Below are 56,894 nucleotides of genomic sequence, written 5' to 3' on the forward strand. Positions count from 1 at the left end.
CTGCTCGAGGTCGAAGACGAGCGGGAAGCCGTAGAGGTACGCCTGCGCGGCAAGGGTGTCGAGGTCGGTCATCACGCCTCCTTCTGGATCTCGGGCAGCCGCCAGGTCTTGTCGAACCACGGTTCGAGCGGGCCGTAGAGGCGGAACATGGGGAAGAACGACTTGCCGGGGATCGTGGGGATCCAGTTCGCCTCCTTGCCGGCGGGCGCCGTGGGAGCGAACCACAGCAGGTACGAGCCGTCGGCCTCGGCCTGCACGGTGCCGCCGAGGCTCGACAGCGCAGGGTAGGGCGTCGATTGCAGCAGCGAGCGGGTCTGCGTGTCGTACAGGTCGATCGACCAGAAGTTCTTGGCGGGAGGGTCGGCGGGGATGCGCAGCGAGTACGTCGCGGAACCGTCGAGCACGTGGCCGTCGGCATCCTCGGCCGTGTAGGCGTATGCCGAGCCCGCGCCCACCTGCGCGTGGGCCATCGCCGGCGTGATCACCGTCGCGAAGTAGTGGAACTGGGTGCGCGCGTCGAGGTTGCGCGCGCCGTCGCGCAGGAACTCATAGCTGCCACCCACGAAGGCGTTCTTCCACGAGTTGCCCTCCCAGAAGTACGCCTCGGGGTCGCGCGGCTTGTACACGAGGGCGCGGGCGATGGCGGCGCCGATACGCGCGGCGTCGTCGAGGATCCCACGCAGCCGGTCGTCCGGAGCGAACGGCGTGCCGTGCGCGATGCCGACCGCGGCCAGGGTCCCGGCGCGCTCGGGGTCGAGGGCCGACACCGGCTCCTCGGCCACCAGCTGCGCGATCTCTTCGAAGAACGTGAAGTCGTTCGCGTGGACGGTGTTCTGCAGCACGTCGGCGATGTTGACGAAGGTGTTCTCCCGAGGGCCGTCAGCCTCGGCGAGCGGGTGGATGCGGGTCTGCTTCATCGCGGGCACTCCGCCGAGCGTGCGCAGCACGACCCAGTTCGCATACGTGGGCGACTCGAAGGTGTAGTAGCCGTCGGGCCGCTCGCCGTCGTAGCCCGGCGGCAGGAAGAGGTACTTGCCTCCGGCGCCCTTGTCGGGTCCGGGGATGCCCATGTCGGTGACGTAGCGGAACCAGAAGTCGTCGACGACGCACAGCGACTGCGGTGGAGCCTCGATGACTGTCGGCCCCCAGGCCTTCAGATCGAGGAACGTCGTGCCGTAGGTCGTCTCGGTGTTGGGCGTGAGGTAGAGGCCGCCTGAGTTCGCGCGGGGGTCGGTGAATCCGATGATGTCGGGTGAGGTGACGCCCGCCGTCCGCAGACCGCGCCGCAGCGCGACGAGCGAGGCGCCAGGCACCGCCGTGAGGAAGGCGTCGATGCCGCGCAGCAGGTCGAGCGCGTCGTAGATGGACTGCACGGAATCCGCGCGCGGCACGCCGTCGATGAACTCGAGGTCGCCGAACGGCGTCTTGAGCAGGTCGGGCGTCGAGAGGTGGGTCACCTCCTCCGCGAGCTGCTCCTTCGTCAGTCCTGCACCCGGCGTGCCGTCGATGGCCATGTGCTTCCCTTCGTTGCCTGGATCCCGTCGCGACGCACGCGCCGGACGTCTGCCCGCAGTCTCTCAGGCGCGGGTGCGCGCCGAGGCGAGGCTGGCCGCGATGTGCGCCCGCGTCGCCGTCGCGGCCCGGGCCACGACCCGCAGCATGCCCGGGTACTCGGCATGCCCGGCAGGCAGGACCTCCAGCTCCAGCCGGGCACCCGAACCGCGTGCCTCGGCCTGCGCGACGGCGTTGGCGACGGCGAACTGGCCCGGCGCCGGGACGCTCGAGTCCCACAGCGCCGCCTCGACCCGGACGGGCACACGGGCGAAGGTCGCGGCGGTCGAGGCGTCGAACAGCCGCAGCACCTCGCGCGCCTCGGGGTGGTCCGCGACGTATCGGCGCACATGCTCCCCGCTGCCCAGGCACGGCACCTGCAGCCGGATGTCGTACTGGCCGAAGCTCGGCACGACGAGCGTCGCCCCGATCATGCGGTCGTTCCACGGCAGGGCGAGAGCGCCGATGCCGCCGCCGAAGCTCTCGCCCACGAGGTACAGCGGCACGTCGCCGGCGAGCTCGACCACCACGTCGCCGGCGGTCCAGAGGTCGGCGGCGCAGCGGCCGAGCGCGTAGGTCTCGGCGTCGTCGATGCCGTGCAGCACGTGCCGTTCCGACGTCGACGGCGCGCCGACCTCGATGTTGAGCGCACCGAGGCCGCGTGCCACGGGAAAGATGACAGCAGCGTCGGCGGGCACACGGGCGAACTCGGGGACGTCGCGCCCGCCGTACCCGTGGCCGTGCACGATGCCGACGCGGGCGGGCCCGGCCGCCGGCATCCCGAACCAGCCCCGCAGGCGCAGTCCGTCGACCGTCGAGAACGCGACCTCGAACACGTCGTGCGCGCCGCGCCGACCGAGAGGCGTCAGCGCAGGCTCGGCGGCGACCGCCGCGGCCTCGCGGCGCCAGCGACGCCACGTGTCGGCGAATCCCGCCGGTGCGGGCACGGGCGCGACCGCGAGCAGCCCGTCGAGGTCGTACCCGTAGGTGCCGTCGATCGGGGCGTCGGGGAACCAGGCGTCGTAGGGCGAGGGGAACACGGGGTCCTTCCTGTGGGTGCGCACCTTCGACTCTGGCATCGCCGCCGACTTCGTGCGATCCCGCGGCGCGCGACAGAACGGGACGGGGGTGGGATGCCGCCGGCATCCCACCCCCGTCCGCTCTGCGTCGACTCAGCCGGTGAGCGTCACCGTGTCGATCGTGATGGCGGCGATGTCGGGGTGGTCGCTGAAGACGCCGTCCATGCCCGCGCCGATGAAGGCCGCCACTTCACCGGCCAGGTCGCCGTAGGCGTTGGGGTCGGCGCTGGAGCGGAACTCGACGGGCAGGAACTGGTTCTCGGCGCGGAAGGTCCAGCCGTGAACCGTGAGCCCGGCGGCATGCGCGTCGGCGATCACCGACGTGGGTGCTCCGAGCCGGCCGTCAGCGGTCCGCGGGATGAGCGCCGACTTCTCGACGCCCACGCCGTCGGCGTAGGAGGCGATGTCGGCCAGACCTGCCGGCGTGACGAGGTCCTTGTAGGTGCGCGGGTCGCCCGCGAGCGTGAAGTCGTAGGGGCGGCCCGACGAGTTCACGAGCTGGGCGAGCGCGACGTCGGTCAGACCGTCGAGCTCACGGAGATTCGCGGTCTCGAAGCTCTGGACGATCACCGGCGCGTCGGCGCGGTCGAGTCCGTTCGCCCGCAGCGCGGCGACGAGCGGCTCTTCGAGCGACAGGCCGATCGAGTCGAAGTACGACGGGTGCTTCGTCTCGGGGTACACGCCGACGGGGCGTCCGTCGCAACTCACCGAGTGGCGGGCGAGGTCGAGCACCTCGTCGAGCGTCGGGATGACGTACAGCCCGTCGAACGCGGTGTTCGCCGGCCGGGTCTGAGGCAGCCGCTCCTTCGCGCGCAGCGTGCGCAGCTCGGCGAGGGTGAAGTCCTCCGTGAACCAGCCGGTGATGGCCGCGCCGTCGATGGTCTTGGTGGTCCTGCGCGCGGCGAACTCGGGGTGCGCCGCCACGTCGGTCGTGCCACCGATCTCGTTCTCGTGACGCGCGACGAGCACGCCGTCCTTGGTCGACACGACGTCGGGCTCGATGTAGTCGGCGCACTGCACGATCGCCGTCTCGTACGACGCCAGCGTGTGCTCTGGGCGGTGGCCGCTCGCGCCGCGATGGCCGATGAGCGTGACCGGCGACGGCTCGATCTTCGTCTTCGTCAGGTCGATGATCGCCATCTCGGTGTCGTCGGGTGTGCCCGGGATGCGCGCGTCGTTGCCCGGGTAGTTGTTGTCGTTGCCGATGAGCAGGCGGCCGTCCTTCAGCTGCACGACGGTCTCGAACGACTGCACGGGCAGCGAGTAGATCTCGCCGGTGCCGTAGCCGTCGCCCGCGCCGATCCCGTCCGGGTTGGCGATGCGCAGCGCGTCGAGCACCAGAGTCTTCTGCAGGTAGCCGTCCGCGTCGGTGCGGCGCAGGTCGACCTGGTAGACGCGCTTGGTGACGGCCTGCTCGCCCTCGAAGTCGTCCCGCTCGACGAGCAGCAGCACGTCGTTGCGCACGGTGAACGCGTCGCCGATGACGTTGGGCTCCTGGTCGGTCTGATAGCTCCAGGAGCGGCCGGTGTACGCGCCCGCACGCGTGTCGAACTCGCGGATCTCGCGACGCCGCAGGTCGGGGTCGTCGGCGAACGAGCCTTCGACGACCGGGTACAGGTAGCGCCCGTTGACCGACGCCGCCAGCGCCTCGAAGCCGCGGCTGGCGCGTACGCGCGGGGTCTCGCCGGGCTGCAGGTAGGGGTTCTGCGGCGACTTGGCGCCGTCGAGCGAGAACGGCTTCTGCAGCAGCGTGCCGTCGGCATCGAAGTGCAGCAGGAAGGGCCCGAACTCCTCGCCCACCCAGAACGTGCCGTCCTTCGCCTTGACGACGGACTCGATGTCGAAGTCCGCACCGGTGAGGAGCCGGTCGGCCGTGCCGTCGTTCACGATCGGGAAGTCGAGCACATGGTTGCGGTCGTTATACGACACGAACCGCTCGATCCGGATCTCGCCCGTGCCGCCGGCGGCCGTCTGCCAGTCCGGGCGCACCAGGTAGTTGCGCAGCAGGAAGTCCGCCGAGTTCCCCTTGCTGCCGAACCCGTTGTCGGGCTGGGCCCAGAACGTGCCGTCGCCGTTGTCGATGGCTGCCGAGAACCCGGGGATCACCTGACCGTCCCACGGGCCGGTCCGGCCGTTGCCGGGACTCGCGAGCGCACCCGATGCCGGTCCGGGCTCGAGGTGGTCCGCCGACAGCGTGGCGCGCGCGACGAGCGTTGGCACGTGCGTCTGGACGAACGGCGACTGCGACGCCTGCGGGACCGCGGGCTGGGCGGAGGCGGCGGTGGTGGGCAGGAGGGCGACGGCGGTGGCCGCCGCCGCGGCCGCGGCCAGCAGGCGCGGCAGGCGGGGTCGTGTGCGGAATCGACTCATGCGCCCGAGTCAAACGAGCCCACCGTCACCGCCCGGTTGCCGGTCCGCGACGCGGTCGCGGCGATCACGTGAACGGCAGGCGAGCACGACGTGAGAGCGCCCTCATCTCATCGCCGCTGTGCGGTCGCGGGTCAGAGCAAGGCCAGCAGCCCGGCGAGCGGCGCCGGCATACGGTCGAGCGGCACCGCCTCGGCCAGCAGCCGGGCGTAGCGGACCTTGTTGCCGCTGCGGCCGCCGAAGAACCGGGCGAGTTGCGCCTCGGGCGGTCGGCCTCGCTGGAACGGCTGCTGCTGCAGCCTTCGGAACGAGCCCAGCTCGCCCTGCGCGTGGATCACCGCCTCGACGCCCGCGACCCCCAGTACGCGCACGAACTCGCCCTCCAGGCCGGGGTCGCACACGAACACTGTGTCGAGCACGCGCTCGAAGTCGGCGCGCTCGCCGACGTCGACCAGCCCGATGAGCCGCTCCGCGGTCGACGCGCCGGCCGCGCGTCGCGCACCCTTGGATCCGCCGACGACGAGGACCGCCGGCATCCCGATCCCCATCCGTGCGGCGAGGGTCTCGAGAGCGACCCGATCGCTCTCGCCCTCGACCAGCACGACGATGGGCATCACAGGGACATTGTTCCCTTGACCCTCACACTGTGTCATCGTCGAACGTGGTCCTCACCATGTACACCATCGGACAGTTCGCCGCTCTCGGACGCGTCAGCGTGCGGATGCTGCGGCACTACGACGCGATCGGCCTGCTCGTGCCGGCCGAGGTCGACGATCGCACGGGGTACCGGCGCTACGCGCCGCAGCAGCTGTCACCGCTGTTGCGGATCGCGCAGCTGCGCGATCTCGGCTGCCCGCTCGACGACGCCGTCGCTGTGCTGCGCGCCGACGACGAGCAGGTCGCGCTCCGCCGCGTGCTGCAGCGCCGCCGGGCAGACCTCGTCGCGAGCGTCGCCGCCGACACCGCGCGCCTTGCGCGTCTGGACGAACAGCTCCGCCACCTCGAAGGAGAGACTGAGATGACCACCGTCGACTATCGCCGCCTCGACCCCGTCACCGTGTACGCCGCCTCGGCCGTCGCCGCCGGCAGCGACAACGTGCCCGGCGCCGTGGACGAGGTTCTGCCCGGACTGCACGACGCGCTGGAGGCCTCGGGCGTCGCCTACCGCGAGCCCGGCATCTTCTGGTACGAGCCGATCGAGGGGACCGAGGACCTGCGCGTGTGGGTCTCGTGGATCGCCGACGACGAGCCTGTCGAGGACGACGCGTGGCAGGTCGTTGAGCTGCCCGCCGTCGAGCGTGCCGCCGTCACCACCTACCGGGGTGAGATGAGCGGCATCGGGGCGGCGTGGGGAGCGTTCATGCAGGCCGTCGTCGCGGACGGCGGCGAGTTCTCGGGCCCGTGCCGCGAGGTGTACCTGCAGGCGGACGGGCCGCAGTCGACGTGGGTCACGGAGCTGCAGCAGCCCGTGGTGTGACGGACACGACGATGCCCGGGAGCCTCGCTGCTCCCGGGCATCGTCGTGGCAGGTCACCGGTCGTCGGTGAGCGCGTCCTTGACGTCGTCGCCGGCCTTCTTGACCTTGGCCCCGGCCTGCTCGGCCACACCTTCGGCCTGCATGCGCTCGTTGTCGGTCGCGTCGCCGACCTTCTCCTTGACCTTGCCCTTCATGTCTTCGGCGTTGTGCTTGATGTCGTCTCCCAGACCCATGATCGGATCTCCCTTCGTGTGGTGGACGGTTCTGCGACCCCCGCGGAGCGGATGGCTCCGGCGTGGTCCGCGTGCCCTCGACGTTAGGCGGGTGCCGCCCGGACCTCAGGAGGGTTGTCAGGTGGCCACGAGGTGTGTAGCCTGCCCGTTTCAGCGCTCGGCCAGCACCTCGACCAGGCGCTGCGCCGTCGCGATGCTCGAGGGCGGATTCTGGCCGCTCACCAAGGTGCCGTCGCGCACGACCTCGACCGACCACGGCGCCGCAGGTGCGATGACCGCGCCGCGCTCGGCCAGCCGCGATGCGACGAGGTACGGGGTCGCTGTGCCCAGCCCGCCCTCGAGCTCCTCGTCATCGGTGAACACGGCGATCCGGCGCCCGGCGAAGGCGAACGAGCCGTCGGCGCGCACGGCGCTCAGCAGTCCCGCCGGTCCGTGGCACAGCACCCCCACGACGGCGTCGCGGTCGACCGCGTCCACGAGCAGGCGGCCGAGGTCGGGGTCGACGGCGAGGTCGACCATCGGACCGTGGCCCCCTGGCAGCACGATCGCGTCGTACTCCCCGTCCGCCACCTCGCCGAGGGGACGCGGGTGCGCGAGCAGATCGTCGATGCCCGCCAGATAGGCGCGCAGCTCATCGGCGTCGTCGCCCGAGAGGCTGCCCGGGTCCACGGGCGGCCGCACGCCGCCCGGCGTCGCGATCGTCACGTCGTGGCCGGCCGCGGTCAGCCCCCGGTGCAGCTCGACGAGCTCCTCCGCCCAGAATCCTGTCGGGTGCGCCGATCCGTCGGTCAGCTCGATCGTGTCGGCGCCGGTGACCGCCATGAGTACGTGTGCCATGTCTTCTCCTCGTGTTCGGCGGCTCATGCGAACCGCTCACGTCAGGAACGAGGCATCCATCGCGTTCATTTCGTACTCTGGGTCGCAGCCATAGATTTCTTGATGAGTGGATGCCGCATGCAAGAGCTCGACCTGCTCCACACGTTCCTCGAGGTGCACCGTGCGGGCTCGCTCACCGCCGCGGCCGCCCGCCTAGGCGTGAGTCAGCCCGCCGTGAGCGAGAGGATCGCGCGGCTGGAGAGCGAGCTCGGCGCCGACCTGCTGGTGCGCTCGGCCCGGGGCGTCGCCCCGACCGCGGCGGGCGACGCGCTCGCCGCGCGGATCGCCGACCCCGTCGACCGGCTGCGCGACGTGTGGACGGCACGGGCGCCGGTCGCCGTCGAGACGGTGCGCGTCGGCGGAGCGAGCGACGTCACCGCGGCTCGGGTGATCCCCGCACTCGCCCCGCTCACGGCGAGCGGCGTGCAGATCGCCTTCACGCTCGGCCTCGCGCACGACCTGCTGGCCCTGCTCGCGGACGGCGGCCTCGACATCGTGGTGTCGTCGGTGCGGGCGCCGATCCGCGGCGTCCGCTACCGCGGCCTGGTCGACGAGGAATTCGTGCTGGTCGGACCGCCCGCCGCCGCCCGCGCCGTCGATCCGGCACGCCTTGCTGCCGCGCCGGCCGCGGCCCTCCAGCACCTGCCGCTGGTGGCGTACGACGACGACCTGTCGATCGTGCGGCGGTACTGGCGCAGTCAGTTCGGGCAGCGGCCCGCCAACCCTGTCGCCCTGATCGTGCCCGACCTGCGGGGCGTGCTGGCGGCGGTCGTCGCGGGCGCCGGCGTCTCGGCCCTTCCCCGCTACGTCGCCCAGCCCGCCATCGACGCCGGGACCGTCGTCGTGCTGCACCGGCCCGACGAGGTGCCGCTCAACACGCTGTATCTGGCGATCGCCTCGGCCGCCGCGCCGACGCCCGCCACCGCGCGCGTCATCGACACGCTGGTCGAACGCGCGCGCGAGTGGGACACGCTGTGACCCGCTCCGGCGGCGGCCGCCCGGCCCCCGGGCGGGAGCAGAATGGCGGTATGGATGCCGTCGCGCCGATCCTGCGCACCGAGATGCCCCACCCGAGCTACGTCATGTCGGCGGAGGGGTACCAGATCGCGACGTACTCGTGGGGTGAGCCGGATGCCGACACCGTCCTGTGCGTGCACGGCTTCGCCTCCAGCTGCCGCGACAACTGGGTCGAGACCGACTGGGTGCGGATGCTGACGAGCGCCGGCTACCGCGTCATCGGCGTCGACCAGCGCGGCCACGGCGCCAGCGACAAGCCCCACGTGGCGGAGGCGTACTCGATGGCCGCGTTCGTGGGCGACCTGATGGCGGTCCTCGACACGTACCTCGTCGACGACGTCCGCTATGTCGGCTACTCGCTCGGCGCGCGCGTGGGGTGGCAGCTCGCGGTCGACGCGCCGGAGCACGTCGGACGAGCCGTTCTCGGCGGCATCCCGGACGGTCGTCCGCTCGGCCGGCTGCGCATCGAACAGGCGCGCGCGTACGCGGAGCACGGCACGCCGGTGGAGGATCCGGTGACGCAGAACTACGTGCGGCTGGCCGAGCGCGTGCGCGACAACGATCTGCGCGCGCTCATCGCTCTGGCCGAGGGCATGCGGTTCGGCGACGCCGACCCCGACCCCGAGCGGCCGCCCGTGCAGCCCGTGCTGTTCGCGACCGGCACCGAGGACGCCATCCTGGAGCGGTCGCGGGCCCTTGCCGCGACCGCCCCGAACGGCACGTTCTTCGAGATCCCGGGGCGCCACCACTTCAACGCGCCCGGATCGCGCGTCTTCCGCGAAGCGGCGCTGGACTTCCTGTCGTGAGCGCCGCGGCGCCGCCGTCGGTCAGGAGACGGCGGCCTTGACGAGCTCGCGGAACTTCGCCTCGATGTCGGCGTTCCACGCGAGCACGGCGAAGCTCACCGGCCACACGTCGCCGTCGTCGAGGTGCGCGGGGTCGTCGAAGCTGATCGTCCCGTAGCGCGTCTTGAACTTGCTGGCCGGCTGGTGGAAGACCACAACCTTTCCGTCGGCGTTCGCGAACGCGACGAAACCGTAGAACGTGCGCGGCATGAGCTCCGGCGCCACGTCGAGGACGAGGTCGCGCAGGCCCGTGGAGATCTGCTTGTCGAGTCCGTCGAGCTTGTCGATCGCCTCCTGGATCTGCTTCAGCCCGGCTTCGCGGTTCTTGCCCGCCTTCGCCTGCTCCCGCAGCTCCTTGGCGCGCTGCTTGACAGCCGCGCGTTCGATGTCGGACAGGGTCTCGGATGCCTTCCCGGCCATGATCCATTTCCTTTCACGCTCGGGGCGCTGTGCGCCTGATGTCCTTCACGCTACGGGCCGCGGCATCCGCTCGCTTCTCCATTCCTGCCCGATCGCATAGCGTGATCTGCAGCCGTCACCGTCGACCGAGGAGCCGCCATGCCTGCGACGCCGCCCGATCACATGCACGCGATCTCACCCGACACCGAGCGGGCCGTCGACGACGTGCTGGACTACGCGCGCCGGCGCGCGCTGTACCCGGACGTGCCGCTCGACAAGCCGATGACCCCGCGCGACCTCGACCGCCTGGCGTCTGGCTCGATCACTGCTGCAGGCATCGGCGCGCGCCGCGCGATCGCGCTGTTCGAGAACGTCCTGGCCCCGGCGTGCATCTCGACCGACCACCCGGGCTACCTGTCGTTCATCCCCTCGGCACCCAGCAAGGCGTCGCTGGCGTTCGACGTCGTCGTGTCGGCATCCGCCGTCTACGGGGGCTCGTGGATGGAGGGCGCGGGCGCCGTCTTCGCCGAGAACGAGGTGCTGCACTGGCTCGCGAAGGAGTTCGGGATGCCGGCGGCCGCGGGCGGCGTCTTCGTCCAGGGCGGCACGATCGGAAACCTCTCGGCGCTCGTGACCGCGAGGGATGCCGCACGCCGGCGTGCGGCATCGGAGGGGCGGGAGGCGCCTGCGCGGTGGGTCGTGGTCTGCAGCGCCGAGGCGCATTCGTCGATCGCGTCGGCCGCGGCCGTCATGGACGTCGACGTCGCCCCCGCCGAGGTGGATGCCGACGGACGCCTGCGCGGCGAGGCTGTCGCCCGCGTGCTCGACCAGCACGGCGACGCGGTGTTCGCCGTCGTCGCGACGGCAGGCACCACCAACTTCGGCATCGTCGACGACATCGCGGGGGTCGGCGCCGCGGCCCGGGAACGCGGGGTGTGGTTCCACGTCGACGGCGCCTACGGGCTCGCGGCGATGCTCGTGCCCGAGCTGCGGCCGGCGTTCGAGGGAGTGGGCCTCGCCGACTCGCTCATCGTCGACCCGCACAAGTGGCTGTTCGCACCGTTCGACGCGTGCGCGCTCATCTACCGCGATCCGGCGCAGGCGCTGGAGGCCCACACGCAGAAGGCGGAGTACCTCGACACCCTCACCGGCAAGCCGGACTGGAACCCGTCCGACCTCGCCATCCAGCTCACCCGCCGGGCCCGCGGCCTGCCGCTGTGGTTCTCGCTCGCGACGCACGGCACCGACCAGTACCGCGCGACGATCGCGCACGGCGTCGACCTCGCCCGCCGCATCGCCGACGAGATCGACGCCCGTGACGGGCTCTCGCTCGTGCGCGAGCCGCAGCTGTCGGTGGTCGTGTTCCGCCGCGACGGCTGGAGTCTCGCCGACTACGAGGCGTGGTCGGCCAAGCTCCTCGACGACCAGCAGGGCTTCGTGGTGCCGAGCGCGCATCGCGGCGAACCCGTGCTGCGCTTCGCGATCATCTCGCCGCTCACCACCTTCGAGCTGCTGACCGGCATCCTCGACACGCTGGAGTGACGGGATGCCGGCGGCCCCGGCCACGGGGAACGCCGAGGTTCGGCCCACGTAGACTGGAGGCATCCGTTTCCCAGTCCTGGGAATCCGCCGCTCGCAGGATCACCGTGACCACAGCCGAATCCCGCACGTTCGACGTGCGCCATGTGCAGCTCGCACGCGCCGCTTTCGCGGCGATCGCGGCCCTCATGATCACGTTCTCGCCGGACCACTCGGCGGGCGTCGGCGCCGCCGTCTTCAGCGGCTTCGCGATCGCGACGGCGTTCGTGCACCTGCTGGCCGCGTGGCTCGTATACCCGGCCGGACGGCGGTGGGGATCCCTCGCGCTCGGCGTCGTCACGATCGTTGCGGGCATGGCGAGCGGGCTGTTCCCGCTTCGCACCGTCACCGGCTACTTCGTCATCGTGATCGCCTGGGCGATCCTGAGCGGCATCCTCGAGCTCGTCGTCGGCTGGCGCGGCCTGAAGGCGCGCACCGAACGCCGTGAGATCGTCCCCGGCGTCGCCGATGCGCGCCCCGTGGTGCCCGCCGGTCCTCGCTCCGAGAGCCGCGACGCCGTCGTCGTCGGCGCGGTGACGATCCTGCTGGGCATCGCGCTGCTGTTCGTGCAGCCCGCGTACTCGCTGACCTACCGCCTCGACGAGGCCGGCGTCACCGGCACGCTGACGGGCATCACCATCGGCGTCGGACTGTTCGGCGGCTATGCCGCGATCGTCGCCGTCTACCTCGGCATCGCAGGCTTCTCGCCGCGCGCCGTCGCCGTCCCGGCCGAGGCGCCCGCGCCCGCCGAGCAGGCAGACCGGAAGGACTCCCTGTGAGCCACGAAAGCCCCACCCGCCGCGACCTCCTCAAGCCCCTGCAGCTGCTCGCGATGGCGTTCGGCGCCGCCCTGTTCGCCGGCGTCGTGACGCTCGTCTCGATGGGCTTCTTCCAGCAGCGGACCGCCGACGAGGCCTCGCGCGCGGTGATCACGGCCCTCGTCATCGCCGGCGTCAGCTTCATCGCCGTCCTGCTGATCGTGTCGCTGCTGCTGCTCGCGGTCGACCCGGCGCAGATCACCAAGCAGATCGACAAGCCCGTGCTGCTGCCGGACGAGCCCGCCGCCGGCGAGAAGGCCGCGAAGGACGAGAAGCCCGGCGACGCGGCATCCCCCGATCCGAAGGCCTGACACCCGCGCTTCCGCGCTGCACCGGGCCGGGCACGTCGGGCCGGGGGTGCCTCCGCTGCTCTGTGGCGCCGCGCAGGGCGCAGTCCTCACGTCGTTGTTGGCGAGTCGCCAGGAACGGCGGGTGTTGGGTGTCGATCTTGGCGAGTCGCCAGGAACGGCGGGTGTTGGGTGTCGATCTTGGCGAGTCGCGAGAACGGTGGGTTGCGCGGGGCGCGAGGTCATCCGGGGCGTTGTTGGCGAGTCGCCAGGAACGGCGGGTGTCGCGTGTCGATCTTGGCGAGTCGCCAGGACCGGCGGGTTGCGCCGGGCGCGAGGTCATCCGGGGCGTTGTTGGCGAGTCGCCACGAACGACGGGTGCGGGGCGTAGTTCCTGGCGAGTCGCCGAGATCGCCACGACTGCGACCGCGACCCCGCGACCCCACCGAGCCGCGTCAGCCCAGCTCGTCGACCAGCCTCGACGCGAGGCCGTCGTACGTCGCGGGGGTGAGGGCGAGCAGGCGCTCCTTGGCGTCGTCGCCGATGTCGAGCCCCCGGACGAACTCGGCGAGCTCGGCGGCGCCGACGCGGCGGCCGCGCGTGAGGTCCTTCAGCAGCGCGTAGGGGTCGCTGATCTTCGAGCGGCCCGCGGCGATCTCGGCGCGCACGACGGTCTGGATCGCCTCGGCGAGCACCTCCCAGTTCGCGTCGAGGTCGGCCAGCAGAACGTCCTCGGCGAGCGAGATCTCGCCGAGCCCGCGCTGCAGGTTGTCGAGCGCCAGCAGCGAGTGGCCGAACGCGACGCCGATGTTGCGCTGCGTCGTCGAGTCGGTGAGGTCGCGCTGCAGGCGCGAGGTCACGAGCTTCTGCGACAGCGTCGCGAACAGGCCGCCGGCGATCTCGAGGTTGGCCTCGGCGTTCTCGAAGCGGATCGGGTTGATCTTGTGCGGCATCGTGGACGAGCCGGTCGCGCCGGCGACGGGGATCTGCGTGAAGTAGCCGATCGAGATGTAGGTCCAGATGTCGGTCGCGAGGTTGTGAAGGATGCCGCCGGCGTGCCGTGCCCGGTCGTACAGCTCGACCTGCCAGTCGTGCGACTCGATCTGGGTCGTGAGAACGTTGAAGTCCAGCCCGAGCCCCTGGATGAACTCCCGCGAGACCGACGGCCAGTCGACCTCGGGCGCAGCCGACAGGTGCGCCGACCACGTGCCGGTGGCGCCCGAGAACTTGGCCAGGTACTCGCCGCGCTCGATCTGGTCGGCGACGCGGTCCAGGCGCCACGCGAAGACGGCGAGCTCCTTGCCCATCGTGGACGGGGTCGCCGGCTGGCCGTGCGTGCGCGACAGCATGGCGGCGTCGCGGTGCCTGACCGCCAGCGCCGACAGCGTCGCGACGACCTCGCGCAGCTTGGGCAGCCACACCCGCTCCACGGCCCGGCGAACGGTGAGGGCGTACGAGGTGGAGTTGATGTCCTCGCTGGTGCACGCGAAGTGCGTGAGCTCGGCGACCGCGTCGAGGCCCAGCGACGAGAGCCGGTCGCGCACGAGGTACTCGACGGCCTTGACGTCGTGACGCGTCACCGCCTCCTTGTCGGCGAGCCAGTCGATCTCGGCCTGCCCGAACTCGCGGTACAGCGCGCGCAGCTTCGCCTTGTCGTCGTCCGACAGAGGCGACGTGCCGAACAGCCCCCGGTCGGTGAGCGCGATCAGCCACTCGACCTCGACCTCGACGCGCGCCCGGTTCAGGCCCGCCTCGGAGAGGAACTCGCCGAGCTCGCCGACGGCCGCACGGTAACGGCCGTCGAGGGGGCTGAGGGGCTGCGGAGGAAGAGAGGTCACGGTGGCTCCCGTCGGTGTCGTCGAAGACGTCGCCGCACTCCCGGTCAGGACACCGGGCGGATCGCGGGTTCGAGTTGCCGGAAGAGCGACCGGCTCGCGCTCTCGATCATACCGAGCACCTCGTCGAACATCCCGGGGCCCGCATAGTACGGGTCGGGGACGTCGAGGCTGTGCGCCGACGGGTCGAATGACATCAGCAGCGCGATCTTGTCGGCGTCGGCCTCGCTGCGCGCCCAGCCGCGCAGGATGCGCTCGTGGCTGCGGTCGAGTGCGACCACGAGGTCGCTGCGCGCGAAGTCGGTGTGGGTGAACTGCCGCGCACGGTGGTGGGATCCGTCGTAGCCGGCGCGCGCCAGGGCCTCGATGGTGCGCTGGTCGGCGCGCTCGCCCACGTGCCAGTCGCCGGTCCCCGCGCTCGTCGACGCGACGCGCGGACCGAGGCCGGCGGCATCCGCGAATCCCCGGAAGACCACATCGGCCATCGGCGAACGGCAGATGTTGCCGGTGCAGACGAACACGACACGGAAGGGTGCCACGTCGCCGGCGGTCATGACCTCCATTCTGGACCGAGACGACACCGAACGTTAAGGGTTCGTGTCCCCAGGGTCTTCCGGTGAGGGATGCCGCGGCTCTAGCTTGTGACGAACGGGTGGCGACAGACCGCCCGTGTTCTCATGTGCGGCGCACCCGCCGCCTTCCGTCCCGTGGAGGTCCTGTGTCCCATCCGCCCCGCAGACTCGTCGCCGCACTCGCGGCGCTCACCCTCGGCGCCGCCGGCGCCGTGGCCGCCGTCGCACCCGCGTCGGCGGCATCCGGAGATCTGCTCATCAGCGAGTACATCGAGGGATCGTCCAACAACAAGGCGATCGAGATCTACAACTCGTCGGGGGTCGCCGTCGACCTCGCAGCCGACGGCTACAAGCTGCTCCAGTACTTCAACGGCGGCACGACCGCCGCCGCGCCGGTGAACCTCACCGGCACCGTGCCCGCGGGCGGCGTGTTCGTCTTCGCCCACGCGCTGGCGTCGCAGGCCATCCTCGATCACGCGAACCAGACCGCGAACGTCGGCCTGTTCAACGGCGACGACGCCGTCGCCCTCGTCAAGGGCACCACCGCCGTCGACGTCTTCGGCCAGATCGGCGTCGACCCCGGCACCGAGTGGGGCACCGGCCTCACCTCGACGGCCGACAACACGCTGCGTCGCGCCGCCTCCGTGACGGTGGGCGATCCGGACGGCTCGAACGCGTTCGACCCGTCGGTCGAGTGGGTCGGCTTCGCGACCGACACCTTCGACGGACTGGGCGTGCCCGGCATCGGCGCGAACCCCGGCGGTGGCCCCGGCCCCGGCGGCAGCGCGGACTGCACCGCGGCCCCCGTCACGATCGGGTCGGTGCAGGGCTCGGGCGCGGCCTCACCCGTCGCGGGGCAGAACGTGCTGGTCAAGGGCACGGTCGTCGGAGACTTCCAGACCGGCGGCTTCGACGGCTACTACGTGCAGGACGCCGGAGACGGCGATGCGGCGACCTCCGACGGCGTCTTCGTCTACGCCCCCGCGGGCGCAGCCGTCGCGACCGGCGACGTCGTGAGCGTGTTCGGCGGGGTCAAGGAGCAGTTCGGCCTCACCGAGATCGTCGCCGCCGACGTCGAGGTCTGCGCGACCGGCCAGGCGCTGCCGGCCCCGACGGCCCTGACGCTGCCGGCATCCACCGCTCAGCGCGAAGCGCTCGAGGGCATGTACGTGACGCTCCCGCAGCAGCTGGCGATCGGCGAGACCTTCGAGTTCGGCCGGTTCGGCACGATCACCCTCACGAACGGGCGCCTGGACACGCCCACCGCGGTCGTCGAGCCCGGCGCCGAGGCGAACGCGCTGGCCGCGGCGAACCTCGACAACAGCATCACGCTCGACGACGGTCGCGGCACGCAGAACCCCGACCCGGCGATCCACCCGGACGGCCAGGTGTTCACGCTCGAGCACTCGTTCCGCAGCGGCGACCTCGTGCAGAACGCCACGGGCGTGCTCGACTACCGCTTCGACGTGTGGGGCGTGCAGCCCACCGAGGGCGCCGACTTCACCGTCGGCAACCCGCGCCCCGGCGTGCCGGAGGTCGGCGGTGACCTGAAGATCTCGAGCTTCAACGTGCTGAACTACTTCACCTCGCTCGACCCGACGCCGACGAACTCGAACGACGACGACTACTTCCGCGGTGCCGACACGGCCGAGGAGTTCCAGCGTCAGCAGGCGAAGATCGTCTCGGCGCTCGCGGCGATCGACGCCGACGTGTTCGGCCTGCTCGAGATCGAGAACAACGGCACGGCGGTGCAGGCCCTCGCCGACACGCTGAACGCGCAGGTCGGGGCGGGGACGTACGTCCCGGTCACGACGGGCGTGATCGGCGGCGACGCGATCACGACGGCGCTGCTGTACAAGCCGTCCGCCGTCACCCCGGTGGGCGACTTCCAGCTCATGACGAGCGCCGTCGACCCGGCCTGGCTCGACAACCGCAACCGTCCGGGTCTCACCCAGCGGTTCGCGTCGACCGAGACCGGCGAGGAGTTCGTGGTGTCGGTGAACCACCTGAAGTCGAAGGGCTCGGCGTGCACCGAGAGCCCCGACCTCGGCGACGGCCAGGGCAACTGCAGCGCGACGCGCACCGCGGCCGCGACGGCCCTCTCGACGTGGCTGAACGAGACCGTGGCGCCCGACGGGCGCGCCATCGTGATCGGCGACCTCAACTCGTACGACCACGAGGACTCGATCGACGCGTTCGTGAACGGCGGCTTCACCGACCTCGAGAAGCAGTTCGGCGGCGAGCACGCGTACTCGTACGTGTTCGACGGTCAGTCGGGCTACCTCGACTACGCCCTGGCCCAGTCGGCGCTCGCCGCCGACGTGACGGGTGCGGCGGCGTGGCACATCAACGCCGACGAGCCGAGCCTCATCGACTACGACATGTCGTTCAAGCTCCCGGCGCAGGACGCGCTCTACGCGCCCGACCCGTACCGCTCGAGCGACCACGACCCGGTGATCGTGGGCCTGAAGCTCACCCCGCCGGACGTCACGCCGCCGACCATCGAGGTGACGGCCGACCAGTCCGTCATCATGCCGCCGAACAAGAAGGCCGCCACGGTGAACTTCTCGGTGGATGCCGCTGACGAGAGCGCGGGTGACGTCCAGGTCGCGCTCACCGACGTCGAGGTGACCGGCGGCGGCTCGTGGACGCAGACCGGCGACCGGTCGGTCGAGGTCACGGCCGTCAACGGCGCCGTCTACCGCTTCACGTGGACGGCGACGGACGCGGCGGGCAACACCGCGACCGACACCGTCACGGTCGTGGTCGGCAAGAAGGGCCAGAAGGCCGTGTGATCCGCGGCCGGGCTCGTTCCCGGCCGCGACGGAGGCGTCGCACCCCTGCGGGGTGCGGCGCCTCCTCCACATCTCCCGCCGGCGCACGTTCGTCCCCAGATCGCCGCAGTCGCGGGCCGCCGCCGACGGGCGCGGGCCACGATGAACCCGTGACCCCGTACGCGGCCGGCGACCCGGCATCCCATCAGCTGGCCATCGTGACGCGCGAGCTCTCGCGGCTCGTGGAACGACTCGAGGATGCCGCCGCCCTCGCCCGCCGCCTGTCGGGCGAGACCGCGTGGCAGGCGAAGGCGGCGACGGCGTTCCACGAGCGGGCCGACATATGGGCGGCGGCCGTCGCGACGCTGCCGGGACTCGCCGAGTCGGCGTGCCAGGCCGCCGCACACGCCCGCGACCGCGCGGCGTTCCTCGAGTCGGCGCGCGCGGTGTCGCTGCAGATCGCCGGGAGCCGCCCGTGACGGCGCGGGGCGCCGACGAGCCGGAGGCGCCGCCCGATGCTCCGACGCCGATGGCTGAGGGGTGGCACGATCCCGCGACGGCCTGGCGCGACCCGCTGAGTGCGTGGCAGGGCGACGGCACGGCGACGCGGGCGCCGGACCCCGAGGGTGTCGTCGCCCTGGTCAGCGACACCTGGCCGCGGGCGGATGCCGGGCTGCAGATCACCGGCGGCGGCGCGGTCGCTGTCGACACCGACACGCTGCGGACGACCGCGACCGCGTTCACGACGGCCGCGAGCGAACTCGAGGCGATCGGGCTCCGACTGGGGTCGGTGCAGAACATGCTGCTGGGCACCTGGGGCGACGCCGACGAGGTCGTGGCGGCGGCATCCGTCCTCGGCACCCGCCTGCACGAGACGGGCGCCGAGGCCGTGGGGATCGCCGCGGCGCTGCGCGAGGCCGCAGCGGTGTACGAGGTCGTCGAGATCGACATCGCGCTGCGAGCGGCCGCGCTGGCCGGCGACGCCGACGCCTCCGCGCGGCTCGAGGCCCGGCGGGCGGACGTCCTCTCGCGCTACCCGGAGGCGGGCGAGCGCGCGGCGCTCGCCGCGTTCGAGCGCAGCGTCATGTGGCCCGGCGAGCTCGTGCGCCAGGGCACGCAGTGGGGTGTCGGCGTCGGCGACACCTTCAGTGAACCGGGAGCGGTGTGGGGCGGGCTCGCCGTCGGGCTGGGCACCATCGGCGGTGCGGCGCTGGTCGGCATCGGCGGGACCGGGCTCGTGCGCAGGGATGCGCGGCTGACGGGCGCGGCGGGGCCGGTCGTCGTGACGGCGGTGACGCCCGAGGGACCGCCGGGCGTGCGGGCGGGCGTCGCGCCCGGTGCGGCCGCGACCGGCGGCGTCGGCCAGGCCGCGCCCACGTCGTGGCGACCGCCCGCGGCCGTCGCGCCGCAGAGCCTCGCGGCGGCGGCATCCCGCATCCCCGGCGACGGCGCCGCGCGCGTGCGCGTCGAGAAGTACACGATGCCCGACGGCTCGAAGCAGTTCGCGCTCTACATCGCGGGGATGCAGTCCGCCGACGTGGCGTGCGGCGACGACCCGTGGGACAACGAGTCGAACCTGCAGCTGTACTCCGGGCGGATGTCGGACTCGTACGCCGCGACGCAGGCCGCGCTCACCGCCGCGGGGGCCGAGGCGGGCGACGCGGTGCACGTCGTGGCGTTCTCGCAGGGCGGCATGATCGGCGCGCACCTGGCCGTCGAGGGCGGGTACGACGTCCAGACGCTGGTGTCGCTGGGGTCGCCCGTCGAAGCCGACGTGGGGGCGGGCACCCTGAGCGTCGCCATCCGCCACACCGACGACCCCGTCGCCGGGCTGGCCGGCGGCGGCGCGCTGGGCGGCGTGGGCGCGCCCGGCAGCTTCGTGGCCGAGCGCGTGTACGACCCCGCCACCGCCCTGGAGGACGCCGCTCTCCCCGCGCACCGGCTGACCGCCTACGCCGAGACCGCCGCGATCGTCGATGCGTCCGGCGACCCGCGGGTCGCGGACGTGCACGCCGTGTTCGAGGGTCTCGCGCAGGCCGAGGCCGTCGAGGTCAGCGAGTACGCCGCCGTCCGCGGCGACCGCTGAGTCAGTCCTTCTTGGGGCGCAGGAAGATGCCGAAGATCCAGTTGATGAGCGAGATGATGATCGCCGCCACGACGCCCCACCAGAAGTCCTCGACGCGCAGGCCCCAGTTCCACCAGTGCGTGAGCCACGCCGTCAGCCACAGCAGGAACGCGTTGATGAGGAGCCCGATGAGGCCCAGCGTCAGGATGTACAGCGGGAACGCGAGCACCTTGATGACGGTGCCGATGATCGTGTTCACGATCGCGAAGATGGCGGCGACGATGAGGAGCGTCAGCACCAGCTGGAGCGTGTCGCCCGGCGGGAACGGCACGACGGTGACCTGGAGCGCCGGGATCAGGGTGACCACCCAGATCGCGAACGCATTGACGACGACGCGGATGAGGAAGCCCATAGTCCGGCCAGTCTTCCACGCCGGAGCAGCCGGGGCGAGGGGTTCCCGGCGACGCGTGTCGGCGCGTCTCGGCGCCTCGCGCGGAGCGATGCGGCTCTCAGGCGCGCGGGGTGCGGCATCCCTCTCCTCCGCCGTGCCGCCGGTTCGTAGACTGGGCCGGTGACCGACGCGCCTGAGTTCCCCGTCCGCGTGCGCCCCGAGGTCGCCGCGCTTCCCCCGTACAAGCAGGGCAAGCAGGCCGGCGCCGAGGCGTTCAAGCTCTCCAGCAACGAGAACCCCTTCGATCCGCTGCCCGGGGTGCTCGGGCGCGTGCAGGCCGCGACCGCGCTGAACCGCTACCCCGACGCGACGGCCGCACGCCTGCGCGAGCGGCTCGGCGAACGCTACGGCGTCGGGGCCGACGGCGTGCACATCGGCGCGGGGAGCGTGTCGATCCTCGCGCAGCTGGTGCAGGCGACCGCCGGACCGGGCGACGAGGTCATGTACGCCTGGCGCTCGTTCGAGGCGTACCCGTGGCTGGCCGTCGTCGCCGGTGCAACCGCCGTGCAGGTACCGCTCGCCGCGGGCGCGCGGCACGACCTCGACGCGATGGCCGCCGCCGTCACCGACCGCACGCGGGCGATCATCGTGTGCAGCCCCAACAACCCGACGGGCCCGATCGTCACGCAGGCCGAGTTCGACGACTTCATCGCGAAGGTGCCGTCCGACATCCTGGTGATCCTCGATGAGGCGTACGCGGAGTTCGTCACCGACCCCGACGCCGTGCACGGCGAGGCGGTGCTGGCGAGCGGTGCGCACCCCAACGTCGTCGTGCTGCGCACCTTCTCGAAGGCGTACGGCCTGGCGGGCCTACGCGTCGGATACGCCGTCGGCCACCCCCGCATCCTCGACGCGGCGCGCAGCACCGCGATCCCGCTGTCGGTGACCGCGTTCGGCGAAGAGGCGGCCCTGGCGAGCCTGGAGGTCGAGGACGAGCTGCTCGAGCGGGTCGGCGTCATCGCGGAACGCCGCGATCGCCTGGCGGCGGCGCTGCGCGCGGCCGGCTGGGCCGTCCCGGACGCGCAGGGCAACTTCGTGTGGCTGCCCGCCGGCGACGAGACGCTCGCCATCGCGGGGGCGTTCGAAGAGGCAGGGCTGATCGTCCGGCCGTTCGCCGGTGACGGTATCCGCATCTCGGTCGGCGAAGAAGAGTCTGTCGATAAGGTCCTACGGATCGCGGAATCCGTTGTGAAGGACCTCCCAGAAGGCCACGCGGGACGCGGGCTAGCGTAGAACGGTGACCCCGCCTGAAGACTCGGTGCTGACCGACGCCACGGCAACGGACGCCGGTACGTCGGCCACCGACACCACCACCGTCCGCTTCCTCGATGCGGACGGGACGTTCGCGCCCACGCCCGCCGCCGAGCGGTACCGCGAGGCCGTCGACGGTCTCAGTGACGCCGACCTCGAGACCTTCTACCGCGACATGGCGGTGATCCGCGCCTTCGACGTGCAGGCCACCAACCTCCAGCGGCAGGGGCAACTCGCCCTGTGGCCGCCGAGCTACGGCCAGGAGGCGGCGCAGGTCGGCTCCGCCCGCGCCGCACGCGCCCAGGACCACCTGTTCCCGTCCTACCGCGAGCACGTCGTGACGAAGATCCGCGGCGTCGACCCGATCGACATCGTCCGGGTCATGCGCGGCCTCTCGCACGGCGGGTGGGATCCGAGCGACCCGAAGAACGGCAACACGCACATCTACACGCTCGTGCTCGGCTCGCAGACGCTGCACGCCACCGGCTTCGGCATGGGGCTCGTCTTCGACGGCCGCTGCGGCACCGGCGACCCCGAGCGCGACGAGGCCGTCATCGTCTACTACGGCGACGGCGCGTCGAGCCAGGGCGACGTCCACGAGGCGATGGTGTTCGCCGCGAGCTACCGCACCCCCGAGGTGTTCTTCCTGCAGAACAACCAGTGGGCGATCTCGGTGCCGGTGGCCACGCAGTCGCGGTCGCCGCTGTACAGGCGCGGGGAGGGCTACGGCATGCCGAGCATCCGCATCGACGGCAACGACGTGCTGGCCAGCTGGGCCGTCACGCGCGCCGCGCTCGACGAGGCGCGCGCCGGCGAGGGTCCGCGTGCCATCGAGGCGATGACCTACCGCCTCGGCGCCCACACCACGAGCGACGACCCCACGAAGTACCGCACGTCCGACGAAGAGGAGTCGTGGCGCCGACGCGACCCGATCGCCCGCATGCAGGCGTTCCTCCGAGGCCGCGGTGCGTCCGACGCGTTCTTCGCGGACGTGGATGCCGAGGCTCAGGCTCTCGCCGACGACGTGCGTGAGCGCACCAATGCACTGGGAGGCCTCGACGCCGACACGATGTTCGCGCACGTCTACTCCGAGGAGCATCCCCTGATCGACCAGCAGCGTCAGTGGCTCGCCGCGTACGAGGCATCCTTCGAGGGAGGCCAGGCGTGACGGGCATCGAGACGCTCCCGCTCAGCCGCGCGATCAACGCCGGCCTGCGCGAGGCGCTCGCCGGCAGCGACCGCGTGCTGCTGATGGGCGAGGACATCGGCAAGCTCGGCGGCGTGTTCCGCGTCACCGAGGGGCTGCAGGCCGAGTTCGGCGAGCAGCGCGTGCTCGACACGCCCCTGGCGGAGTCGGGTCTGGTCGGCACCGCGATCGGCCTCGCGATGGCCGGGTTCCGCCCGGTCGTCGAGATCCAGTTCGACGGCTTCGTGTTCCCGGCCTTCGACCAGATCACGACGCAGCTGGCCAAGCTCACCAACCGGCACGAGGGCGCGCTGCAGATGCCCGTCGTGATCCGCATCCCCTACGGCGGGCACATCGGCGCGGTCGAGCACCACCAGGAGAGCCCCGAGGCGTACTTCACCCACACGCCGGGTCTGCGGGTCGTCAGCCCGTCGACGCCGAACGACGGCTACTGGATGATCCAGGACGCCATCGCGTCGCCCGACCCGGTGATCTTCCTCGAGCCGAAGAGCAAGTACTGGCAGAAGGGCGAGGTCGACACGAACGCCCGCGCGCTGCCGCTGCACGCGTCGCGCGTGGTCCGCCGCGGCACCGACGTCACGCTCGTCGGCCACGGCGCCATGGTGACGACGATGCTGCAGGCCGCTGCGCTGGCAGAGTCCGAGGGCACCAGCATCGAGGTCGTCGACCTGCGCTCGCTGTCGCCGATCGACTACGGCCCCATCCTCGAGTCCGTCCGCCGCACCGGCCGCATGGTCTACGCGCAGGAGGCGCAGGGCTTCACGTCGCTCGGCTCCGAGGTCGCGGCGACCGTCATGGAGCAGGCGTTCTACGCGCTGGAGGCCCCGGTGCTGCGCGTGTCGGGCTTCGACGTGCCCTTCCCCCCGGCCAAGCTCGAAGGCGTCTACCTGCCGGACGCCGACCGCATCCTCGAGGCCGTCGACCGGTCCCTCGCCTACTGACCCCCGTCCTCCCTCTCGCCCTCCGATGTTGACTTGGCGTATATGTACGACACGCCGGGCGTGTCGCGTACATTCAAGGCAAGTCACGGAGCGCGCAGGGCGAAAGGAACTCGCATGAGCACCCAGACATTCGTCCTCCCCGACGTCGGTGAAGGACTCACCGAGGCCGAGATCGTGCAGTGGCGCGTCGCACCCGGCGACAGCGTCGCCGTCAACGACGTGCTGGTCGAGATCGAGACCGCGAAGTCGCTCGTCGAGCTGCCGTCGCCGTTCTCGGGCACCGTGGGCGAACTGCTCGCGGCCGAGGGCGACACCGTCGACGTGGGCGCCCCGATCATCACGATCGCCTCCGGCGCGGGAGTGGATGCCTCGTCCCCGGCGACCGTCGGACAGTCCGAGCACGGCGAGCCCGCCGACGCGGACGGCGACAAGGGCGAGGGCGCGGTGCTGGTCGGGTACGGGACCGGCGGGCACGTGCAGTCGCGTCGCCGCAAGCCGGCAGCGCCGGCCGAGGAGCGGGTGGCGGCATCCGTCGGCGTCGTCGCCAAGCCGCCGATCCGCAAGCTCGCGCGGGACCTGGGGGTCGACCTCGCCGCCGTCACGCCCAGCGGCCCCGCCGGCGAGGTGACCCGCGACGACGTCGTCAAGCACGCGTCGCAGGCGAGCGTGTTCCGCAACATCGAGACGCCCGAGTGGGGCGACGTGCGCGAGGAGACGATCCCCGCGCCGGCGCGCACGGCGCCCGTCGTGGCGCCCGCCACTCCCGCGCCGGACGCCGCGGGCCGCGAGGAGACCATCGCCGTCAAGGGCGTGCGCAAGGCCACCTCGTCGGCCATGGTGCAGTCGGCCTACTCGGCGCCGCACGTGTCGGTGTGGACCGACGTCGACGCCACGCGCACGATGGAGCTCGTCAAGCGGCTGAAGGCTTCGCCGGACTTCGCCGACATCCGCGTCTCGCCGCTGCTCATCATGGCGCGCGCCGTGATCTGGGCGACGCGCCGCACGCCGATGGTGAACGCCGCATGGGTCGATGCCGAGGGCGGTGCCGAGATCCGCGTGCGCCGCTACGTCAACCTCGGCATCGCGGCCGCCACCCCGCGCGGCCTCCTGGTGCCCAACATCAAGGACGCGCAGGACCTGTCGATGCGTGAGCTCGCCAAGGCGCTCGAGAAGCTCACCCTGACGGCGCGCGAGGGCAGGACGACCCCCGCCGATCAGCAGGGCGGCACCATCACGATCACGAACATCGGCGTGTTCGGGATGGATGCCGGCACGCCGATCATCAATCCCGGCGAGTCCGGCATCGTCGCCCTCGGCACGATCCGGCAGAAGCCGTGGGTCGTCGACGGCGAGGTGCGTCCCCGCTTCGTGACGACGGTCGCGGGCTCGTTCGACCACCGTGTGATCGACGGCGACGGGATGTCGCGCTTCATCGCCGACGTGGCGTCGATCCTCGAAGAGCCCGCCCTGCTGTTGGACTGACGCGGGTCAGCGCACGGTCGGTGCGTCGTCCGTGTCGGCCGTGCGGTGGGCGTCGCGAAGAAGGGATGCCGGGGCCACCGACCGCGGCCGGCCGAGCGTCAGCAGCAGGGCGATGGCGCACAGGCCCCCGAGCGTGCCCGCAATCAGGTCTCCCATGGTGTCGACGAGACTGTCGAGCTGCGCGAACGTGCCGAGGATGTGGTCGCTCGCGAACTCGCAGATCTCCCACGCTGCGGCGAAGGCCATCGCCGTGAGCTGGATGACGAGAATTCCGAACCACGTCGGCAGCGAGACCTCGGTCCGCTCCTCGACGCGCCGCAGCCACAGCATGCCGATCCATGCGACCAGGACGCCCGAGTCGAAGTGGATGAGCGTGTCCCACTCGTCGATCACCCAGTACACGTGCAGCGCGCTGCCCATGAACGGCCCGGCGACGATGAAGATCAGAAAGTGCAGCTGCAGCGCGCGCGGCAGCGTCGTGCGGAACAGCAGCTCGGCCGCCGCGGGCGCCCACATCGACAGTGCGAGCAGCACGGTGAGCAGCACCTCGACGTCGAGGCCTGCTGCCGCGAGCACGAGCGCCACCACGATCACGGCCACCTGGAACGGCAGCGCCAGAAGCAGGGATCGGCGGATCGCCTTGAGACGCACGGCCCGACCCTAGCAGGCAGCGGCGATCGGCCGGCCGCGGCGATTTGAGAACGATTCTCATTAGCGTTAGGGTCGAAGCATGACCCCGACTCGACGTTCGATCACCCTGCTCGGCCTGGCCGCGGCATCCACCCTCGTCCTGGCCGGGTGCGCGAGCACCGCTCCGGCAGCAGGAGGCGACGGGCGCATCCAGATCGTCGCGTCGACGAACGTCTACGGTCAGATCGCCGAGGAGGTCGGCGGCGACCTCGTCGACGTCACCTCGATCGTGACCAACGCGTCGCAGGATCCTCACTCGTTCGAGCCGAGCGCGCGCGACCAGCTGGCTGTCTCGAAGGCCGACCTGCTGATCGAGAACGGGGGCGGCTACGACTCGTTCCTCGACGCCCTGATCGAGTCGAGCGGCACCGAGGCCCCCGTCGTCACGGCCGTCGAGCATTCGCATGCGTGGGAGGACGCCACCGGAGAGGCGCACGACGAGAGCGATGCGGAGGGCGGCGCGACCGAAGCCGCCCACGACGACGAGCACGAGCATGACCACGACCACGATCACATCGAGGGCTTCAACGAGCACGTCTGGTACGACCCGCACACCGTCGCGCACGTCGCCGAGGCGATCGCCGAAGAGCTCGGCGAGCTGAGCCCCGACGACGCCGCCACCTTCACCGCCAACGCCGAGGCGTTCGCCGGCGAGATCGACGGTCTGGAGGCCTCGCTCGACGAGATCGCGGCGGCGCACGAGGGCGAGCAGGTGTTCGTCACCGAGCCGGTGCCGGTCTACCTGATCGAGGCGGCGGGCCTCGTCAACGCGACGCCCGAGGCCTTCAGCGAGGCGGTCGAAGAGGGGCAGGACGTGCCGCCGGCGACCCTGCTCGAGTCGCAGCAGCTCATCCGCGGCGGCGACGTGCGGCTCGTGATCACCAACGCGCAGACCGGCGGGGCCGAGACGCAGGCGGTGGTCGACGAGGCCGACGGGCTCGGCATCCCGGTGATCGCGTTTTCTGAAACGCTGCCCGAGGGGGAGACTTACATCTCGTGGATGCAGGCGAACATCGAGGCGATCAGCACGGCGCTGCAGGCGTGACGCCGGACGCACGCACCTCGGAGCGCCCGGTCGTCCTGAGCATCCGGGATGCCGCACTGCAGCGGGGTCCGCGCGAGCTGTGGTCGGGGCTCGACCTCGACGTCCACGCCGGTGAGCTCGTGGCCGTCCTCGGCCCGAGCGGATCGGGCAAGACCACGCTGCTGCGCGCCATCCTCGGCCTGGAGCCCCTGTCGCGCGGCAGCATCGAGGTCGAAGGCGCGGCCGTGGCGCACCGGGGCAGCCGCCGCATCGGCTACATCCCGCAGGCCCGGCCGCTGCCCCGCGACACGTCGCTGCGGGGACGCGACCTCGTGACGCTCGGCGTCGACGGCCACCGCTTCGGCCTGCCGCTTCCGCGTCGAGGCGACCGCGCACGCGTCGACGCCCTCATCGACGCGGTCGGCGCACGAGGCTTCGCCGACCGCCCGGTCGGCGAGCTGTCTGGCGGTGAGCAGCAGCGGCTGCGCGCCGGGCAGGCCCTCGCCGACGATCCGCCGCTGCTGCTGTGCGACGAGCCGCTCACGAGCCTCGATCTCGCCAACCAGCAGGCCGTCATCGGCCTCATCGACCGTCATCGCCGCGAGCGCGGTGCGGCCGTGCTCCTCGTCACCCACGACATCAACCCGCTCCTCGGCAAGGTCGACCGCATCCTGTACATCGCCAACGGGCGCTTCACCCTCGGCACGCCCCAGGAGGTGCTGCGCTCGGACGTGCTCACGGCGCTGTACGGCGCGCACGTGTTCGTGCTGCGCGCGGGCGACCGGCTCGTCGTGGTCGGAGCGCCCGACGCCGAGGCATCCCATCACCACCACGAAGGCCCGGTGCACGAATGAGCGAGGTGCACGAATGAGCGAGGTGCACGAGTGAGCGAGGTGCACGAATGAACTGGGGCGACATCGCCGACGCCATGTTCGGCGGTCTGCCGTACTACGGCGAGATCCTGGCGCTCGTGTCGAACTCGGTGTGGGCCGGCGCGGTGCTGGGCCTCGTGGGCGGGCTCGTGGGCGTCTTCGTCATGCAGCGCGACATGGCGTTCGCCGTGCACGGCATCAGCGAGCTGTCGTTCGCGGGGGCGGCGGCCGCGCTGCTCATCGGCGTGGACGTCGTCACCGGCTCGATCGTCGGCTCGATCGTCGCCGCCGCCATCATCGGACTGCTCGGCGCCAAGGCGCGCGACCGCAACTCGATCATCGGCGTGCTGATGCCGTTCGGCCTGGGTCTGGGCATCCTGTTCCTGTCGCTGTACGACGGGCGCAGCGCCAACCGCTTCAGCCTGCTGACCGGCCAGATCGTATCCGTGCAGACCGGGCAGCTGGGCTGGCTCATCGCCATCAGCGCCGTCGTCCTGCTGGGGCTGCTGCTCATCTGGCGGCCGCTGCGGTTCGACTCGCTCGACCCGCAGTCCGCCGCCGCGCGCGGGGTGCCGACCACCGCGGTGTCGCTCCTGTTCATGCTGCTGCTCGGGCTCATCGTCGCCGTCGCGGTCCACATCATCGGAGCGCTGCTCGTGATGGCGCTGCTCGTGACGCCCGCCGCCGCAGCGATGCGGGTCGCGTCCGGACCCCTGTCGGTCCCGTTGCTGTCGGCCCTGTTCGGCTTCGTGTCCGCGGTCGGCGGCATCCTCCTCGCCATCATGGGCACCCTCCCGGTGAGCCCGTACATCACGACGATCTCGTTCGTCATCTACGTCGTGTGCCGCCTCGTCGGCGCCCGCCGCGGCCGCGTCACGCGGGCGACCGCATAGCCGGTGCCCGGCTCGCGTCCAGGGGGCACCGGTAGACTCCCGGCCATGGTCCAGCGCAACACGTGGCAGCGCGAACGCGTGCGCGAAGCGCTGACGGACGCCCGCGGATTCGTCAGTGCACAGTCGCTGCACGCGACCCTCCGCGACGAGAACACGGGCATCGGCCTGGCCACCGTGTACCGAGCCCTCGCCGGGCTCGCCGCGCAGGGCGAGGCCGATTCGCTGCAGAGCCCCGAGGGCGAGGCGCTGTACCGCGCGTGCGTCAGCGCAGGGCACCACCACCACCTCATCTGCCGCTCGTGCGGACTGACGGTCGAGATCGAGGCCACCGACGTGGAGCAGTGGGCGCGCGCCACCGCCGAGCGCCACGGCTTCCGCGACGCCGAGCACGTCGTCGACATCTTCGGGCTGTGCGCGGCCTGCGCCGCCACCGCCGACTCGCGCGCCGAGAAGCGTGACGCGCACTGATCCGAGCCCGCGGCGCGCGCCGGAGCGGTACGAGCCGGTCACCGCGCGCCTCGGACCGTCGCCGCAGGCCCGCGCGCTGCTGTGGCTGCTCATCGGCCTCGCCGTCGTCGCCGGCCTGTTCCTGATCGACTGGCTCGCGCCGACGCTGTTCCCGGCATCCCTCCCCACCCGCGCGCAGGACGGCCTGACCCTCGCGATCAGCGTGCTCATCGAGTCGCTGCCGTTCGTGGCGCTGGGCGTGGTGCTGTCGATCGTCGTGCAGGTGTGGGTGCCGCCCGGCGTCATCGAGCGATGGATGCCGCGACGCGCGTGGGCCCGTCGCGCGGTGCTGTCGCTCCTCGGCATGATCGTGCCGGTGTGCGAGTGCGGCAACGTGCCGTTCGCGCGCGGCCTGCTCATGCGCGGCTTCTCGGTTCCCGAGACGCTGACGTTCCTCATCGCGGCGCCGATCGTGAACCCCATCGTCATCATCACGACGCACCAGGCCTTCGGGTTCAGCGACGGCATCCTGGTCGCCCGCATCCTCGGCGGGTACGCGATCGCCAACCTCATCGGGTGGCTCTACTCGCGGCATCCGTCGCCCGACGCACTGCTGACCGACCGCTTCCGCGACACGTGCGCCCTTCGGCAGGCTCAGGAACCGGCAATCGGACCGGGCGGCAAGTGGCGGCGCACGATCGCGCAGTTCGTCGTCGAGCTGCGCGCCGTCATGCCCGCCCTCATCATCGGCTCGGCGCTCGCCGGAGCGGTGCAGGTGCTCATCCCGCGCGAGGCGCTCCTGGCCATCGGCTCGAACCCCGCGCTGTCGATCGTCGCGATGATGCTGCTCGCGATGGTGGTCTCGATCTGCTCGAACGTCGACGCGTTCTTCGCGCTGTCGTTCGCGTCGACCTTCACGCCGGGGTCGATCGTCGCCTTCCTGCTGGTCGGACCGCTCGTGGACGTGAAGATGCTGGCGCTGCTGCGCACCACCTTCACGTGGCGCACCCTCGGGGGCATCGTCGCGGTCGTCGTGCTGTCGGCCTTCGCGATCGGAGCGGCGGTGAACCTCCTTGCGTAGGTCGGGATACATCGGCACGCGGTGGCTGGGCGTCGGCCTGGCCGCGGTGCTCGCCGTCGTGACCCTCGGGCTGGCCGTGACCGGCCGGCTGGGGCTGTACATCAACCCCGACTCGGCCTGGTTCGCGGTGTCGATGTCGGTCTTCCTGCTGCTCGGAGCCGTCGCGTCGTTCGCCCTGCCGCTCGGCGCCGAGGCGGACCACGGCCACGACCACGGCGGCCACCACGGCGACACCGGATCCCGGTCGTCGAGCGAGCGGGGGTCGAGCGAGACGAGACGCCCCGTGCGCACGGACAGCCTCGTGCCGGACCGCGTCTCATCTGCGGGCGTCCGAGCGCCCTCCGCTCAGCGAGCGGGGGCTGAGCACGCCCACGACCACGAGCACGACCACCCGCGCCACCCGCTCGCGTTCGCGGCGACGGTGGCGGGCGGGGTCGCGGCGTCGGGCGTCGTGGTGCTGACGCTCGTGCTGCCGCCCGCGTCGCTGAGCGCCGAGCTCGCGATGTCGCGCGACGTGGGGGCGACGCCGCTGTTCGGCGGCGCCGACACCATCCAGCTGGCCTCGACCGGCGACACGTCCGCGTTCGGCGTCGGCGAATGGGCCACCGCCTTCGCGACGGCCACCAACCCCGACGCGTTCGACGGCGATCCGGTGCAGCTCACCGGATTCGTCACGCCAGGAGCCGACGGAGGCTTCGACCTCACGCGGCTCGTGATCACCCACTGCGTCATCGACGCGCAGCCGGCGAGCCTGCCGGTGGTCGCCGCGTCGGATGTGCCCGACACCGGCCAGTGGGTCACCATCACCGGCACGGTGCGCTCGTCGTCCGACGGCCGGCTCGTGGTCGACGCCGCGCAGGTGGACGAGATCGCGGAGCCCGAGGACCCGTATGAGTACTGAGCAGCCGACGCGTCGCGCCCGCGCGCAGCGTCGGCGCGGTCGCACGTTCGCCGCGAGCTTCGGGATCGTGCTGGGCGTCCTCGTCGTGCTGGGGCTCGGCGGCGCCGCCGCCAGCGTCGCCCAGGGTCCTCGTGTGACGGACGTCTTCGTCGATCCCGCGGCGGCGGCCGCGGCATCCGGATCCCGTCTCATCGTCACCACCACGCAGTCGCTCGCCGACGTCGATCCGTCGCAGGTGACGGTGAGCCCCGAGACTCCGTTCCAGGTCGACACGTCGGGACGCAGCGTCGGCGTGAGGTTCACCCTGCCGCTGTGGGACGACACCGAGTACACGGTGAAGATCGCCGGCGTCGCGTCGCTCGGCGGCGGCCCGACCGCGACGCTCACCGAGACGTTCCGCACGCCGAAGGCCCAGGTGTACCTGCTGCAGCGCGGCGCGGACGGCGGCGACCTCATCTACCGCACCGACCTCAGCGGGCAGGAGGCCGTACCCGTCTTCCGGCACGACCACATCGAGGACTTCCGGGCCACGGCCTCGCATCTCGTCGTGTCGGTGCGCACCGATGACGACGAGGCGGGGCTCATCGTCACCGACCTCGACGGCAAGGATCAGCACGAGCTCCCCCTGCCCGGCGACGGGTACGTGTCGAACCTGCAGAGCGCCGACCGCGGCGACCGGATCGGCTACACGTTCTCGGACGCGCAGCTGACCGCCGACTCGGGGCGCGAGAGCCGCCTGTACACCGCCTCGCTCGGCGATCCCGCCGCCGACCCCGTGCCGATCGAGGTGCAGGGTGCCGATCCGCGTGTCGCCGAGTGGCGCTTCGTGCCCGACACCGACAGCATCCTGCTGCTGTCGTTCGACGGCTCGCTGCTGCTGACGGGGTCCGGCGGCTCCGATTCGGCGACCGCCCTGGGCGTCGCCCTGGGCCTCGACGGCATCGCGCGCGGCTCGAACGAGGCCGTCGTCGACCGTGCCGATCACGCCGCGGTCATCGACCTCACCGACGCGAGCGAGCAGCAGCTGGTGGCCCCCGACCACGACCTCGGCGGCACGACGTCGGTCACGCCGCTGCCGGACGGGTCGACGATCCGCACCGCCGCGGTGCTCGATGCCGACGGCATCCCCACCGGCCGCACCTCGGTCGCCCTCGTCGCGGCGGACGGCGCGACGCGCATGCTCACCGAGATCGACGACACGGATGCCGTCCTGCAGGTGTGCGTGTCACCCAGTGCGCGCTACGCCGCGGTGCTCGTGGCGCCCGACGCCGTCACGAACGCGTACGACACGTACCAGCTGCCGCTGCCGGAGCGGCCCGAGACGCGGGTGCTCGAGATCTCGGACGGCGCGCAGGTCGTCGCGCTCAAGGGCTCGTCGATCTCGTGGTGCCAGGTGCCGCCGGCGGCGTGACCCGGGGTTCAGGCCTGCGTGTCGGGGCGGCGACGTAGACTCGCGCCATGGTGCAGGAGAGGTGGCGGGCGGCGACGCGTGCCGACCTCGAGGGACTCGCGTCAGAGGTCGCGCCCCGGCTGCTCGGCGCGCGCCTGACGACCGTGGTCGGCGGCGAGACGGTGGCCGTGCGGATCACCGAGGTCGAGGCGTACCACGGACGCGGCACCGGCCCGGTGCCCGACCCCGGCTCGCACGCACGCATGGGCCCGACGGCGCGCAACGCCACGATGTGGGGCGAACCCGGTCACCTGTACGTCTACCTCAGCCACGGCATCCACTCATGCGTCAACGTCGTGAGCGGGCCCGAGGGGGTCGCCGGCGGCTGTCTGCTGCGCGCCGGCGAGGTGATCGAAGGAGTGGATGCCGCCTTCCGGCGCCGCCCGGCTGCCCGGTCGGTGCGCGACCTCGCCCGCGGACCCGGGCGATTCGGCGACGCCATCGGCTTGCGGCATCCGGTCCACGACGGCATCGACGCCGTCACCGGCGCGCCGTGGCACGGCGCCGTGGCGCGGCTGGAGCTGCTCGCGACGCCCCTCGCCGAGGTGGCGGCGGGGCCCCGCGTGGGCGTGGCCGGCGTGGCCGGCACCGAGGTGTTCCCGTGGCGGTTCTGGGTGCCGGGCGACCCGACGGTGTCGGCGTTCCGCTGGGGCCGCGGGGCCCGCGAGGCATCCGTGGCGGGGCTCTCACCGCATTCATAGGATCCGCTGATCCGGCTCTTGAGCGCGCTCCCTAACGTCATGGCGCGAGCGGAAGGAGCGGAATGGCGCCGGTCAAGGTCGACAGGAGCCTGCTCGAGGGCATGACCAAGCGCGAACGTCAGGCGTTCGTGCGCGAGCTGGCCCGGCAGGAGCGGGAGCGGCAGGCGCGGCAGCGCCGACGGCGGCGCGTCCTCGGGTGGTCGGCGGCCGGCGGTGTCGTCGTGCTCGCGGTGGCCGGTGGGATCACGGCGGGCGTCGTCTCGGCGGGCAACGCCGCGGCCGCCGAGGCGGCCAAGAAGGCCGAGGCGGCCGCAGACGCGGCACGTGGTCCGGCGAACATGCTCACGGACGGACTGCTGCTCAAGAGCGCGGGCGACGGGTCGACCGTCACGCCGGTCAGCACCGGCGCTCTCGAAGGCGGTGCCACGCCGACCACGAGCGCGTCCGAGGTCTCGACGACCGGCGTGCTCGACGTGCAGCTGTACGTCGACCCGACCTCCGCCGACGCCGCGACGTTCTGGGCGGCCGACGGCGCGACGCTCCAGAGCGGCCTCACCGCCGGCGACCTGACGCTCGAGCTGCACCCGATCGCGCAGACCGGCGGTGACGACGCGCTCGCCGCGGTCGCCGCCTTCGGCTGCTTCGCCGCGCTGCAGCCCGATGCCGCGCTCGCCGCCTGGAACGCGATGCTGCAGGTCGGCATCGACGGCGCGGCGACGGGCACGACCCTCACCTCGGGCGACCTCTCGGGGGTGATGGTGACGGCCGGCGCGACCGACGATGTCGTGAGCTGCGTCGACGACGGCACCTATGCGGAGTGGGCGGATGCCGCCAGCACCCGCGCGACGACCTCGATCCCGTACGCGACCGAGGCCGCTGCGGCCACGTCCGGCGTCACGGTCGTCGCCGCGGGCTCGGTGTACACGGGCTCCCTGAGCGATGCCGCGGCCCTGTCGTCGTTCCTGGCGGACGCGCTGGCTGCGGCCACGGCGGGCTGACCGCGCCTTCGGGCGTCTCAGCGCAGCGAGGTCACCGCCGTGATCGCTGCGCGCAGCTGCTGGATGCGACGCTCGTAGCGTGCGGCGATGAAGATGAGCACCGCGCCGCCGATGCCCAGCCAGAGCCACCAGGGCACGGCCACGTACGTCGTCGAGATCCAGGGCCACAGCTGCGCGACGCCGTGCACCAGCACGACGGCCGCCCCCATGACCAGGGGCGCCTGCAGCCTCCGCACCGCCCCGACGACCACGAGCGCGACGGACACCAGCCCCAGGGCGACGACGCGCCACAGCTCGGTGTCGCCGACGAAATCGCACAGCAGCGAGGGCAGCAGCAGGAGGGCGAGCCACGGCCCCAGTGCCGGCCACGTGCGGGACTCGGGACGGACCCGCAGCGTGCGCGCGCCATAGGCGAGACCCGCGAGAGCCGCGGGCAGCGTCACGAGCTCGACGGGGTCGACGCCGAAGCCGAAGAAGGCGATCGCGCCGAACGCGGCCGCGGTCACCGCCGCCACGACAGCGAGGACGAGGCCGAGGCGGTCGCGCCGCACGGCCCCCACCCAGGCGGCCGCGCTGAGGAGCGACATGGCGACGGCCGCCCGGAGGCCGTCGAACTGCGACTGCGTCGAGAGCAGGTACGACTCGGCGAGCGCGAAGAGCACGCACGCCACCGCGAGTCCGGCGCCGACCGCGAGCGAGACGACGCGGGCGGGGGTGGCGCGCAGCGCGGCCAGAGCGACGGCGGCCGTGATCGCCGCACCCAGGACGACCCACAGATCCGCCTCGAACCCCGGCACGTGCGCAACGGCGGCGAAGCGCAGGCCGCACGCGATCGCGACCAGGACGACGCCGCCCGCGGCGAGCACCGCTGCGAGCCGCGCCCAGCGGCGCAGCCCCAGCACCGCAGCGCCGGCCACTCCACCGGCGCCCGCGAGCGCCAGGGTCACGGCGGCCGCGGCGGTGTCGGCTGCGGCGTCCCGCACGAGCGCGACGGCCACGACGGCGATCCCGACGGCGCCGAGCGCCGCCGCGGCGCGCGCGACCGGCAGCCTCACTGCCGTCGCCGTCAGGATCACCGCGACGACGACGGCTCCGGACGCCGCCACGATCGCCGCTGCGGCGGCACCGGCGAACCCGGCGTCGAAGAGGGCGCGCAGCCCCATGGCGAGCGCGGCCGCCGACAGGATGACCGCCGACGGCACGCGCACGCGCCATGCGTCGGGGATCGGGGTGGCCGCGATCGCCGCGGCGACCAGCAGCGCGATGCCGATGAGCAGCCATACGCGCGCCGGCTCAGGCGGCGCGATCAGGCTCGGCAGCGTCGCGACGACGAGGGCCGCCGCCCACACCCACTGCTCGCCCGCCGGCCAGGTACTCCCCGCCCGCCGGCGGCGCAGCACGGCGAGCACGGCGCCCGCCCCGAGGGCGGCGGCGACGGGGAGCATCGCGAACTCGATCTCGCGAGCGCCGCCCGCGAGCACCGACACCGCCGCGACCAGCAGGGCGCCCCCGAGCGCCGTCCAGCGCGTGCCGCGGCCGAACGGCACCCGGTCCACGGCCGCCGACGCCACGTGCGCCGCCAGCAGCAGCGCCAGCGCAACGGCCACGACGAGCCCGTCGTGCGCGAACCCGAGCACGCCGACGGCGGCGATCCCGAGGGCGATCGGCGGGACCACGACGGCGTACCCGTGCGACGACGCGCGCGCGGGACGGGCCAGCGAGAGGCCGACGGCGGAGGCATAGGCGACGGCGGCGAACAGTGCGAGCCACGCGACGCGCCAGGTCGAGGCATCCGGATCCCACTCGGTCACGCGGTCGACCGCGACGACGCCGACCGCCGCCAGGGCGACGGTCGCACCGACCACGGACGGCGGGCGGGTGACGCGCAACGGGGTGAGCGTCAGCACCAGGCACACCGCCGCTGCGACGGCCGCGGTGACCGAGCCGCGCAGCACCGCTTCACGGTCGGGCAACGCGCCGAACACGAGGGGCATGGCGCCGTCGGCAAGCACCGGCACGACCAGGCCGGTCAGCAGCCCGGCGCCGAGGGCGACGCTCGCCTCGATGCGCCGGCGCAGCCGCACGAGCACCGCCGCGAACACCACGAGGGCGACCGCAGCCGGGACGCTGTACGACTCAGCGGTGTAGGCCGCCCCCGGGGTGCCGGCATCGAGCCATGACCACCACGCCGCGCCGGCCGAGACCACGGCGGGCCACGCCAGCAGGCGCCGCGGGGCGGCCGTCACCGCGACCCCGGTGCGGCGCGTCGCGAACGCGTCGTCGGCGGGGTCGACCGCGGCCGGCGCGATCCAGCCGCGGGTGAGGGATGCCGCAGCCCATGCGACCGCGGCCAGCACGAGCAGCGCCCACACCAGGTCGGCGCCGATCCCCCAGACGACGCACGCGCCCGTGAGGAGGGCACCCAGGTCGGCGGCCGTGCGCGGACGCAGCGGCCGGAGCGGCGCCGGCGCGGCCGCCGGAGCCGGCGCGGGGAAGGGCACGACCGCCGGCGCGGCCACCGGTGCCGGTGCGGGGAAGGGCGTGGCAGCCGGCGCGGTGGTCGTGGTCGCCACGGAGGGCGAGGCGGGCGATGCAGCGGCCGCCGACGTCGGGTCCGCGTCGGGCGTCTCGGGCGTCTCGGGCGTCTCGGCCGTCGGCCGCGGACGCAGCAGCGCCGCGAGTCCGCCGGCCAGGACGACCAGCACGGGCCCCGCCGCGAGGACCAGCGTCGCCCAGCCCTCGTCGCCCGCGCCCGCCATGTCGAGCGCCGCGTGGGCGATCGCGGCGAGGGACGGGGCCGCGAGGATCGCCGCCGCCGGCACCGCGTGCCCGCGCAGGCGGGTGCGGCCGAGGACGATGAGGCCGAGGAGAGCCGTCAGGGCGACGCCGCGCACCAGTGCGAGTACGGGTTCGCCGATCGCGGCGAGGAGAGCCGTGGTGGCGGCATCCGTCGCGACGTCGTCGGCGCCGGCGACGAGGATCCAGACCAGCGTCAGGGCGATCAGCGCGTACCCGGCGACCGCGAGGCCGGCCCGGCTCGCGGTGTCGAGCCGCGTGAACGCGGCCACTGCGAGCGTTGCCAGCGCCAGCCACTGCAGCAGCGCCAGCGCGACCGCCGGGCCGGACCCCGACAGCCCGGTCGCGGCTCCCAGTGCGGCGGGCGCGATCACCGCGGCGACGATGCCGACGCCCACGGGCGCCACGGCGAGCACGATCGCGAGCGCCCCGTCGGCGCGCCGGGCCACGTGCAACGCGATCGGGTACACGAGGGCGACGACGACGGCGACGACCCAGAGCCAGGGCGCCGTGGTGCCGGCGGCGAACGCCGTGACGGCCGCGATGGCACCGGCGGCGCTCCATCCCTCGACCGCGCCGCGCCGCGACCGCAGACCGGCTCCGGCCGCCACGACGGCGGCACCTGCGGTGAGGGCAGCGGCGCAGACGAGCACCGCGGGCACCGTGGTGTACGCCGCCGCCAGGAGCAGCAGCACGACGACGGCGACGGCACGCACGTCGCGCAGCACCGGTCGCGCGAGCGACGGGGCGGCGAACAGCACAATGCCGAGGACGACCGCCGTCACCGCCGGGAGGAACGGCGCCTCGGGCGCCGACGGGGCGAGGGCGACGGCATCCGTGCGCCACAGCGTCCACCCGGTCGACATCGCCGCCACCGCCGGCACGAGCCACAGGACGAGTGCGCCGACGAGCGACGCGACGGCCATGACGTCGGCGACCACCGCCGCCGGGAGCAGGAGGCGGGAGCCGCGACGCGAGCGCACCAGATCGAGCGCGACGGCGACGGTCGCCGCGAGCACCGGCGCCACGAGCAGCCAGAGGACCGGCTCGTCGACGCGCCAGGCGAGCTGCCAGCCGGCGACGGCGACCGCGGCGGTCGCGACACCCGACGCGACGCCCGAGACGATGCGCGCCCCCGGAAGGCGATCGACTCCATGACGCGGCCGCGCGAACCATGCGTGAGCTGCGCCGACCACCGCCACCGACGCACTCGACCACACCACCACGCCGGCCGCGTCGCCGGTCGCCACGGCGGTCGTGACGACCGCGCCGATCAGGGAGGCCACTCCGGCCACGGCGAGCACCAGACGCTCGGGATCGCCGGCGGCGCCCCGTCGGGCCGACGAGAAGGGCGCGGGGAGCGCGTGCGCGAGGCCCCCGACGGCAGCGCCGATCAGACCGGCGGTCATCGCCTCGCCGGCCGGAGCGTCCCACAGGCCGCCGACCAGCAAGCCGACGCCCGCCGGCAGGGCGAGCGAGGCTGCGAGGTCCGGACCGCGCAGGCCCGACACCCGCGCCCAGACGCGGCAGACGACCGCCACCGCCAGCGCGGCCACGCCCGCGTAGACGGCGGCGTCGGTCGCGGCCGTGCCGAAGAGGTCGTTCGCGCGCACGGCCCACGCGTCCAGCGCGATGAGTCCGACCCCGAGCGCCCCGATCCCCTCGGCGGTCGCCCCGAGATCCCGCCGGCGCAGCCACGACGCCAGCACGATCGTCGCCAGTGTGATCCCGCCGATGATGAGGGCCCGCACCGCGATCCCCGCCACGAACCATGCCAGCAGCAGGAAGAACACCGCCGCGACGCCGACGAGCGAGACGCCGACGATCAGCAGCAGGACGGGCACGGTGAGCCGGCGACGCGGGTGAGCCGCGGCATCCGCACCGGCCGGGGCCGGCGGGCCGGGCTGCGCGGGCGCGGGTGCGGGCGCGGGTGCCGGCGCCGCGGATGCGGGTGCCGCGGGCGCGGGTGCCTGCGCTGAGGGCATGGGTGACACAGGGGTCGGAGCCGACGTCGGCGGCGTCTGCGCCGGGAGCGCCTGAGCCGCCGCGCCCGCAGCCGCCGCCTCCACCTCGGCGGCAGGAGCCGCGGTCGCCGCGGCCGGAGCCGACGGCTGCGCGGCGGCCACCATCACGCCGTCCGTGCTGACCAGCCCGACCGTGACGGCGGTGCCGGCGACCGTGGCCGGCGCGAAGCCGCGGGCCGCGGCATCCACCCCTCCGACCGGGGCGGCGGACTGCCGGATCTCGTCGATGAGGCGCTGGCGCGCCAGCTCGGTGTCGAGCAGGCGCCGGCCGAGCTCGAGCACGCGCGGGGCGCGCGCATCGGTGAGGAAGAAGCCGCACGACGGGCAGACGGGAGCCGAGACGACGGTGAAGCACGACGGGCAGCGGTGTGCGTCGGCGAAGTCGTACGGCGACGACGGCCAGATCCGTGTGGCGGCACGCGGTTCGGTCATCTCGATCCTCTCGTCCGGCGAGTGAGCAACATGGTCCCATCACGGGCGAGAGCGCGAGAAAAGTTGTCGACAACAGCAACGGCGACGGGATGCCGGCGGCCGGGGTTTGGATGTCGTCCCCAGAGCCATTCCGGCCCCGGAATATGCGCTGACCGGGAGTTCGCCCCTGCGATCGGGTTGCGCTGTCAAGGCCGACACGCCGTGCGTGCTAGACTGACTCTTTGTCTGCGCGCACTCCAGCACGCAGTTCGCATCCCACACCTGATCCGGGCCTTCGCGGGCCGGCTCGAACGCGGGGTGCAGACAAGGGATCTTGGGTGGGGCCGTCCGGCCTCACGGTACTAAGGAGACATCACTATGGCAGCAGTGTGCCAGGTGACTGGAGCAGTTCCCGGCTTCGGTCACAACATCTCGCACTCGCACCGCCGGACGAAGCGCCGCTTCGACCCGAACGTGCAGAAGAAGACCTACTACGTTCCGTCGCTGGGCCGCAACATCAAGCTCAACGTGTCGGCCAAGGGCATCAAGGTCATCGACGCCCGCGGCATCGAGGCGGTCGTGCGTGACCTTCAGGCGAAGGGTGTGAAGCTCTAATGGCCAAGAAGGCACAGGACGTCCGTCCGATCATCAAGCTGCGTTCGACCGCCGGCACGGGGTACACCTACGTGACGCGCAAGAACCGCCGCAACAACCCCGACCGCATCGTGCTCAAGAAGTACGACCCGGTCATCCGCAAGCACGTCGATTTCCGAGAGGAGCGTTGATCCATGGCTAAGAAGAGCAAGATCGCGCGCAACAAGCAGCGCCAGGAGGTCGTCGACCGCTACGCCGCCAAGCGCCTTGAGCTGAAGAAGGCGCTCGTTTCGCCGACGTCGACCGACGAGGAGCGCGAAGCCGCTCGCGTGGGCCTGCAGAAGCTGCCCCGCAACGCGTCGCCGGTCCGCCTGCGTTCGCGTGACGTCATCGACGGTCGCCCCCGCGGTGTCCTCACGAAGTTCGGCATCTCGCGTGTCCGCTTCCGTGACATGGCGCACCGTGGCGAGCTGCCCGGCGTGACCAAGTCGAGCTGGTAAGCCTCACAGGCCGCTGAGCCTGTCGATGCGAAGGCCCGGAGTTCCTCGGAACTCCGGGCCTTCTGCGTTGTCAAGATCCTCGAAGGCGGCGGGCGGGAGCGGCAGGATGGTGCCATGCGCCTCGACCCGTTCTTCGACGAGCGCCTGCGTGTGCATCGCAAGTACATGTTCGACCAGGCCGTCGGTGTGCTGCGCACCCGCGTCTCGGCGCTGTGGCCGTTCGGGCGCACAGCTGTTCCGACGGCCGCGTCCGCCGCACCGAAGCCGAAGCCGCAGGCCAAGGCCGACAGGGCACTCGGACCCCACGCCCGTGCCCGTGCGAAGCACCGCCGCTCCGCGCTCGCGTGGGACCGCACCGAGCTGAGCACCGTCGGGACCGCCGGGCCGGATGTGCGGATCACCGAGCACCAGGTCGCCGTGCCGGGATACCCGACGCTGCGCGTGCGCGTGTACCACCCCTCGGTCGTCGGCGATGCGCCGGTTCCCGCGGTGCTGGCGTTCTACGGCGGCGCGTTCCGCATCGGCGGCATCGACTATCCGACGACGGATGCCGCCTACCGGCGTCGCTGCGTCGACGCTCATGTCGCGATCGCGGCCGTCGATTACGCGCTCGCGCCCGAGCATCGGTACCCGACCCAGGTCGAGCAGGCGTACGCCGCGCTGGACTGGCTCGTGAGCTCGGCGGCGGAGCTGGGGGTGGACCGGAGCCGCATCGGCGTGCAGGGGATCTCGGCGGGCGGGTGCCTCGCCGCCGCCGTGGCCATCATGAACCGCGACCGCGCGAACCACCCGCTCATGCTGCAGGTGCTGGAGGTGCCGGTGGTCGACCTCACGGGCGCGCACCTCGACATCGGCGCGATGCGCGCGCTCGGCATCCCCCGCTTCCTCACGGTGCGCGAGCTGCGCTCGGTCGCCCGCACCTACCTCCCGCGTCCTCAGGACGCGCGCGAGCCCTACGCGTCGCCGCTGCGCGCCGCGTCGCACGCAGGGCTGCCGCCCGCGGTGATCTTCACGGCCGAGTACGACCCGCTGCGCGGCGACGGCGATGCCTACGGCGCGGCGCTGCGCGCCGCGGGCGTCGACGCCAGCGTGGTGCGCTACCAGGGCGTGACGCATGACACCCCGATCTTCACCGGAGCCCTCCCCGCCGCGCGCCGCTGGCACGACGACGTCGTGACCGCGCTGCGCCGCCTGCACGCCTGACCCGTCGTCCGCGCTTCCGCCCGCCTTGCGCGCCCTTTCCGCGACGGCACCACGCAGGCTCTGCGCGGTTCCCCGCAGGCTCCACGCAGGCTCCGCGCCGCTCCGTCGCGCCCGGCCCTCATCGTGCCGATCCGAATATCGGACAATCGCACGTTTTCCGGATGCCACGGCCCGAGGCATCCGGAAAACGTGCGATTCTCCGAATTCCGGAGCCGCCGAAAGGGTGTCGCGGCCCCGGAGGAGGCCGTCAGAGCGCGGCCTCGGGCTCGCGCACCTGGTGGTCGGTCGCCCAGGCGAGTGCGTAGTCCGCGACCTCTTCCCAGCCGTCCTGGCTGACGATGCGGTGGGTGCGACCCGGGTACTCCTTGTACTCGACGACGGCGGGGCTGCCCGTCTTGCGGTACTTCGCGACGATGGCCTTGCCGATCGCGGGCGGCACGACGTGGTCGCGCTCGCCGGTGATGATGAGCAGCGGGGCGCGGTCGGTGCGGCCGTAGTCGACGTGCGACGCTCCGCCCTTCTCGTTGAAGGCCGCCGCGACGCCCTCGAAGAACACGCGGTTATAAGAAGGCACGGCGTACTGCTCCCACAGCTCGTCGGAAGCGGCGCGCGTGAGGTCGTTGCCGAACGTGAAGTGGAAGTGGCGCTTGCTCAGCGGCTTCGCGCCGTTGCGGCCGAACGGGTTCGACAGGATGGGGGTGCCGGCCCACAGGGTCGACGGCGGCAGTGTGGTGATGCCCGCGGGCTGCCCGGGCGTGACGCCGACATAGGCGACGCCGAGGCCGCGGTCGGCCAGCATCTGCGTGAACAGACCGCCGAACGAGTGCCCCATGATGATCGGCTTCTCGGGGAGCGCGCGGATGATCCGCTCGTAGTGGTCGACGATCTGGGTGATCCCGATGCCCTTGAGCGCCTCGGGGTTGCGGCGGATGTCGTCGACGGTGCGGTCGTCGATGCCGGGCCACCCCGGGACGATGACCTCGTGGCCGGCGGCGCGGAAGCGTTCGGCCCACGTGTTCCAGCTCTTGGGCGTCATCCACAGGCCATGGATGAGGACGATCGGGGTCTTGGTCGAGGCGTTCATGTCGTGCTCCTTGGGTGAGGTGGTGCTCGCGTCACGTTCGGGATCCGGTGGGTCCGTCCGGTATATCCTGATGGTAGACCGAACGTTCTATCTACACAAGAGTATTCCCGCATGGCACGATGGAGAGGAACGAAAGCTCCATGACGATGACGCAGAACCCCGCCCCACGCCCCGCCTCAGCCCGTGAGCGTCTGCTCGACGCGGCGACCACGCTCTTCTACAACGAGGGCATCCACTCGGTCGGCGTCGACCGCATCATCGAAGAGGCCGGCGTTACGCGCGCCACGATGTACAAGCAGTTCGCCGGCAAAGAAGGCCTCGTGCTCGCCTATCTCGAGGGCGAGGACCAGGGACTGCGCGGGCTGTTCGCACAGGCGGCTCAGGCGTCGGACGACCCCGCCGTGCTGCTCGACCTCGTGATCGGCGGCATCGAAGCCGACATCCGCGACCGCCACACGCGCGGCTGCCCCTTCATCAACGCTGCCGCCGAGTACCCCGACGAAGGTCCCGTGCGCGAGCTCATCGCCGACCACCGCGAGTGGTTCCGCGAGACGCTGCGGCAGCTGGCCGAGGGAGCGGGGCTGCGCGACCCCGACGGCGTGGCGGCATCCCTCGTCCTCCTCCGCGATGCGGCGCTCGTCGGCGGCTACCTCGACGGGCAGGACCGCGTCGGCCCCGCCTTCGCCCGCACCGCCCGCGACCTCATCGCCGCGCACCGGGCCTGAACGCCGAAGAGGCCGGACCCTCGGGGGTTCCGGCCTCTTCGTGCAGGCGGCTGTCGCCGCAGACAGCGGAGGGAGAGTGGATGCCGGTGGCCCCGGCATCCACTCTCCACAGGCTCAGCGACGGGCGCCGGCCGTCCAGGCGGGTGCGCCGTACTGGAACGCGCCCAGGCTCGGCACCGCGTCGGTCGAGCCGTCGGTGTACGGCGGCAGCGGCGTCGCGACACCGCGCGCGGGCGAACCGGCCTGCAGACGGTAGTCGTGGTTCGCCGGGTCGACGAACAGCGGGTCGCCCTCGGTGAGGTTGTTGGACAGGACCAGTCCGCCGTCGGTGGCTCCGGCGAGCCCTCGGATCGGGCCGATGTTGTTCATCACGACGCTGCCCGTCGACTGGCCGGGTCCCTTGACGTAGAACAGCGTCATGCCTCCGGTGTTGTTGTAGACGAGGTTGTCGTGGCTGCCCGAGCCGAGGCCGTTGAGCTCCACCGTGCCCTCGGGGTTGCCCCAGCCGACGTTGTTGTGGATGCGCAGGTCGCTCTGACCGTTGTCGGCGTAGATGCCCGACATGCCGAACGGGTACACGCCGCCCGGGCGGGCGTTGGGGTCGTGCAGCACGTTGTGGTCGATCTGCGTCCCCTCCATGCGCGACGAGCAGCAGGTGTAGATCGCCGCGGTGTCGACGCTGAGGCTCGCGTAGCCCGAGATGTCGTTGTACGCGATGCGATCGGGTCCGGGGACGGTGCCCTGGACGCCGTTCCACTGCAGGTTGACGCCGCTGCGGCCCACGCGGGCCATCGTGTTGTACATGACCGTCTGGCTGTGGCCCTGCACGGCGACGGGCGCCGCATACGTGCCGGCGTAGTCGACATCCGTGATGACGTTGTCGATGGCGGTGTTGCCCCAGCCGCGCAGCGCGATGCCGTTGCCCGCGCTGTACTGGATGGTGCTGTTCTTCACGGTGTTGCCGGTGCCGTTGATCACGATGCCGGTGTCGCCGACGCCGCGCGTGACGTTCTCGCCGCAGTTGGTGGCGCCGCGCGTGACGTCCCAGTAGTGGCTGAGGTACTTCGCATCGATGCCGTCGAGCACGACCCCCGTGCTGGAGGTGCCGGTCTGCACCGACGACGCGAACAGACCGAGGCCTTCGAGATGGATGCCGGAGGCCGAGCTCAGATCGAACGCCAGCTGCCGCTTCTTCGCCTCGATGAAGTGGCTGTTGGGGTTGTCGTCGCTGTAGAGGTAGAGGCGCTTGGCGGCCGCGTCGTAGTAGTGCGCGCCGTCGTAGCCGAGCTCGCCGATCTTGCCCGACAGGCGGTACCACGTGTCGGTCGGGACGACCTTGTGGACGCACAGCGGCGCCGTCTGCAGCGTGATCGATCCGACGTCCGAGCTCGCGACGGCGCCGGTGGTGGTGATGTACCAGTAGGCGGTGAGGGCGCGGGCGCCGTTCCAGTAGCCGGCGGGGCGCGTCATCTGCGGGTCGACGATGGTGGCGTTCGCCGAGCCCGCGGCGGCACGGCGGATGTCGGGGTCGAGCAGATCGGTGCCGGGGTACGGGTACGAGGCCTCGATCGACATCGTGCCGTCGATGAACACCTGCTCCTCACCGCCCTTGGCGCCGAGGTCGACGGGCACGCTGTAGATCTTGCGGTCGGCGACGGCGGCGCTGAACAGCGAGTCGGCTGCGTACGGGTCGGCCGCCGTGATGGCGGCGAGGTCCTTCGGCAGCACGGGGGTGAAGCCGGTGAGCCGCTCGGTGCCGTTGACGACGACGTCCGCGCCGGGGGCGGCGCGGAAGGTGATCGGACGGTCGGCCGTGCCCGACGCCGTGACCGTGACCGTCTCGCGGTACGTGCCCGCGCCGATCTCGCACGTGTCGCCGGCGCCGACGACGTCGGCGCACTCCTGGATGGTGCGGAAGGCCGAGGCCGGCGAGGTGCCGTCCCCTCCTCCGCCGGCGGTCGCCGACACGTAGAGCGTGCGGGGTGCATCGGTCGGTGCGGCCGCCGCAGCACCTGCTGCCGCCAGCGCGGCCGCGAGCCCGAGGGCCGTTCCTGCCATGATCTTCCGCCGTGGGGACGGGTTCGTACGAAGCATCTTCGCTCCTATCGATGGTGAGTAATCGATAATCTATCGACGCGAAGCAGCGGTTGTCCACGGTCTCGGCCGGGCTCATTGGCCACTTTCGTCACTCTGATCACGAGACACGCGGTCGTAAACGGCAGAAATCCGCAGAAATACGCGGAACTGTCGCCCGTGTCGGGTACATTCGGGACCGGTCGATCCGACCAGCCGGGGGGCGAAGCCGTCCGGACCGAGCAATGACAGGACGGCAGTCGTCGTCTTTGGAGGACAACCACATGGCCGACAAGACCATCACCAAGACCGAGCTCGTCGCGAGCATCGCGAGCGCGACCGGCCAGAGCCAGTCCGCCGTCTCGGGCGTGCTCGACTCCCTCTTCTCGACCGTGTCCGACGCTGTCGCGGCCGGCAACAAGGTCTCGATCCCGGGCTGGCTCGCGTTCGAGCAGGTCGCCACGTCGGCGCGCACGGGCCGCAACCCGCAGACCGGCGAAGAGATCAAGATCCCCGCCGGCAAGCGCGTCAAGGTCACCGCGGGCTCGAAGCTCAAGGCTGCCGTCAAGTAATCCCGACGCAGACCTCGAGAGAGGGGATGCCGCGACCCGCGGCATCCCCTCTCTCGCTGTGTGGGCACCGCTCGTTGAGCGAGCGAGATACGAGCGAGACGAAACCCCTCTCACGCACGGGTGACCTCGCGCCGGACCGCGTTTCGTCTTCGCTCCTTCGTCGCTCCGCTCAACCAGCGGGGGGCAGGGACCGGGCTGCCAGGGACGGCGACGTAGGCTTGACCGTGTGAACCCCCGCGCTCTGCGGGCCGCCGGGCCCGCGCTCCTCGTCGTGACCGCGCTCGCGGCGATGGTGTGGGCGCTCGCCTTCGGCGGGGGCGCGGCCGCGCTCGCGCTCGGCGACCCCGGGCCGTTCGTCCGGTGGGCGCTGCCCACCGTCACGCTCCTGGTCAACCTGTCGGCGGCGGGCATGGTGGGCGTCCTCGTGACGGCCCTGTTCACGCTTCGGGCGGGTGAGCGCGAGTTCGACGTCGCGCTGGACGTCGCCTCGATCTCGGCGGCGGTGTTCACCCTCGCGGCCGCGGCCACCGGCATCCTCACCTTCATCGACGCCTTCAACCCGGTCGTGAGCCTCGGTCCCGAGTTCGGCGCGCAGCTCGGCCGGTACATCGTCGAGACCGAGCTCGGGCGGACGTGGCTCATCACGACGATCGCCGGCGCCGCGCTGACGGTGCTGACCTTCGCCGTCCGGTCATGGACGGCCACGTTCTTCGTCGCGCTGCTGGCCGCGGCATCCCTCGTCCCCATGGGCACGCAGGGGCACTCGGGTGAAGAGGCCTTCCACCACGAGGCCATGACGGCGCTGATCCTGCACATGATCGGCGCCGCCGTGTGGCTCGGCGGACTGCTCCTCATCGTCATCGTGAGGCCGCTGCAGACGCGCGAGCGCAGCGCCGACACGGTGGGCCGCTACTCCAGCATCGCGATCGCCGCGTTCGCCGTCGTCGCGGTCTCGGGCGTCGTGCGCGCCGCGATCGGCCTGCAGACCTGGTCGGCGCTCATCTCGCCGTACGGCGCGATCCTGGCGGTCAAGGTCGTGACGCTCATCGCGCTCGGCCTCTTCGGCGCCTGGTACCGCACGCGCCTCATCGGCAGGATGCGGACGGGGGATGCCGCCACCCGGTCGTTCTGGACCCTCATCGTCTTCGAGATCGTTCTGATGGGAATCGCGAGCGGCGCGGCGACGGCGCTCGCACGCACGCCCCCGCCGGTGGCCCCGCTGATCCCGGCGGCGCCGACACCCGCCGAGCGCCTCACCGACGCGCCGCTGCCGGCCGAGCTGACGATCGACCGCTGGTTCACGGCGTGGAACATCGACCTGCTGTGGGCCGTCGTCGCGGGCTTCGCGGTCTTCTTCTACCTCGTCGGCGTGTGGCGTCTGCGCCGCCGCGGGGACGCGTGGCCGGTCTACCGCACGATCATGTGGGTGCTCGGCTGGCTGCTGCTGGTGTGGGTCACCGGCGGCGTCATCAACGTCTATCAGGACTACCTGTTCAGCATGCACATGGTCGGGCACATGCTGCTGACCATGGCGATCCCGCTGCTGCTGGTTCCCGGCGCGCCCATCACGCTGGCCGCGCGCGCGATCCACAAGCGCGACGACGGCACGCGCGGCGGCCGGGAGTGGATCCTGTGGGCCGTGCACTCGCCGGTCGCCCGCATCCTCACGAACCCGTTCGTGGCGGCGGGGATCTTCATCGGCTCACTGTGGGTGTTCTACTTCACCGACCTGTTCCGGTGGTCGCTGTACGACCACCTCGGCCACGAGTGGATGGTCGCGCACTTCCTCATCACGGGCTACCTGTTCGTCATGACGCTCATCGGCATCGACCCGGTGCCGTTCCGGCTGCCCTACCCGGGCCGGCTGCTGCTGCTCATCGGCGTCATGGCGATGCACGCGTTCTTCGGCATCGCCATGATGATGCAGGAGGGCCTCATGGTGGCCGAGTGGTTCGGCTCGATGGGCCGCACGTGGGGCGCGACGCCGATGGAGGACCAGTACACCGGCGGCGGTGTCGCGTGGTCCATCGGCGAGATCCCGACGCTGATCCTGGCGATCACGGTCGCGATCCAGTGGAGCCGCAGCGACGACCGCGAGACCAAGCGCCGCGACCGGCACGCCGACCGCACCGGCGACGCCGAGCTCGAGGCCTACAACGCGCACCTGGCGGAGCTCGCCGCACGCGACGCCCGCACCGGCGGCTGACCTACTGCGTGTCCGGGCCCGTCACGACGATCGACGCCGACCCGTCGGGCTGCACGGTGATCGTGCCCTTGACGATGAACGGCACGTCCTCGCTCAGCGGGCGCACGCGGCCGTCGAAGATCGACCGGATGTCGACGTCGAGGTGCGCCACGGCCTCGGCCGGCAGGATGCGCCAGCCGGCGCCGTCGGGCTCGACGGCCACCTCGGGCTGCTTCACGATCGACCAGGTGGGCATGTCGTCGATGCGGTCCTGCACGAAGTAGCCGAACGGGCACGCGGTGGGCTGCAGCACCTGCTGCGTGGCGCACTGGGTCAGGAACTCCTCGACCTTGCCCTGGACGACGTCGACGAACTGCTGCGTGGCGTGCGCCTCGACCTCGACGGGGATGGCGTGGAACGGGCTGTCCGACAGCACCGCGACGCCCGGCGTCGACGAGATCGCCGTGTCGACCGACACCGAGTACAGTCCGGGCGAGAACACCAGCAGCGACACGGGGGCGAGGGGGTCGGCATCCATCCCGTCCGGCGAGACCTGACGCTTGTCGACCTGGAAGCCGTTGACGTCGAAGCTCATCGACCCGGTCACCGTGAGGTTCATGACCGCCAGCGGGCTCTTCGCGAACCGCCAGGTGGGCGCAGGGCCGATCGAGCCGTCGCGCTCGACGCTGAACGTCGTGGTGCCGTCGTGGCCGCGCGCGGTGTACGCGATCGTGACACGGGTGATGTCGCCGTCGGTCTCTTCGGACATGACGCGCACGTCGTCGATCGCGGCCAGGGCGGCGCTGCGCAGCAGCGCGTCGGACGCGGTCGGAGGCAGCCCCGCGTCCTCGAGCTCGGACGACTTCACCACCACGCCCGGCATCGCCAGGGCGTCGGAGGCACGGCCGTCGGCGAGCAGCCCGACGTAGCGCTCGACGAACGCCGACGGACTGTAGAACTCGCGCTCGATCACCCCCCACGCGGCGAACACCGCGGCCACGAGCACCGCGCCGACGACCCCGAGGAGCGTGAGGTCGAGGGCGAGGCTGCGGCGCCGCCGACGCTTGGCGGGCGGCTGCACGAGCTGCGGCGCGGCCTGCGCCGGGAGCGGCGTGTGCTGCGTCGAGGGCGGTGCGTCCTGCGTCGGGGCCGGCGCCGCGCCAGGGGTCGCGTCGGAGCCCGGGGCGCCCGCACCGCCGGATGCCGCGTCCATGTCCGCCCGATCCACCCGACCAGTCTAGAAACCCCAGGCCGGGAGGCCACTGTGTGTCGCGCTGCGTCCGAGCGCAGGCGGGGGTGGGGGCACGGCACGGGCATCACGCACCGCGCCCCCACGTCGGGCTAGGGACGGACCGTCGTGCGGCCGAGAGTGAGCCAGCCGTCGACGACGCTGTCCTGGTCGGCGTTGGCGAAGCGCACCGGCTGTCCCGAGGCGAGGGGATTGGTTCCCTGCACGAGCACGGTGTACCGGCCCGGCTTGACCGATGTCGTGTCGAGCTGCGCCGTGAAGCGCTGCTCGGCGCCCACCGCGATCGTGTCGAGAGTCCCGTCGGTCGTCCACTGCTGCACGATGCGGCCGCGCTGGTCGGCGAGCGCCACCGCGATCGGCCAGTCGTAGTAGAACGGCGCGACACCGACGTTCTCCACCGCGAGGCCGACGTCGAGCAGGTCGCTGTGCGGCTGCTGCGCGCTGATGCGTGCCTCGGTCACGCGGAGCGAGTATCCCAGCGAACGTGCGCCGGCGAGCGCACGGTCGCGGTCGGCGCCGGTGTAGCCGGTGGCGAAGGCGTAGTGGTTGATGAGCCAGCTGGCGTGCGTGACCGCCACGCTGCCGTCGAAGTCGTTGTCACCGCCCTCCTGGATCACGGGGCACCCGTCGGCGCTGAAGATGCAGGACTGCAGCTCGGGTCGCAGCTCGCCGCCGATCGAGTTCGTCTGCCACTTGTCCTGGGCCCCGGCCGCGAGGAGCTGGTCCATGAAGTACCAGCCGTACGGGCTCGGCTTGGTGGTGAGGGCGAAAGAGTCGTCGTGGTAGCCCACGTCGAGGCCCGCATTGGCGCTGCTGGCGTATCGCACCTCGATGTCGGTCTCGTCGAAGGCGTCGAGGAAGTCCTCGAGCACGCGCGCCTGGTTCTCGGCGGTGGGCATGCGGTCGGGCAGGCCGTCGCCGTTGTACGGCCACGTGTGCCACTCTCCCCAGAACCCGATCAGACCCGCCTGGACGAACCCGAGCCGTGGATCGCCGTCATAGCGGTCGCCGAGGGCGGCGACGAACTGGTCGAGCGCGGCCAGGAGCGCGGGATCGTCGTAGTCGGGGATGACGCTCGTCGTGTTGCCGAACTCGGTGTAGGCGTACGTCTCGAGCCCGCCGTCGAGCAGGAACTGCGGGATGCCGCTCTCACGCTGCGGATAGTCCAGGTAGAACCTCAGCGTCGTCTGGTGACCGCGCGCGGCCACGGCGTCGAGTGTCGTGTCGACGGCAGTCCAGTCGAAGGTGCCCGGGCCGGTCATCACCGCGTCCAGCGGGAAGTACGACCACTCCATCGAGTGCGGGAAGTCCGGGTAGTCCCCGGCGAAGGGGATGAATCCCTTGAGCGGATTGCTGTCGGGCTCTGCCCCCGCCGCCAGGCTGCGCCATCCGTCGTGATCCGCGGGAGGAGCGGCGGTCGCGGTGGATGCGGTGCTCGCGATCGTGGCGACCAGGGCGAGGGCGAGCGCGGCCGAGGCGAAGGTGGAGGTTCGACGTGACGTCGTTGTCATGCTCTTTCCATTCAGTTGGCGATCGTGCTGGGATGCGCCGCGTACTCGACGAAGGCCCCGAGATCCACGAGGCGATCGTCGATGCGGAAGACGTAGCGTGCCTGCTGTGACACCTCCTCTCGCCGCTCCAGCCAGGTGCGGAGCTCCGCGGCCTCGTCGGGGGTGAGCCACGCGACGGGGTCCGAGGTCGACTTGAAGCCGAGCACGGTCGCGACGTCCTCGAGTAGGCGGCGCTGGTCCTCGTCCAGGAGGCTGCGCCGACGGCGGAAGTAGACGACGTCGGGGTCGGTCTCGAACAGCGGGCGCAGCCACGAGCGGTGGATCGACGCGAGGAAGGCGTTGCGCGCGCCGACGCCGGTGGGGTCGCCCGGTCGCTCCGCGTTCTCCCAGAAAGCGGCGACGTCGGGGCCGACGCGCACGCCGTCGAAGATCCCGGCCGACGGCAGCATCGGCACGCCGCAGCCCAGGAGGTACACATCGTCCCCGACGGTCTCGCGGATGAGCGCGATCGCGTCGCGGTACGCCGCCTCGCGGTGCACCGGCGCCCTGCGGGCGCCCTCGAGGGCCCCGGCGTACATGAAGTCGAGCTTCAGGTAGCGGAAGCCCCAGCCGACCACACGGGTGAAGAGCTCGCGCAGATGCGTCCTGACCTCATCGTGCGTGGTGTCCAGAGCGTAGTACGGCCCGCCCCAGTTGTAGCCGGCGACGAGCGGCCTTCCGTCGGGGCCCTGGACGAGCAGATGACTGCGCGTCGTGGCGAACTCCGAGTCGGGCAGCGCGATGAGCGGCGCGAGCCAGAGGCCGGGCCGGAAGCCGGCGTCGGCGATGAGGCCGGCGGTCGCGGCCATGCCCGACGGGAACCGGTCGTTGGCCTCCCAGTCCCCGACCGAGCGCTCCCAGCCGTCGTCGAGCTGCACGACGTCGAACGGGAGGTCGCCCAGACCCGCCACGGTCTCGGCGACGAGCTGCTCGCTGATCCCCTCGTAGAACGAGTACCAGCTGCACCACACGCGACCGGCACGACGGCGGCGCGACCCGAGACGCTCGGCGAGGAGGGCGGCGTACCGGTCGAACACGGCCTGCTCGGGCCCGCGTGCGAGGTACCACTGCGCGCCGGCCTCTTCGAGCGTGCCCCACAGGGTGGTGGCGGTCGCCCCCACCCTCGGGGCGCCCAGTCCGAGCGCCCCGAGGAGGATGATCTCGCCGTCTCCCACCGCGATGGCACCGACCGCGCTGCCCGAGTGGGCATGCGGGGTGTCGTTCCTCGCGTCGTCCGCGGTGAGCAGCCGCTGCGGGCTGTCGTAGATCCGCAGCGGCGCCTCGTCGAGCCGACGCCAGCCGGACGGGCTCCACGAGTTCCAGCCGTGGCGGTAGAACTCGGTGGTGCCCAGTGGGTGGACGACGGTGACGTCTCCGGAGGGGATCAGGAACTCGTGGTCGCCGATCGCCTCCGGCGCGCCGTCGGCGAGGAGCGGGAGGGAGAGGTCTCCGAGCTGGATGAGGCCGGAGAAGGTGGCGAGATCAGTGGGCATTCTTGCTTTCCGTTATTCGAAGAGGGCGTTGACCTTGGCGTTGGCGTCCGTCAGCGCGGTCTGCGCCTCCGCCGTGCCGAGGGCCACGCTCTGGATGGCGTCCTGGACGATCTGCGACATCTCGGTCCCGTGGTAGTTGATCGGGATCAGGAAGGTGCCGTCGGGCTCCTGCGAGTACGACAGGAACACCGAGGCGTCCAGCCCCGATTCGGCACGGGCGGCCACCGACGCCTCGGAGGCCTCCGTGTTCGCGGGGAAGATCACGCCCGTGTCGCCCACGACCGATTGGCAGTCCGCCGATGCGAGGTACTTGATCCACTCCCACGCCTGGTCCTTGTGCTTGCCGCCGGCGTACATGGCGTCGCTCAGGCCGTTGATCGCGGACTTGCGTCCCTCGGGGCCGGTGGGCAGGGCTGCCCACGTCCACTGGTCGGCGGTGTCCTTGAACATCAGCTGGTTGAACGACCCGATGCTCGTCATCGCGGCGCTCCCGCTCTGCAGCACCTCCAGCCGAGAGAGCGTCGACTGCTGGTCGAACGGCGGGGCGTAGCCCTTGTCGGCCAGTGACGCGATCCAGTCGATGGTCTCGGCGAGCTTCGGCGAGTCGTAGTGGAACTCGGTGCCGAACGGGTTCTCGTCGGAGTACGTCCAGCCGTTCGACTGCGCGAGGTCGCCCCACAGGTTCTGGCCCTGCGAGCCGTCGGCCCACTCGGGGAGGAAGCCGTACACCGCGACGTCGCTCTTGTCGAAGCCGGGCTCGTCGCCGTGCACTCCCGCCTTGTCGACCGTGAGCTTCGCGATGACCTCTTCGAAGGTCCCGCCGTCCTCCGGGTTCCACGTGAGATCCTGCAGCGTCGCGTCGTCGATGTCGGCGTCGGCAGCAGCCTGCTTGTTCACGATCAGCCCGATCGTGTCCCAGTCCTTCGGGAGGCCGTAGCGGGCGTCGTCGACGACCCAGATGTCGGCCAGGCCCGAGACGTACGAGTCGAAGTCGACGGCATCCGGGTCCTCGTCGATGTACGGCTGCAGGTCTTCGATCTGCTTGTCGGCCACGAACTGCGGGTAGTACGACGCCTGGTCCACCCAGACGTCCGGCGCGCTGCCGGCGGCGATCTGGGTGGCGAGGTTGGTCCAGTACTCGCTCCAGCCGTACTGGCTGATCTCGACCTTGATGTCGGGGTTGGCCTCGGTGAAGTCGTCCGCGCACTGCTGGTACGCGGGCAGCTGCGCGTCGTCCCAGAGCCAGTACTGCAGCGTGACCGCTTCGCCGTCGCCTCCTGAGCCCCCGCCGGCGGCGCAGCCCGCGGTGGCGGCCAGGACGACGCCGGCCGTGGCGATGCCTGCGAGGCGCAGGCCGATGTGCTTTCTCATGTGTGCACGCACTCCTTCGTGATGGTGTTTCGGGGTGTGGGTGGTGTCTTCACTTGATGCCCGTGAAGTTGAGCGACTCGACGATGCGTCGGCCGAGGAACAGGAGCAGCAGCGCGACCGGGATGACCGAGAGAGTGGATGCCGCCATCAGGCCGGTCCAGTCGGGCTGGGTGTTGGGCGACTGCTGCAGGTAGACGCCGAGGGCGACCGTGATCGTGCGCACCGACTCGTCGCGGCCGATCAGCAGCGGCCAGAGGAAGTCCTTCCACGCCCACACGACGGTGATGAGCCCGATCGTGATGAGCGGTCCCTGCGCCATCGGCAGCACGACGCGCCAGAAGATGCGGATCTTGCCGGCGCCGTCGATCATGGCCGCCTCCTCGACGTCCTTGGGGATGTTGAGGAAGAACTGGCGGAGGAAGAACAGCGCGAAGGGTGTCATGAGCAGACTGGGCGCGACCATGCCCCACATGCTGTTGAGCAGGCCGAGGTCCCGCACGAGGACGAAGTTCGGCAGCAGTGTGAAGATGCCCGGCACCATGAGCGCGGCGATGAGGATGCTGAACAGCGCCTCCCTGCCGCGGAACCGCAGCCGTGCGAACGCGTACCCGCCCATGGCGCAGAAGAGCGTCTGGAAGAACCCGATCAGGGTGCAGTAGATGATCGAGTTCCAGATGTACAGCGCGAAGTTGATCGACGCGCCGCTGCCTCCCGCCGCGCGGATCTCGTCCGGGCTGAGGAGCCCGAGGACGCGCTGGAAGTTGATCAGGGTCGGGTTGGTCGGCCACAGACTGCCGGAGTCGGCGATGACGTCGCCGGCGGGGGTCAGCGCGGACTTCACCATCCAGTAGAACGGGAAGATCGTGGCCACGAGCGCGATCACGAGGATCGCCCACCCGACGAGGCGGGCGGCACTGGGGTACTGCCGGGCGCGGCGGGGAACCGGTGGCGGCGATGCCGGGGGTTCGGGATCGATGTCGAGCGCGGCGATGGGAGAGACGGTCACGGTGACTCCTAGGCGAGCTGGGATTCGGACGCCCGCAGGAGGCGGAGCTGGACGAAGGTGAGGACGCCGAGGATCAGCACCAGGACGATGGCCATGGTGGCGGCGTAGCCCATGTGGAAGTACGTGAACGCCTGTTGGTAGATGTAGTAGTAGATGACCCGGGTGGCGTTGACGGGCCCGCCCTTGGTCGTCACCGCCACGGTGTCGAAGATCTGGAACGAGCCGATCAGCGACACCACGAGCACCAGGGCGAGGATGGGGCGCAGCAGCGGCAGCGTGATCCGGAAGAAGGTGCGGAACTCGCCGGCGCCGTCGATGGATGCCGCCTCATAGGTGTCCTGCGGGATCTGCAGCATGCCCGCGTAGAAGAGCAGCGCGGTGTAGCCGACGAAAGCCCACGTGTTGATCAGCGAGATGGTCGGCAGTGCGAAGGCGGGATTCGTGAAGAAGCCGATCTTGTCGAGCCCCATCGAGTCCAGCATCCTGTTGACGAAGCCGAGGTTCGTGTCGAGCAGCCACAGCCAGATGAGCCCGACGGTCACGTTGGGCACCAGCCAGGGCAGGAGCAGCGTCGTCCGCACGACGATGGAGCGCGTGAGGCGGTGCATGAGGGCGGCGAGCAGAAGCGCCAGGAGCGTCTGCGAGCCGACGTTGAGCACGACGTAGTACAGCGTGACGGCCATCGAGTTCCAGAACTCCGGGTCCGCCATCGCCGCCGCATAGTTCTCCAGGCCCACGAACTGCGGCTCGGCGAGCAGGCTGTAGTCGGTGAACGACCACCAGAAGCCGCGGATCGTCGGGTAGAGATAGAAGACCGCGAAACCGAGGAGCACGGGGGCGATGAAGAACAGTGCGACGCGACCGTCCCCCTGCCTGCGTCTGCGGCGCGAACCCGGGGGCGCGGCGATGCGCGCCCGTGGCAGTACGTGTGTCATGGATGCCTCTCAGCGTCGGTGCTGGTGCGTTCGGCCCGTCCGGTCGTGCCTCTCACGCGTGCCCTCGTCGGATGGTTAGAATCGAGGGCGGGATTAATAATCCAACATGGCGATAAAAATAGCAAGGGGCACGGTGGACGATGGCGCGTGAAGCGATGCTCGGTGGAGCGTCCGCTCCGATGGGCAGCAGGTCGTTGCTGCGCCGCATGAACTCGCTGGGGGCGCTGCGCGCCGTCATCTCGCATCCGCAGACGCTGCGCGAGCTCGCATCCTCGTCGGGTCTCTCCCGCACGGCTGTCGACGCCGTCGCGTCGGATCTCGTCGCGATGGGATGGCTGACGGCATCCGACGACACGCAGGTCCGCACGGTGGGGCGTCCGGCGATGACGTATCGCGTCCCGGCGGATGTCGGATGCCTCCTCTCCGTCGACATCGGCGCCAATCACGTCTTCGCCGTCCTGACCGACCTGTCGGGCGCGGTCCTGGGGCAGAGCACCGCTGCGGTGCGGGAGGACGACGCGGCTGCCGACCGCATCGCGGCGACGCTCACGGTGTGCGACGACCTGCTGGCCGCACACGGTCGCGACCGCAGCGCTCCCTGGATCGTGGTGATCGGCTCGCCCGGCGCCATCGGCGCCGACGGCAGGGTGCTGCACTTCGGCGGCACGGGAATGCCCGGCTGGATCGGTCTCGACCTGCGTGAGCGGTTCGCGTGGGAGTTCGAGGGCGCTGTGCTTGTCGAGGGCGACGTGCCGCTCGGCGCCCACGCCGAACTGACGTTCGGCGCCGCGCGCGGCCGCGAGGACGTCGTGTACGTGCTGTGCGGGCGGCGCACGAGCGGCGCCGCGATCGTCGGCGGACGCGTCCACCGCGGGGTGCACGGCGCCGCCGGAACCGTCGGCGAGATCCCGGAGCTGAAGTGGGCCGAGCTCAATGAGCAGTACGGCCGTCACGCGCTCGG

General features: G+C 71.8%; 51 protein-coding genes (2 of these 51 only partly in view). 30 read left to right on the forward strand and 21 right to left on the reverse strand.

Features of this window, described 5'->3' with window-relative positions; all coding sequences use genetic code 11:
* From JNB62_RS03515 to JNB62_RS03535, 5 genes are all read right to left on the reverse strand, one after another.
* Window positions 1-72, reverse strand: the start of a protein-coding gene (locus tag JNB62_RS03515; protein WP_220299479.1) for a DUF1254 domain-containing protein. The gene continues 1,254 nt to the left of window position 1, outside the view; only the first 72 of its 1,326 coding nucleotides appear in the window; it begins with the start codon at window positions 70-72; its stop codon lies off the left edge, out of view.
* A complete protein-coding gene (locus JNB62_RS03520; RefSeq protein WP_220299480.1) occupies window positions 72-1,514 on the reverse strand; it encodes a DUF1254 domain-containing protein in 1,443 nt (480 codons plus the stop codon). Before JNB62_RS03520 ends, JNB62_RS03515 begins: the two co-directional genes overlap by 1 nt.
* 63 nt (window positions 1,515-1,577) lie before the next feature.
* Window positions 1,578-2,630 carry an acetylxylan esterase gene (locus JNB62_RS03525; protein WP_220299481.1) on the reverse strand — a complete coding sequence of 351 codons (1,053 nt, stop codon included), beginning with the start codon at window positions 2,628-2,630 and terminating at the stop codon, window positions 1,578-1,580.
* 93 nt (window positions 2,631-2,723) lie between these two features.
* A complete protein-coding gene (locus JNB62_RS03530; RefSeq protein ID WP_220299482.1) occupies window positions 2,724-5,000 on the reverse strand; it encodes an esterase-like activity of phytase family protein in 2,277 nt (758 codons plus the stop codon).
* A gap of 131 nt (window positions 5,001-5,131) precedes the next feature.
* A complete protein-coding gene (locus tag JNB62_RS03535) occupies window positions 5,132-5,611 on the reverse strand; it encodes an ATP-dependent endonuclease (RefSeq protein ID WP_220299554.1) in 480 nt (159 codons plus the stop codon).
* A 32-nt stretch (window positions 5,612-5,643) separates the two neighbouring features.
* Here JNB62_RS03535 and JNB62_RS03540 point away from each other — a divergent pair, with 32 nt between their 5' ends.
* The gene (locus JNB62_RS03540) at window positions 5,644-6,474 is read left to right on the forward strand and encodes a MerR family transcriptional regulator (protein ID WP_308291712.1); all 831 of its coding nucleotides are present in this window, start codon (window positions 5,644-5,646) and stop codon (window positions 6,472-6,474) included.
* A gap of 53 nt (window positions 6,475-6,527) precedes the next feature.
* Here the strand turns inward: JNB62_RS03540 and JNB62_RS03545 are convergent, their stop codons facing one another.
* Window positions 6,528-6,707, reverse strand: coding sequence for a CsbD family protein (locus JNB62_RS03545; RefSeq protein WP_220299483.1), 180 nt, complete (start codon window positions 6,705-6,707; stop codon window positions 6,528-6,530).
* Window positions 6,708-6,857: 150 nt separating this feature from the next.
* Entirely contained in the window at window positions 6,858-7,544 is a 687-nt protein-coding gene (locus JNB62_RS03550; RefSeq protein WP_220299484.1) for a type 1 glutamine amidotransferase domain-containing protein, read from the reverse strand.
* Window positions 7,545-7,661: 117 nt separating this feature from the next.
* On the opposite strand from JNB62_RS03550, the gene JNB62_RS03555 reads away from it, so the two are divergent.
* Window positions 7,662-8,561, forward strand: a complete 900-nt coding sequence (locus JNB62_RS03555; RefSeq protein WP_220299485.1) for a LysR family transcriptional regulator — start codon at window positions 7,662-7,664, stop codon at window positions 8,559-8,561.
* Window positions 8,562-8,611: 50 nt separating this feature from the next.
* Complete coding sequence (locus JNB62_RS03560; protein ID WP_220299486.1) at window positions 8,612-9,406, forward strand: alpha/beta fold hydrolase; 795 nt, start codon at window positions 8,612-8,614, stop codon at window positions 9,404-9,406.
* A gap of 21 nt (window positions 9,407-9,427) precedes the next feature.
* Here the strand turns inward: JNB62_RS03560 and JNB62_RS03565 are convergent, their stop codons facing one another.
* Window positions 9,428-9,865, reverse strand: coding sequence for a hypothetical protein (locus JNB62_RS03565; protein ID WP_220299487.1), 438 nt, complete (start codon window positions 9,863-9,865; stop codon window positions 9,428-9,430).
* Between the two features lie 138 nt (window positions 9,866-10,003).
* Here JNB62_RS03565 and JNB62_RS03570 point away from each other — a divergent pair, with 138 nt between their 5' ends.
* The 3 genes from JNB62_RS03570 (at window position 10,004) to JNB62_RS03580 (ending at window position 12,551) form a co-directional block, all read left to right on the forward strand.
* Complete coding sequence (locus JNB62_RS03570; protein WP_220299488.1) at window positions 10,004-11,386, forward strand: pyridoxal phosphate-dependent decarboxylase family protein; 1,383 nt, start codon at window positions 10,004-10,006, stop codon at window positions 11,384-11,386.
* Between the two features lie 104 nt (window positions 11,387-11,490).
* Window positions 11,491-12,201, forward strand: coding sequence for an acyl-CoA synthetase (locus JNB62_RS03575; RefSeq protein ID WP_220299489.1), 711 nt, complete (start codon window positions 11,491-11,493; stop codon window positions 12,199-12,201).
* Entirely contained in the window at window positions 12,198-12,551 is a 354-nt protein-coding gene (locus JNB62_RS03580) for an amino acid transporter (RefSeq protein WP_220299490.1), read from the forward strand. Before JNB62_RS03575 ends, JNB62_RS03580 begins: the two co-directional genes overlap by 4 nt.
* Before the next feature lie 431 nt (window positions 12,552-12,982).
* On the opposite strand, the gene purB is transcribed toward JNB62_RS03580, so the two are convergent.
* Both purB and JNB62_RS03590 read right to left on the reverse strand, forming a co-directional pair.
* Entirely contained in the window at window positions 12,983-14,365 is a 1,383-nt protein-coding gene (gene purB / locus JNB62_RS03585) for an adenylosuccinate lyase (RefSeq protein WP_220299491.1), read from the reverse strand.
* Window positions 14,366-14,409: 44 nt separating this feature from the next.
* Window positions 14,410-14,916 carry a low molecular weight protein-tyrosine-phosphatase gene (locus JNB62_RS03590; RefSeq protein ID WP_220299492.1) on the reverse strand — a complete coding sequence of 169 codons (507 nt, stop codon included), beginning with the start codon at window positions 14,914-14,916 and terminating at the stop codon, window positions 14,410-14,412.
* A 164-nt stretch (window positions 14,917-15,080) separates the two neighbouring features.
* Between JNB62_RS03590 and JNB62_RS03595 the strand changes: the two genes are divergently transcribed.
* The 3 genes from JNB62_RS03595 (at window position 15,081) to JNB62_RS03605 (ending at window position 19,794) form a co-directional block, all read left to right on the forward strand.
* Window positions 15,081-17,729, forward strand: a complete 2,649-nt coding sequence (locus JNB62_RS03595) for an ExeM/NucH family extracellular endonuclease (protein ID WP_220299493.1) — start codon at window positions 15,081-15,083, stop codon at window positions 17,727-17,729.
* A gap of 149 nt (window positions 17,730-17,878) precedes the next feature.
* Complete coding sequence (locus JNB62_RS03600) at window positions 17,879-18,187, forward strand: hypothetical protein (RefSeq protein ID WP_220299494.1); 309 nt, start codon at window positions 17,879-17,881, stop codon at window positions 18,185-18,187.
* Window positions 18,184-19,794, forward strand: a complete 1,611-nt coding sequence (locus JNB62_RS03605; RefSeq protein WP_220299495.1) for a hypothetical protein — start codon at window positions 18,184-18,186, stop codon at window positions 19,792-19,794. The genes JNB62_RS03600 and JNB62_RS03605 overlap by 4 nt, the downstream gene beginning before the upstream one ends.
* Before the next feature lies 1 nt (window position 19,795).
* On the opposite strand, the gene JNB62_RS03610 is transcribed toward JNB62_RS03605, so the two are convergent.
* Window positions 19,796-20,185 (reverse strand): phage holin family protein, encoded by a 390-nt coding sequence (locus JNB62_RS03610; RefSeq protein WP_220299496.1) that lies wholly within the window; start codon window positions 20,183-20,185, stop codon window positions 19,796-19,798.
* Window positions 20,186-20,344: 159 nt separating this feature from the next.
* On the opposite strand from JNB62_RS03610, the gene JNB62_RS03615 reads away from it, so the two are divergent.
* From JNB62_RS03615 to JNB62_RS03630, 4 genes are all read left to right on the forward strand, one after another.
* Window positions 20,345-21,457, forward strand: coding sequence for a histidinol-phosphate transaminase (locus JNB62_RS03615; RefSeq protein ID WP_220299497.1), 1,113 nt, complete (start codon window positions 20,345-20,347; stop codon window positions 21,455-21,457).
* Window positions 21,458-21,485: 28 nt separating this feature from the next.
* A complete protein-coding gene (locus JNB62_RS03620) occupies window positions 21,486-22,643 on the forward strand; it encodes a thiamine pyrophosphate-dependent dehydrogenase E1 component subunit alpha (protein WP_220299556.1) in 1,158 nt (385 codons plus the stop codon).
* Complete coding sequence (locus JNB62_RS03625) at window positions 22,640-23,623, forward strand: alpha-ketoacid dehydrogenase subunit beta (protein WP_220299498.1); 984 nt, start codon at window positions 22,640-22,642, stop codon at window positions 23,621-23,623. Before JNB62_RS03620 ends, JNB62_RS03625 begins: the two co-directional genes overlap by 4 nt.
* A gap of 114 nt (window positions 23,624-23,737) precedes the next feature.
* Window positions 23,738-25,105, forward strand: a complete 1,368-nt coding sequence (locus JNB62_RS03630; protein ID WP_220299499.1) for a dihydrolipoamide acetyltransferase family protein — start codon at window positions 23,738-23,740, stop codon at window positions 25,103-25,105.
* A 6-nt stretch (window positions 25,106-25,111) separates the two neighbouring features.
* Here the strand turns inward: JNB62_RS03630 and JNB62_RS03635 are convergent, their stop codons facing one another.
* On the reverse strand, window positions 25,112-25,756 hold the full coding sequence (locus JNB62_RS03635; RefSeq protein WP_220299500.1) for a hypothetical protein: 645 nt from the start codon (window positions 25,754-25,756) through the stop codon (window positions 25,112-25,114).
* Window positions 25,757-25,835: 79 nt separating this feature from the next.
* Here JNB62_RS03635 and JNB62_RS03640 point away from each other — a divergent pair, with 79 nt between their 5' ends.
* The 9 genes from JNB62_RS03640 to JNB62_RS03680 all read left to right on the forward strand — a co-directional run bounded on the left by JNB62_RS03640 (window position 25,836) and on the right by JNB62_RS03680 (window position 34,162).
* Window positions 25,836-26,840, forward strand: coding sequence for a metal ABC transporter substrate-binding protein (locus tag JNB62_RS03640; protein WP_220299501.1), 1,005 nt, complete (start codon window positions 25,836-25,838; stop codon window positions 26,838-26,840).
* A complete protein-coding gene (locus tag JNB62_RS03645) occupies window positions 26,837-27,673 on the forward strand; it encodes a metal ABC transporter ATP-binding protein (protein WP_220299502.1) in 837 nt (278 codons plus the stop codon). Before JNB62_RS03640 ends, JNB62_RS03645 begins: the two co-directional genes overlap by 4 nt.
* Before the next feature lie 47 nt (window positions 27,674-27,720).
* Window positions 27,721-28,584: a metal ABC transporter permease gene (locus tag JNB62_RS03650; RefSeq protein WP_220299503.1), complete on the forward strand. Its 864-nt coding sequence runs from the start codon at window positions 27,721-27,723 to the stop codon at window positions 28,582-28,584.
* Window positions 28,585-28,629: 45 nt separating this feature from the next.
* Window positions 28,630-29,052, forward strand: a complete 423-nt coding sequence (locus tag JNB62_RS03655) for a Fur family transcriptional regulator (RefSeq protein ID WP_220299504.1) — start codon at window positions 28,630-28,632, stop codon at window positions 29,050-29,052.
* Window positions 29,039-30,112: a permease gene (locus JNB62_RS03660; protein WP_220299505.1), complete on the forward strand. Its 1,074-nt coding sequence runs from the start codon at window positions 29,039-29,041 to the stop codon at window positions 30,110-30,112. The genes JNB62_RS03655 and JNB62_RS03660 overlap by 14 nt, the downstream gene beginning before the upstream one ends.
* Window positions 30,105-31,013 carry a TIGR03943 family putative permease subunit gene (locus JNB62_RS03665; RefSeq protein ID WP_220299506.1) on the forward strand — a complete coding sequence of 303 codons (909 nt, stop codon included), beginning with the start codon at window positions 30,105-30,107 and terminating at the stop codon, window positions 31,011-31,013. Before JNB62_RS03660 ends, JNB62_RS03665 begins: the two co-directional genes overlap by 8 nt.
* Window positions 31,003-32,424, forward strand: a complete 1,422-nt coding sequence (locus JNB62_RS03670; RefSeq protein WP_220299507.1) for a hypothetical protein — start codon at window positions 31,003-31,005, stop codon at window positions 32,422-32,424. Before JNB62_RS03665 ends, JNB62_RS03670 begins: the two co-directional genes overlap by 11 nt.
* Window positions 32,425-32,471: 47 nt before the next feature.
* Window positions 32,472-33,164 carry a DNA-3-methyladenine glycosylase gene (locus JNB62_RS03675; RefSeq protein WP_220299508.1) on the forward strand — a complete coding sequence of 231 codons (693 nt, stop codon included), beginning with the start codon at window positions 32,472-32,474 and terminating at the stop codon, window positions 33,162-33,164.
* 62 nt (window positions 33,165-33,226) lie between these two features.
* Window positions 33,227-34,162 carry a hypothetical protein gene (locus JNB62_RS03680; RefSeq protein ID WP_220299509.1) on the forward strand — a complete coding sequence of 312 codons (936 nt, stop codon included), beginning with the start codon at window positions 33,227-33,229 and terminating at the stop codon, window positions 34,160-34,162.
* Between the two features lie 17 nt (window positions 34,163-34,179).
* On the opposite strand, the gene JNB62_RS03685 is transcribed toward JNB62_RS03680, so the two are convergent.
* Window positions 34,180-39,414 carry an SCO7613 C-terminal domain-containing membrane protein gene (locus tag JNB62_RS03685; protein ID WP_220299510.1) on the reverse strand — a complete coding sequence of 1,745 codons (5,235 nt, stop codon included), beginning with the start codon at window positions 39,412-39,414 and terminating at the stop codon, window positions 34,180-34,182.
* 357 nt (window positions 39,415-39,771) lie between these two features.
* Between JNB62_RS03685 and rpmB the strand changes: the two genes are divergently transcribed.
* From rpmB to JNB62_RS03705, 4 genes are all read left to right on the forward strand, one after another.
* Window positions 39,772-40,008 (forward strand): 50S ribosomal protein L28, encoded by a 237-nt coding sequence (rpmB, locus tag JNB62_RS03690; protein WP_141896204.1) that lies wholly within the window; start codon window positions 39,772-39,774, stop codon window positions 40,006-40,008.
* Window positions 40,008-40,178 (forward strand): 50S ribosomal protein L33, encoded by a 171-nt coding sequence (gene rpmG / locus JNB62_RS03695; RefSeq protein ID WP_018173550.1) that lies wholly within the window; start codon window positions 40,008-40,010, stop codon window positions 40,176-40,178. Before rpmB ends, rpmG begins: the two co-directional genes overlap by 1 nt.
* A gap of 3 nt (window positions 40,179-40,181) precedes the next feature.
* Complete coding sequence (gene rpsN / locus JNB62_RS03700) at window positions 40,182-40,487, forward strand: 30S ribosomal protein S14 (protein WP_018173549.1); 306 nt, start codon at window positions 40,182-40,184, stop codon at window positions 40,485-40,487.
* A 114-nt stretch (window positions 40,488-40,601) separates the two neighbouring features.
* Window positions 40,602-41,690 (forward strand): alpha/beta hydrolase, encoded by a 1,089-nt coding sequence (locus JNB62_RS03705; protein WP_220299511.1) that lies wholly within the window; start codon window positions 40,602-40,604, stop codon window positions 41,688-41,690.
* Between the two features lie 247 nt (window positions 41,691-41,937).
* Here JNB62_RS03705 and JNB62_RS03710 read toward each other — a convergent pair whose 3' ends face one another.
* Entirely contained in the window at window positions 41,938-42,774 is an 837-nt protein-coding gene (locus JNB62_RS03710) for an alpha/beta hydrolase (protein WP_220299512.1), read from the reverse strand.
* A gap of 140 nt (window positions 42,775-42,914) precedes the next feature.
* Between JNB62_RS03710 and JNB62_RS03715 the strand changes: the two genes are divergently transcribed.
* Window positions 42,915-43,499, forward strand: a complete 585-nt coding sequence (locus tag JNB62_RS03715) for a TetR/AcrR family transcriptional regulator (protein WP_220299513.1) — start codon at window positions 42,915-42,917, stop codon at window positions 43,497-43,499.
* Window positions 43,500-43,613: 114 nt separating this feature from the next.
* Here the strand turns inward: JNB62_RS03715 and JNB62_RS03720 are convergent, their stop codons facing one another.
* Window positions 43,614-45,557, reverse strand: coding sequence for a right-handed parallel beta-helix repeat-containing protein (locus tag JNB62_RS03720; RefSeq protein WP_220299514.1), 1,944 nt, complete (start codon window positions 45,555-45,557; stop codon window positions 43,614-43,616).
* Between the two features lie 299 nt (window positions 45,558-45,856).
* On the opposite strand from JNB62_RS03720, the gene JNB62_RS03725 reads away from it, so the two are divergent.
* Window positions 45,857-46,144, forward strand: a complete 288-nt coding sequence (locus JNB62_RS03725; protein ID WP_018173542.1) for an HU family DNA-binding protein — start codon at window positions 45,857-45,859, stop codon at window positions 46,142-46,144.
* A gap of 226 nt (window positions 46,145-46,370) precedes the next feature.
* Window positions 46,371-48,350 (forward strand): cytochrome c oxidase assembly protein, encoded by a 1,980-nt coding sequence (locus JNB62_RS03730; protein WP_220299515.1) that lies wholly within the window; start codon window positions 46,371-46,373, stop codon window positions 48,348-48,350.
* Window position 48,351: 1 nt separating this feature from the next.
* On the opposite strand, the gene JNB62_RS03735 is transcribed toward JNB62_RS03730, so the two are convergent.
* The 6 genes from JNB62_RS03735 to JNB62_RS03760 form a co-directional block, all read right to left on the reverse strand.
* Entirely contained in the window at window positions 48,352-49,557 is a 1,206-nt protein-coding gene (locus JNB62_RS03735; protein WP_308291713.1) for a hypothetical protein, read from the reverse strand.
* A 113-nt stretch (window positions 49,558-49,670) separates the two neighbouring features.
* Entirely contained in the window at window positions 49,671-51,089 is a 1,419-nt protein-coding gene (locus JNB62_RS03740) for a DUF4832 domain-containing protein (RefSeq protein ID WP_223230899.1), read from the reverse strand.
* 11 nt (window positions 51,090-51,100) lie between these two features.
* Window positions 51,101-52,621, reverse strand: coding sequence for a glycoside hydrolase family 36 protein (locus JNB62_RS03745; protein ID WP_220299516.1), 1,521 nt, complete (start codon window positions 52,619-52,621; stop codon window positions 51,101-51,103).
* A 12-nt stretch (window positions 52,622-52,633) separates the two neighbouring features.
* On the reverse strand, window positions 52,634-53,992 hold the full coding sequence (locus tag JNB62_RS03750) for an ABC transporter substrate-binding protein (protein ID WP_220299517.1): 1,359 nt from the start codon (window positions 53,990-53,992) through the stop codon (window positions 52,634-52,636).
* Window positions 53,993-54,041: 49 nt separating this feature from the next.
* Window positions 54,042-54,998 carry a carbohydrate ABC transporter permease gene (locus JNB62_RS19525; RefSeq protein WP_308291714.1) on the reverse strand — a complete coding sequence of 319 codons (957 nt, stop codon included), beginning with the start codon at window positions 54,996-54,998 and terminating at the stop codon, window positions 54,042-54,044.
* Window positions 54,999-55,006: 8 nt separating this feature from the next.
* A complete protein-coding gene (locus JNB62_RS03760) occupies window positions 55,007-55,933 on the reverse strand; it encodes a carbohydrate ABC transporter permease (protein WP_220299518.1) in 927 nt (308 codons plus the stop codon).
* Between the two features lie 179 nt (window positions 55,934-56,112).
* Between JNB62_RS03760 and JNB62_RS03765 the strand changes: the two genes are divergently transcribed.
* Window positions 56,113-56,894: the 5' portion of an ROK family protein gene (locus tag JNB62_RS03765; RefSeq protein WP_220299519.1), read on the forward strand. It continues 391 nt past the right edge of the window; the window shows 782 of its 1,173 coding nt (coding positions 1-782); it begins with the start codon at window positions 56,113-56,115; the stop codon falls past the right edge of the window.

This window comes from Microbacterium jejuense (assembly GCF_019511665.1).
Classification (GTDB): domain Bacteria; phylum Actinomycetota; class Actinomycetes; order Actinomycetales; family Microbacteriaceae; genus Microbacterium; species Microbacterium jejuense_A.

What these genes read in the sequence shown, in the direction of transcription:
- JNB62_RS03740 (WP_223230899.1), bottom strand. Translation starts at nt 51,089, where the DNA reads ATGACAACGACGTCACGTCGAACCTCCACCTTCGCCTCGGCCGCGCTC.
- rpmB (WP_141896204.1), top strand. Translation starts at nt 39,772, where the DNA reads ATGGCAGCAGTGTGCCAGGTGACTGGAGCAGTTCCCGGCTTCGGTCAC.
- JNB62_RS03685 (WP_220299510.1), bottom strand. Translation starts at nt 39,414, where the DNA reads ATGACCGAACCGCGTGCCGCCACACGGATCTGGCCGTCGTCGCCGTAC.
- JNB62_RS03630 (WP_220299499.1), top strand. Translation starts at nt 23,738, where the DNA reads ATGAGCACCCAGACATTCGTCCTCCCCGACGTCGGTGAAGGACTCACC.
- JNB62_RS03710 (WP_220299512.1), bottom strand. Translation starts at nt 42,774, where the DNA reads ATGAACGCCTCGACCAAGACCCCGATCGTCCTCATCCATGGCCTGTGG.
- JNB62_RS03520 (WP_220299480.1), bottom strand. Translation starts at nt 1,514, where the DNA reads ATGGCCATCGACGGCACGCCGGGTGCAGGACTGACGAAGGAGCAGCTC.
- JNB62_RS03555 (WP_220299485.1), top strand. Translation starts at nt 7,662, where the DNA reads ATGCAAGAGCTCGACCTGCTCCACACGTTCCTCGAGGTGCACCGTGCG.
- JNB62_RS03705 (WP_220299511.1), top strand. Translation starts at nt 40,602, where the DNA reads ATGCGCCTCGACCCGTTCTTCGACGAGCGCCTGCGTGTGCATCGCAAG.
- JNB62_RS03760 (WP_220299518.1), bottom strand. Translation starts at nt 55,933, where the DNA reads ATGACACACGTACTGCCACGGGCGCGCATCGCCGCGCCCCCGGGTTCG.
- JNB62_RS03670 (WP_220299507.1), top strand. Translation starts at nt 31,003, where the DNA reads ATGAGTACTGAGCAGCCGACGCGTCGCGCCCGCGCGCAGCGTCGGCGC.
- JNB62_RS03560 (WP_220299486.1), top strand. Translation starts at nt 8,612, where the DNA reads ATGGATGCCGTCGCGCCGATCCTGCGCACCGAGATGCCCCACCCGAGC.
- JNB62_RS03655 (WP_220299504.1), top strand. Translation starts at nt 28,630, where the DNA reads ATGGTCCAGCGCAACACGTGGCAGCGCGAACGCGTGCGCGAAGCGCTG.
- JNB62_RS03530 (WP_220299482.1), bottom strand. Translation starts at nt 5,000, where the DNA reads ATGAGTCGATTCCGCACACGACCCCGCCTGCCGCGCCTGCTGGCCGCG.
- JNB62_RS03565 (WP_220299487.1), bottom strand. Translation starts at nt 9,865, where the DNA reads ATGGCCGGGAAGGCATCCGAGACCCTGTCCGACATCGAACGCGCGGCT.
- JNB62_RS03720 (WP_220299514.1), bottom strand. Translation starts at nt 45,557, where the DNA reads ATGGCAGGAACGGCCCTCGGGCTCGCGGCCGCGCTGGCGGCAGCAGGT.
- JNB62_RS03750 (WP_220299517.1), bottom strand. Translation starts at nt 53,992, where the DNA reads ATGAGAAAGCACATCGGCCTGCGCCTCGCAGGCATCGCCACGGCCGGC.
- JNB62_RS03535 (WP_220299554.1), bottom strand. Translation starts at nt 5,611, where the DNA reads ATGCCCATCGTCGTGCTGGTCGAGGGCGAGAGCGATCGGGTCGCTCTC.
- JNB62_RS03590 (WP_220299492.1), bottom strand. Translation starts at nt 14,916, where the DNA reads ATGACCGCCGGCGACGTGGCACCCTTCCGTGTCGTGTTCGTCTGCACC.
- JNB62_RS03550 (WP_220299484.1), bottom strand. Translation starts at nt 7,544, where the DNA reads ATGGCACACGTACTCATGGCGGTCACCGGCGCCGACACGATCGAGCTG.
- rpmG (WP_018173550.1), top strand. Translation starts at nt 40,008, where the DNA reads ATGGCCAAGAAGGCACAGGACGTCCGTCCGATCATCAAGCTGCGTTCG.
- JNB62_RS03570 (WP_220299488.1), top strand. Translation starts at nt 10,004, where the DNA reads ATGCCTGCGACGCCGCCCGATCACATGCACGCGATCTCACCCGACACC.
- JNB62_RS03725 (WP_018173542.1), top strand. Translation starts at nt 45,857, where the DNA reads ATGGCCGACAAGACCATCACCAAGACCGAGCTCGTCGCGAGCATCGCG.
- JNB62_RS03715 (WP_220299513.1), top strand. Translation starts at nt 42,915, where the DNA reads ATGACGATGACGCAGAACCCCGCCCCACGCCCCGCCTCAGCCCGTGAG.
- JNB62_RS03640 (WP_220299501.1), top strand. Translation starts at nt 25,836, where the DNA reads ATGACCCCGACTCGACGTTCGATCACCCTGCTCGGCCTGGCCGCGGCA.
- JNB62_RS03680 (WP_220299509.1), top strand. Translation starts at nt 33,227, where the DNA reads ATGGCGCCGGTCAAGGTCGACAGGAGCCTGCTCGAGGGCATGACCAAG.
- JNB62_RS03745 (WP_220299516.1), bottom strand. Translation starts at nt 52,621, where the DNA reads ATGCCCACTGATCTCGCCACCTTCTCCGGCCTCATCCAGCTCGGAGAC.
- JNB62_RS03610 (WP_220299496.1), bottom strand. Translation starts at nt 20,185, where the DNA reads ATGGGCTTCCTCATCCGCGTCGTCGTCAATGCGTTCGCGATCTGGGTG.
- JNB62_RS03650 (WP_220299503.1), top strand. Translation starts at nt 27,721, where the DNA reads ATGAACTGGGGCGACATCGCCGACGCCATGTTCGGCGGTCTGCCGTAC.
- JNB62_RS03545 (WP_220299483.1), bottom strand. Translation starts at nt 6,707, where the DNA reads ATGGGTCTGGGAGACGACATCAAGCACAACGCCGAAGACATGAAGGGC.
- JNB62_RS03675 (WP_220299508.1), top strand. Translation starts at nt 32,472, where the DNA reads ATGGTGCAGGAGAGGTGGCGGGCGGCGACGCGTGCCGACCTCGAGGGA.
- rpsN (WP_018173549.1), top strand. Translation starts at nt 40,182, where the DNA reads ATGGCTAAGAAGAGCAAGATCGCGCGCAACAAGCAGCGCCAGGAGGTC.
- JNB62_RS03525 (WP_220299481.1), bottom strand. Translation starts at nt 2,630, where the DNA reads ATGCCAGAGTCGAAGGTGCGCACCCACAGGAAGGACCCCGTGTTCCCC.